We start from the raw sequence: 57,671 nt of genomic DNA on the forward strand, positions 1-57,671 counted from the left end.
GCAGCCGGAAGAAGTCACCGCGCTGCGCATGGCCATGGTCGCCAATTTCAACAGCCTCGAGTTGATGATCGGCCAGTTGCCCCACGAAGGCGCGCGGCCACAAACCGTGCGCAACACCAAGGAACTGCGCGGGCGGATGATTCACCTGTTGCCGGTGATCGATGCCCTCGAGGATTCGCTTTACGCCCTCGAACGTCGCACCCCGGAACTGGTGGAGAAATTCCAGCCGTTGCTGACCGCGACCCGGGAATGGCTGGGCCACGCGGACGCCAATCTCGAGCGCTGGCAAGCACTCAGAGATCAACTTGACGCGTTGCAACCGAGCGCCGAAGCGCTGGAGGAGCGCAAGCAGTTGCTGTTCTCCAACGCCATCTACCGCCTCGGTGAATTCATCGATCTGTGGCAGGACTGCCGCAGCCTGCAGGATGCGATTCTGTGCGAGCGCCAGGACAGCTGGCGCGCGGTGTACCGGCACTGGCGCCTGGGCCGGTTGACGCCGTTCATCGATCGCGGGCTGATGCTTTACTCGGTGACCTCGACCATTCTGGCGATCATTGTTGCTTCGGTGCTGTGGATCCTGCTCGGCTGGCCGGACGGCGGCAGCGCGGTGATCCTGGCAGCGGTGGCGTGCAGCTTCTTTGCCTCGATGGACGACCCGGCGCCGCAGATTTACCGGTTCTTTTTCTGGACCGGGATGTCGGTGCTGTTCGCCAGCCTTTACCTGTTTCTGATTCTGCCCAACCTGCACGATTTCCCGATGCTGGTGCTGGCGTTTGCCGTGCCGTTCATTTGCGTCGGCACGCTGACCGTGCAGCCGCGATTCTACCTCGGCATGCTGCTGACGCTGGTCAATACCTCGTCGTTCATCAGTATTCAGGGTGCTTACGACGCGGACTTTTTCGCCTTTGCTAACTCCAACCTCGCCGGGCCGCTGGGGCTGTTGTTCGCTTTCATCTGGACGCTGGTGGCGCGACCGTTCGGCGCCGAGCTGGCGGCCAAGCGTCTGACCCGGTTCAGCTGGAAAGACATCGTCAGCATGACCGAGCCGGCCAGTCTCGCCGAGCATCGACATTTGGGCGTGCAGTTGCTCGATCGGCTGATGCAGCACCTGCCGCGTCTGGCCCTGACCGGTCAGGACACCGGCATCGCCATGCGCGAAGTGCGTGTCGGTCTGAATATGCTCGATCTGCTTGCCTACACCCCGCGCGTCACTGGCGTGCCAAACGCCCTGCTGCGACAAGTGGTGAGCGAGGTCGGCGAGTATTTCCGCGCGTGCCTCAAAGCCGACGAACGCCTGCCGGCACCGAGCGGTCTGCTGATGACACTCGATCGTACCCGCCGAGCGCTGAACGGCCAGGGCGACGATGAAACCCGTCGACACCTTTTGCACGCCTTGAGCGGTCTGCGTCTGGCCTTGCTGCCCGGCGTCGAGTTCGTCTCCAGCGCCGAGCCCGAAGAACCGCTGCCCGATGGAGCGCCCCTATGATCGGTGATCTGGATATCAGCGGCATTTTCCTGCCGACCCTGCTGGTGCTGATGGGCATTACTTACGTGCTGTTTTTGTTGGTGCATGGCGTGCTGCAACGCCTGCACTTTTACCGTCTGGTCTGGCACCGGGCATTGTTCAACGTGGCGCTCTACGCCGTGCTGCTGTACGGCGTGGACTCACTCAGTCGATACCTGATGACATGAAAAAACCGTTTCTGACCATCGGTCGCGTGGTCCTGACCCTGCTGATCGTGACTTTTGCCGTTGTCCTCGTCTGGCGCATGGTGATGTATTACATGTTCGCGCCGTGGACGCGCGACGGCCACATTCGCGCCGACATCATCCAGATCGCCCCGGACGTGTCCGGGTTGATCCAGCAGGTCGAGGTAAAGGACAACCAGTTGATCAAGCGTGGCCAGGTGCTGTTCAGCATCGACCAGGATCGCTTCAAACTGGCCCTGCGCCAGGCCAAGGCCGCCGTTGCCGATCGCGAAGAAACCCTCGCCCAGGCCCAGCGTGAAGCCAAGCGTAACCGTGGCCTCGGCAATCTGGTGCCGGCCGAACAGCTGGAAGAAAGCCAGTCGCGCGTCGCCCGTGCACAGTCGGCATTGGCCGAAGCCTTGGTGGCGGTCGACAGTGCGCAGCTCAACCTCGATCGCTCGGTGATCCGCAGCCCGGTCGACGGTTACGTCAACGACCGCGCGCCGCGTCCGCAGGAATTCGTCACCGCCGGGCGCCCGGTGTTGTCGGTGGTCGACAGCAACTCCTTCCACATCGACGGCTATTTTGAAGAAACCAAACTCGACGGCATCCACGTCGGGCAATCGGTGGATATTCGCGTGATCGGCGACCGCGCGCGGTTGCGCGGACATGTCGAAAGTATCGTCGCCGGCATCGAAGACCGCGACCGCACCAGCGGCAGCAACCTGCTGCCCAACGTCAACCCGGCGTTCAGTTGGGTACGCCTGGCGCAGCGGATTCCGGTGCGCATCGCTTTTGATGAGGTGCCGGCCGACTTCCGCATGATCGCCGGGCGTACCGCCACCGTGTCGATCATCGACGACCAGCATGAGGAGCCGCAGCCATGAGCAGGGCCTGGTTGATCGCCGGGTTGGGCGTGATGCTCTCGGCCTGTCAGATGGTCGGCCCGGATTATCAGGTGCCCGCCGACGCGGCGGTGCAGCGCATGGATATTCAGGGCGAGCTGGCAGTCGCCGGCAAACCGGTAATCTCGGCGCCGGTGCCGACCGACTGGTGGCGGCTGTATAAAGACCCGCGCCTTGATCAACTGGTGCAGCAGGCCATGGCTTCCAATACCGACCTGCGCGTGGCGGCGGCGAACCTGTCGCGGGCACGTGCTCAGGTGGATGAAGCCGAGGCCGCTGGTGGCTGGAGCGGCGGGGTGAAAATGGGCGCGCAACGTTTGCAGGAATCCGGTCAAGCGTTCCTGCTGCCGGAGAAAGTCCCGGTGGCCAACATTGCCGATATCGGCATCAGCGCTTCGTACCAGTTCGACCTGTGGGGCACCTTGCAACGCGGCATCGAAGCGGCCAAAGCCAATGCCGATGCGACTCAGGCCGCCGCCGACACGGCGCGCATCACTTTGGTGGCGGACGTGGTTCGTGCTTACACCCAGGTCTGCGCAGCCAACGAAGAGCGGGAAATCGCCGAGCACTCTCTCGATCTGCAATCGCAGAGCACCACGCTGATCCAGCGTCTGCGTGACGCCGGGCGGGGCGACGAGACCCAGGTCACCCGTTCGCAGACCCAATTCAAATCCCTGCGCGCCGACTTGCCGCGCTATGAAGCAGCGCGTCAGGCCGGGCTGTTCCGTCTGTCGATGCTGCTGGCCAAACCGGTCGAACAGTTGCCGGCAGGTACCGCCAGTTGCGCCGAGTTGCCGAAGATCGCGCAACTGGTGCCGGTCGGTGACGGCGCTGCGCTGCTCAAGCGCCGCCCGGATATTCGTCAGGCCGAGCGGCGTCTCGCAGCGGCAACCGCCGGCATCGGCATCGCCACCGGTGAGCTGTACCCGGACATCAGCATCGGCGCGACCATCGGCACCGTCGGCATCATTGATGACCTTGGCGACCCGTCGACCAACCGCTGGGGCTTTGGCCCGTCGCTGAGCTGGAAAGTACCGACCAACGGCGCCCGTGCGCGCATTCGTGAAGCCGAGGCCAACACTCAAGGCGCGCTGGCGCATTTCGACGGCGTGGTGCTCAACGCCATCCGCGAGACCCAGACCGGTCTGGCCCAGTACAGCGCGCTGCTGCAACGCCGCGATGCGCTGGCCGAAGCCGAACAGTCGGCGAAGCTCGCCGCCGAGCAGACGCACCGCTTCTTCCAGGCCGGCCGCGAGTCGTTCCTTGCCGACCTGCAAGCAACCCGCACCTACACTGATGTCACCGCGCAACTGGCCGCCGCCAACACCCAGGTCGCGATGAGCCAGATCGATTTGTTCCTCGCCTTGGGCGGTGGCTGGGAAAGCGGACGAACGAACACCTCGAGCGCCAGCAAACCCTGAGGCCGTTGCTATGCTTTGAAGTGTTGGAGGGGCGCCCCATGCCAAGCGCTCCTGCAATGCACATTGCTCGTGCTGGCCCAGGGAAACCAATAATGAAAAACCCTTACGCTCTCGGCTTCTGGTGCGCTCTGGTGGCACTGGTGCTGCTCTCGGCCACGTATTTCTACGGGATCATGCTGGCCCACCAGATCGATACGGCGATGATCTTCCTCGACAGCGCCGTTGCACTGATCGCAGTGATGGCGATCGTCGTCGTCGCGTGGACCTCGATTCAGCTGCAACGGGTCAAGAAGCGCCAGCTCGAACGGGGCAAGATGCTCGTGCTGATCTGGGACACCAAAGTCGCCCTGCGCCGCGTCGAAACCGTGTTCGACCGCTACTTCTGGGGCAGCTACTGGCAGCCCGGGCGAACCTTCGCCGAAGTCATGGGCGAGCTCACCGGCACGCCGCTGGAAAAAGCCTCGAAGCCCTGAAGAAGCAATGCCTGGAACTCGACAAGCAGATCGCCGATGACGGCTGGCACTGGCTGAACAACGCCCGCGAGCTGTCCGACGTCGCCACGGCCATGGCCCGCGAACGCTATCAGCTGGATTTCTGCGATGTGCGGGCGGATACCACCGGCGGAGCGGTGATCGATCGCGACTTTGAAGTGCTGGTGTATACCTGGACCGCTCGGCTGAAGAGCTTTGATCATCAGCTGGATGAAATCGAGGTTCAGTATTCCTGATTTGCTGTGAATCCACCGACCTCTTCGCGAGCAGGCTCGCTCCCACAGGTACAGCACTGTCCTGGTGGGAGCGAGCCTGCTCGCGAAGAGGCCCGCAAAACACCGAAACTCTTCGCTCCTGCCGACTGTCCATTCCCCCTTAGACACTCTTTAACCTTTAAACATTGGGCCGTCTTCCGCGCCCGGTGCTAATCTCCACCGCTTAATTGCGCACAGTCGAGCCGTGACCCGATCCCGGGTTCAAGGAAGACGACTTCATCCACAGCCACGGAAACCGATCAGGTCATTCATGAATAAATCAGCAGGCGTGCTTCTCGGAATTTTTGTTGCCATTGGCGCGATCAGCGCAGGCGGGGCCTGGTACACCGGGACCAAGATCGAAGGCGTACTGAACAACGCCGTGACCAACGCCAATAAAGAGTTGCAGACCGCCATGGCCGGCTCCAACGGCACCGCGTCGCTGGAACTGGTGTCGCTGGAACGCCACACCTTCACCAGCACTGCGCACTATCGCCTCAAGGGCGAGGGCGAGATGTTCGGCGATGCGCCGGTCGAGCTGCTGTTCGTCGACCACATCGAACACGGCCCGCTGCCGTTCTCGCGTCTGGTTTCGCTGAAGTGGCTGCCGGTCATGGCCACCAGCAACTATGAGCTGGAAAAGAGCCCGTCCACGGAAAAATGGTTCGCCGCCACCAACGGCGCCGCGCCGCTCAAGGGCGTGACCAACATCGGTTACGACGAATCGACCACCAGCACTCTGAATCTGGTGCCGTTCGAAACTGCGCTGGATGAGCAGTCGAGCCTGAAGTTTTCCGGTCTGAGCATGGACATCGCCGCCAGCGCCCAGGCGCAGAAGGTCAAGGCCGACGGCTACATGGATAACCTGAAACTGGTCACCGTGTCGGAAGACCAGGCGCCGGTGCAGGTCGAGCTCAACGGCCTGACCCTGGCCAGCAACCTCGCCAAGAGCAGCTACGGCTACTACACCGGGGAAAACACCCTGGAAGTGACCAGCAGCAAAACCACCTTCGGCGCCAAGCCGATGATGCTGGGCGTGAAGAACTTCGAAATGAAGAACCGCACCGAAGAAAGCGGCAGCAACGCCTCGGGGCGTGCCGACTACAAAATCGGCGAAGTGACGCTCAACGACAAAAAGTCGGTTCGGCGGCCATGGCCATGAGCCTGAAGAACCTCGACATTCCGTCGACCATGTCGCTGATGCAGATCTACCAGACCAAACTGCAGCCGTATGAAAAAGCTGCCGCCGAAGCTGCCGCACAGGGGTTGCCGGCACCGGAGCTGAATCTGACCGAAGCGGAAAACGCCCAGGTCAAAGCCGATCTGCAGAAGTTGCTGGCGGCCGGCCCGCAATTGGCGCTGGAGAATCTGTCGTTCAACACCGCCAACGGTGAAAGCCGCGCCAATCTGGTGATCGACCTGACCAAGCCGCAATCGATGGACCTGCCGCCGGATCAACTCGGCAAGCAACTGATCGCGCTGCTCGACCTGAACATTCAGGTGTCCAAGCCGATGCTCGTCGATTTGCTCAGCGTGCAGGCGCAACTCGATGGCCAGACTGACGCCAAAGCCATCGTCGATCAGTCCAAGGAAGCGGCGGACATGTTCGCCGGCATGGCGGTCGGTTCGCAATTGGCTGTCGCCGACGGCACCAACGTGGTGACCAAACTGCATTACGCGGCCAATCAGGTCGAATTCAACGGCCAGAAAATGACCGTCGAGCAGTTCATCGGCTTCCTGATGAGCAAGTTTGCCGGCGTCACCCAAGAGCAATAAGCCCACCGCGCGCCCTCCAGACGCCCGGCCCCTGTGTGAACAGGCGCCGGGCGTTTTGCTGTACGGGTTTTGTACAGACAGGCCGATTCTGAACAATTATTGCGTTGTGAAAATTCGACTACGCTTGCGTGCAGACTGCCTCACCAAGCTTGGCCGAGGGCTGTCATCGTCGGCCACCGTTACGAATGGGCAAGGAGGGCATTGCGACCCGGCTGGCCATGTAAGGATGCTGACAAATGCCGCGTATTGATGGCCCTGTATTACATCGTGGTTTGCGCCCTTTGTTCCGATTCGCCCTGTGCAGCCAGTTGCTCTGGCCAGTGCTGGCGTTGGCCGACACACCCTACGACGAGATGGTGCGCGATGCCCGCGCCGGGCACTACACGCCTGCGCTGACGGTTTTGCGTCAGGTGCCGCCGGGCCAGGCCAGCGACGGCCAGGTCAGCGATCACCTGCAAATCGCCAGTTGGGCCGGGCTCGATGCCGAAGTGGTTAAGGTCTATGAAACCCAGGGTCGCGACCGCGTCTTGCCGGTGCAGGCACTGACCGCCGCCGCGCGTGCCTATCGCAACCTCAAGCGCTGGGATCAGGCCACCCAGGTCTACAACAAAGCGCTGGCGCTGGAGCCGGACAACGCCGACCTGCAACTGGGCCTCGCGCTGACTCAGGCCGATGCCGGCAAGCCCGATCAGGCCGTCACCCGCGCCCAGGCGCTGGTTGCCGCCAAACCCGATGATCCTTCCCGCCGCCTCGCCTTGGGCTATGCCCTCGGCCGCGCCGGCAAACAATACGATGCGCTGTTTGAATTCGATCAAGCCTTCATCCGCGCCGGCAACAAACCGGAAGTCGCCCGCGAGTACGTGGTCGCCCTGCAAAAGGCCCGTCTGCCTGAACCGGCGCTGCGTCTGGCCAGTCAACGTCCCGGTTTGATTGATCCGGTGACCTTGCGCCGGCTCGAAGGTGATCTCGCCGCCGAACGCGTGCGCCTTGCCGAACTGGCCACCCGCAGCGAAAAGGAACGCTACGTCATTGCCGACCGCGCGCTGGCCGATTACGACAAATTGCTCGCGACCTGGACGCCCGACGCCACTGCCCACGACGACGTAACGCGCTGGCGCATCGACCGCATGGGCGCGCTCAAGGCCCGGGCGCGCACCGCCGACGTCATCAGCGAATATCAAAAGCTGCAAGCCGAGGGCGTGCAGATTGCGACCTATGCCCTGCGTTGGGTTGCAGCGTCTTATCTCGATCAGCGTGAGCCGGAGATTGCCACCGATCTGTATCGCCAAGTGCTGTCGGCGCCGGACGCCGACGCCGGTGATCGCTTCGAGGACAGCACTGCGCTGTACTACTCGCTGCTGGAAAGCGATCGCGCCGACGAAGCGCGCAAGGTCGCCGAAGACGCAGCAAAAGCCCAGCGCCCGCGCGTCGAGCTCAAGGGGCTGCCAATCGGCAACCCCAACGATGAATGGATGGACGCCCAGCAACTCGCGGCGCAGGCCGGCACTTACAGTTCCGATCTGCCCCACGGCGAAGAGCGGCTGCAGACCCTGATCGAGCAGGCGCCGGGCAACCTTGGCTTGCGTCTGGCTCAGGCCGATCTCTACCTCGCCCGCCAATGGCCACGCCGCGCGGAAAGCCAACTCAAGGAAGCCGAGAGCGCGGCACCGCGCGATGCCGGTCTGGAGGTCGCTCAGGCGCGCACCGCAATGGAATTGCAGGAGTGGCGGCAGAACGATGCGCTGGTCGACGATGTGGTCGCGCGCTATCCGGACAACCGTCAGGTGCAGCGTCTGGCCCGCGAACGGGAAGTGCATGACATGGCCGAACTGCGCGTCGAAGCCTACGGCGGCAAAGCCAACGGTGGCGGCAGTGGCGACGCCGGTGCGGTCAGCGGCAGCCGTGATTTCGGTATCCAGAGCACGCTGTACAGCCCGCCGATCAATGAAGACTGGCGAGTGTTCGCCGGTGCCGGTTATGCCACCGGTGATTTCGCCGAAGGCACCGGCCACCATCGTTTCCAGCGTGTCGGCCTGGAGCGGCGTACCCGTGACATGACCCTCGAAGCCGAAGTGTCGAATCACGATTACGGCTTCGGTGACAAACAGGGCGCGCGCCTGGCGATTGCCCGCGACATCAACGATCACTGGCAATACGGCGGCAGCCTCGAATACCTCTCGGCGGAAACGCCGCTGCGCGCGCTCAACAGCGACATCAAAGCCAACGGCGGCAGTGCGTTCTTGCGCTGGCGCGCCAACGAAAGCCGCGAGTGGCGCGTGTCGGTCAGCCCGTCGCATTTCAGCGATGGCAACAACCGTGTCGAAGCGTTGGTCACCGGGCGCGAAGGTCTCTACAGCGCGCCGAACATCCAGGTCGACGCCGGTCTGGAAGTCGGCACCAGCCACAACTCGAAATCCGATGACGTGCCCTACTTCAACCCGAAGTCGGACTTCAGCGTGATGCCGCTGGTCAACGTCAACCACGTGCTCTACCACCGCTACGAGACTTCCTGGAGCCAGCAGTTCCAGGCCGGCGCCGGCACCTACAGCCAACGCGACCACGGCACCGGCGGCATGGCGTTGCTCGGTTATGGCCAACGGTACGCCTGGAACGACGTGTTCGATGTGGGCGGCATGTTCAGTGTGATCAACCGGCCTTATGACGGTGATCGGGAAACTGATCTGCGTCTGCTCGTCGACCTCACTTTCCGCTTCTAGAAGAGTTTGAAGATGCCTTTTATCTCGCGTTTCATCCTTCTGCTGGGAGCGCTGCTGCTCAGCGCCTGCGCCCAGCAAGCCCCGGCCTTCGCGCCGCCCTCCGAGCGCCCGGTCGCGGCCAGTGAAAAACCGTGGCCGAAAAATCATGTGCTCGGCATTGCCTACCACGACGTTGAAGACCGTGATCCCGATCAGGCCGTGGTGGCAGTGCGCACCGAGCGCATGATCGAGCAGCTCGCCTGGCTGCGTGAAAACGGCTACAAACCAGTGACCGTCGACCAGATCATGGCCGCTCGCAAGGGTGGTCCGGAATTGCCGGCGAAAGCCGTGCTGCTCAGTTTCGACGACGGCTATGCCAGCTTCTATACCCGCGTCTTGCCGGTGTTGCGTGCGTACAACTGGCACGCCTTGCTGGCGCCGGTCGGCACCTGGATCGATACGCCGCTGAACCAGCCGGTGGACTTCGCCGGCACGCCGCGCAAGCGTTCGGACTTTTGACCTGGGAGCAGGTGCGCGAGATTTCCCGATCGGGGCTGGTGGAAATCGCCGCCCATACAGACGCCAGCCACAAGGGCATCCTTGCCAACCCGCAGGGCAACCTGCAGCCGGCGGCGGCGACGCGGCGCTATGACCCCGTCACCAAGCGCTACGAATCCGAAGCCGACTTCCAGGCACGCATTCGTACCGACGTGAAGACTATTTCGGAGAAGATCCGCAAGGTCACTGGCTACAAACCGCGAGTCTGGGTCTGGCCGTACGGTGCCGCTGACGGCACGTCGCTGAGCGTAGTGGGGGACGAGGGCTATGAAATGGCCCTGACGCTGGACGACGGTCTCGACACCCTCGACAACCTGATGAGCGGGCCGCGCTTTCTCGTGACGTCCGATCCTGACGGCGAGCATTTTGCCAACAGCATCGTCGGCGTGCAGGAAGAGTTGGCGATGCGCGTGGTGCATGTCGATCTGGATAACGTCTACGATCCGGACCCGGCGCAACAGGACATCAACCTCGGCAAACTGGTGCAGCGCATTTCTGACCTGGGCCCCACCACGGTGTTTCTGCAAGCTTTTGCCGACCCCAAGGGCGATGGTCTGGTGCACTCGCTGTACTTCCCCAACCGCCACTTGCCTGTGCGCGCCGACCTCTTCGACCGCGTCGCCTGGCAACTGCGTACCCGCGCTCATGTGAAGGTCTATGCGTGGATGCCGGTGCTGAGTTTCGAGCTGGATTCGAAGCTGCCGCGCGTGACCCGCTGGGACCCGAAAACCGGTACCACATCGGTCGATCCGAAGCAGTACAAACGCCTGTCACCGTTCAATCCCGAGGTGCGCAGGATCATCGGGGAAATCTACGAAGACCTGGCGAGTCTGACCTCGATCGATGGCGTTCTTTACCATGACGACGCGGTGCTGTCGGATTTCGAAGATGCCACTCCAGACGCGTTGAAGGTCTACGCCGCACAAGGCTTGCCGGGTTCGATTGCCGCACTGCGCGACGACCCGGCGGCGATGCAGCGCTGGACGCGTTTCAAGAGCCGCTACCTGATCGACTTCACCAACGAACTCACCGCCAAGGTCCGTGCGATTCGTGGCCCGCAGGTGCTGACCGCGCGCAATATCTTCGCCGAGCCGATGCTCAATCCCGACAGCGAAGCGTGGTTCGCACAGAACCTCGATGACTTCCTCGCTACCTACGACTGGACGGCGCCGATGGCCATGCCGTTGATGGAAAAACAGACGCTGGCCGAGTCCGGCCCGTGGCTGGAAGAACTGGTCGCCACGGTGAAAAAACGTCCCGGCGCGCTCAACCGCACGGTGTTCGAATTGCAGGCGCGCGACTGGAACCAGAAGGATCAGGCCGATATCGATGCCGTGCATCTGGCGGACTGGATGGGCCGGCTCAAGCGTCAGGGCGCGACCAGTTTCGGTTACTACCCGGACAACTTCCTCGACAACCTGCCAGACCTGAAAACCGTAAGGCCTGCACTCTCCAACAAATGGAATCCATAACATGCTGGATAGACTGTTAGCCCTGCTTGTTCTGGCGATTGTCCTTGGCGTTCCGCTGGGGCTGATCTTCGTGGTGACCGGCCAGTTCCTGATGTCGTTCGTGTTCTTCTACCCGCTGTTCATGTCCGGGTTGTGGATCGCTGGCGGTCTGTATTTCTGGCTGCACTGGGAGCGCCACTGGCCGTGGCAGGACGACACGCTGCCGCCGCCACTGGAAGGCGAGCCACTGATTTCGATCCTGATCCCTTGCTACAACGAAGGCGATAATGCGGCCGATACGATTCACGCGGCACTGGCCCAGCACTACCCGAACATTGAAGTGATCGCGATCAATGACGGCTCAAAGGACAACACGGCTGAAGTGCTCGACGCACTGGCCAAGGAAGATCCTCGTTTGCGGGTCCTGCATCTGGCGGAAAACCAGGGCAAGGCTGTGGCCCTGCGCATGGGCGCGATCGCTGCGCGCAGCGAGTATCTGGTGTGCATCGATGGCGACGCCTTGCTGGCGCCGAACACGGCGGCCTATCTGGTCGCGCCGATGCTGGATAACGCGCGTCTTGGCGCGGTGACCGGCAACCCGCGCATCCGCACGCGTTCGACCTTGATCGGGCGGGTGCAGGTCGGCGAGTTCTCCTCGATCATCGGTCTGATCAAGCGTACGCAGCGGGTATTCGGGCGCATCTTTACCGTCTCCGGTGTGATCGTCGCGTTCCGCCGCACCGCACTGAACCGGGTCGGCTACTGGAGCCCGGACATGATCACCGAAGACATCGACATCAGCTGGAAGCTGCAACTGGATCACTGGAGCATCTTCTACGAACCGCGTGCGCTGTGCTGGATCCTCATGCCGGAAACCCTCGGTGGCCTGTGGAAACAGCGTCTGCGCTGGGCACAGGGTGGCGCCGAAGTGCTGTTCAAGAACATTCGCGGCATCTGGCAGTACCGCCATCGCTACCTGTGGCCGCTGCTGTTCGAATACTGTCTGTCCACCGGTTGGGCGTTCACCTTCCTGTTGTCGGTGATTTTCTGGGGCATGGGCAAGTTCATGGTCATGCCGGATGCGATCGCTGTAGATCACTTGATGCCACCGGCCTTCACCGGTCTGTTGCTGGCGGTGGTCTGCCTGATGCAGTTCGCCGTCAGCATCATCATCGATCGGCGCTATGAGCCGGGTCTGGGCAAGACCATGTTCTGGGTGGTCTGGTACCCGCTGGTGTTCTGGCTCGTCAGTCTGCTGACCACGTTGGTCAGTTTCCCCAAAGTGTTGTTCAGCCAACACAAGAAACGCGCGCGCTGGGTCAGTCCTGATCGGGGCATCCGCCCGCTGGGCGACGACCAGGAGGAAGTGATCAAATGAAAATTATCCGCACTCGCCAACGGCCCTTTCTGCTGGTGATCGACGTCATTCTCACGGTTCTGGCCTGGGTTGGTCTGTTGTTTCTGTTGATACGCGGCTTATGGCCGTTGATCGAAACCACCGGCGGCCCGCGCATCGAGCATTCGGCATTCGATGCCTTGGGCACTCTGCAGGTTTATATGTGGGTGGGACTGGTCAACGCAGTGATCCTGATTGGTTGGGCACGTTATCAGCAACGCAAGAGCCGCAGCTTCGCCCAGCGCCGTTTGCCCTCGCCGGTGATTGGTGATGAAGGGCTGAGCAAAAGCTTCAAGCTGTGCGAGGAGCGTTTCCAGAAACTGCGCACGCCCGGGGTCATGACCATCCACAACGACCAGGACGGCGACATCAGCCACGTGGAAACGCATTTCTGGCCGGTACAACAGCAGGCCTTGCCGGCGCCGCTGGAGCAACAGCGGGTGATCTTTCTGCATGCCGAAGAAGATGGCAATCGCGAGCCGGTTAACCGCCTGACCTGATCTTCACTGTAGATACCGTCTTGAGCCTCACCGGGCAAGCGCAAGTTTCGGGTCATATGGCAGTCCAGACTTGAGCACTCCGTAAACGAAGTGCAGCAGCTTGCGCATTGCTGCGCAGATGATCTGCTTGGGGCCTTGCCGTTGGCCTCCAGGCGTTCTTTCATCGCCTTGATCGCCTTATTGTGTTTCAGCGCCACCATGCCAGGCATGTAGAGGCCTGCACGCAGCCGTGCCGACCCTACTCTTGAGATCAGGGTATGACCTTTGAGCTTTCCTGATTCCTGCAGCTTTGGATTGAGCCCTGCAGCAGCGACCAGTTGGCGAGGATCACTGTATTTGCGCAAGTCACCCAGTTCGGCCAGCAATCGTTCAAGCGTTTTTTGTCCGATGCCGTCGATGGTGACGATGAGATCCCGCATCTGACGCATATCCGGGTCGTCATCGATGTGTTTTTTGATCGCCTTGTGCGTTTCTACGATCTCTTTTTCAATATGGCGCAGAACGGAGTTGATCGAGTCTTTGACCTTTTCGTCGGAAACGTCCAGACGATTAAGCTCCATTTGTTCCATTTCCTGAAGGTCATCCAAGCGGCGCACCATTGCTTTTAACTGGCGGTATTTCGGCGGCTCAGGCGCCCATGGGTGAAGTTTTTGATCTTTTTCCCGGGCAAAGTCGGCGATCAGTTTGGCATCACTTTTATCAGTCTTGATGCGGCGCAGTTCGCTGTCAGCGTACGCTTTGGTCGTAGCCGGGTTCACGACGCAGACCCGGAAGCCTTTGTTGTAAACGAACTCCGCGAGTTCCAAGTGGTAAACGCTCGTGGCTTCCATCACGATCAGGGCCGAACGCTCGGCGTTTTTTCTAGCCACGCCTCAAACTCTTTAAAGCCCTTTGGATCGTTGGCCAGCTTGGCCTTGGTTTTGTGCTTGCCGTTGGGCTGGTGTGTAGCGATATCAAAGGTGTTCTTTGCGATGTCGACGCCAACGAAACCGGACATGATCGTTTCTCCACTTGTTCCCTGTTGCGATCATCACGTCACTCTGTCCAACCTTGCGAATGCGGGCTCTCGCCGCAGGCGGGCCCAAGATACCGTGCGAACTGTACGAGTGAGTGTGGAGGGCTGGAGCACGATCTACGTCACAGGCAAAAAGCCTAAGGAGCTGCGCGGCTTCCAAGTCCCTCCCTCGATGATCAGTCGAGAACTATCGCTCCTGACGGAGCGTTAGTCGAGATACAAGGAGCTGCCGAAGGCTGCGATCTTTGATTTTGCTTATGTAAAAACAAGATCAAGAGATCGCAGCCTCGTTGCACTCGTCAGCTCCAACGCAGCTCCGGACCGGTGTCAGGACTGAATCAGCGTCCACGCCTCTTTCATCCGCAAAGGCTGCTTCATCCGCTCAACCAACAGCGCCATCGCGCGTTGCTTGTCGCAGGCCACCGCCGCAACAACGATGCCGTCTTTTGCGAACAGGCCAATGAACGGCGGTTTCTCCGGCTCGCCGCTGAACTCGACCTCGTCCCATTCTTGCGCGTGTCCGAGATAGTCGTAGTTCTTGCCGAAGTGGTAGGTCCAGAAGAACGGCACATCCAGATAATGCTCCTCGCCACCGAGCATGTTGGCCGCAGCGATGCGCGCGTGTTGCTGGGCCAGGCGCCAATGCTCGATGCGGGTTGGCTGGCCGCTCAGCGGAAACGTCGCGATATCGCCGATGGCCCACAAGCCATCAGTCACGCGCATGCCGCCATCGACGCGCAACGATTGGTCTTCTTCCTGGGCAGTGATTCGAGCGGCTCAGTGGCCGGGTGAACACCAACGCCGGCGAGAACCAGATCCGCCGCCAGACGCAGACCGTTGTCGAGCAGCACGCCCTCGACCTTTTTTCGCCAAAGATCTCACTCGCCTCGTGCTCGCTGATGAACTTCACCCCGTGCTCTTCGTGCAACGCGCGAATCGCTTTGCCCACGGCGTCGCCGAATTGCTTGGCGAACGGGATTGCGTGGCGAGCGAGAACTGTGACATCGAGGCCGTACTCGCGCAGGGCGGATGCGCATTCAAGGGCGATGAAGCTGTCACCGATGATCACCGCGCGCTGACCCGGTTGCGCGGCGTTGATAATCTGTTCGGCCTGGACCTTGGAGCGCAAGACGAAGACATTGGCCAGCTCGGCGCCGGGCAGTTTCAGCGGGTTGGGCGCGCCACCGGTGGCGAGCACGGCGGCGTCGTAGCGCAGGATGCCACCGTTGTTCAGATGAAGCGTTTTGCCCTGGGCGTCGACTGCGCTGACTTCGCCTTGCACGCGTTCGATGCGTTGCGCTTCATAGAACGCTGCATCGCGCAGTGGCGGGACTTCTTTCGGCGACATCTCCCTGCGAGAACAAATTTGCTCAACACCGTACGGTCGTAGCCGGCATCCGGTTCGCCGTCGACCAGCACAATGCGCCCGCCGAAACCTTTCTCGCGCAGGGCCGCTGCGCAAGCCGTGCCCGCCGCCCCGGCGCCGACCACCACGAATGTTCTTGGATCGTCGGCGGGCGGGGTGTGCGGATCGGGCAGGGGCTGGTCATCGACCCAGACGTCATCGCCGCGCAACTCCAGCGGATAGCGCTTGAGACTGTCCAGCGACGGCGGCTCGCACAGGCCACCGTCCTCGGCCCGGTACGCGGCTTTGTGCCACGGGCAGATCAACCTGCCGTGGCACAACGCGCCTTCGGCCAACGGCGCACCTGCATGCGGGCAAAGTCCCTGAAACGCCCGCAACTCGCCGTTGGCACGCAGCAGGACAATCTTGCAGTCGCCGATTTCGACTTGCAGGCCACGGTCTTGCGGGACATCGGTAAAACGGGCGACACGGTGCAGGGACATCTTGGCTTCCTCGCAGGCTTTTTCTTGTGAGTTGGTGCTGCGGCGTGAGGTTCAGCCATTTGCTACTGCCAAGGCATGAACGGTACGGCTATAGTTTGCGGGCCGACGACGGCCTCATTGCACAAGGTGCTCCCGGAATGACCCGATTGACCTCTCTCAACCCATGGCTGGCGGCCATCGCCGTGACCCTCTGCGTGCAGTTCCCGGCGCAAGCCCAGGAGCGCTTCACCCTGAGCATCCCCGGCGTGTCGGATAACCGCCTGTTCACCTCGGCAGCGGCTAGCGACGCACCCGGCTGCGGCGGCAAAAACCAGTCGCCGGCGCTGAGCTGGAACGCCGGCCCGGCCGGTACCCAGAGCTACGCCATCGTCATGCACGACCCGGATGGCCAGAAAGGCTTGGGCGTCGATCACTGGATTCACTACGGCATCAAACCCGCCACCCACCAGATCGCGGCCGGCGTCGGCGCCAAATCCGCCCTAGAAGGCGTCGGCGGCACCAACAGCAAAGGCAACACCCACTACATGGGCCCATGCCCGCCAGTGGGCGACAGCGCGCATCACTACATCATCCAGATCTACGCCCTCGACCTCGCCCCGGACGCCCTGCCTGCCGGCCTGACCCGTGCCGAGCTGATGGAAAAGATCAAAGGCCATGTGCTGCGCAACAGCAGCGCGGTGCGGCGCTATCACCGCTGAGGTTTTCGGCCGCTCACGGGCGGCTGACTGCTCTGATTCCCCAGCCATTTGGCATTGCCCCGCGAAAACGCGCACTATCGAGCCATTGCCAATGCGCTGGAGGACACCGTGGCAGCAAAAATCGACCGCATCGCCCAGCTACTCAACTGCCCGGAAAAGGGCGAACAAATGCGGCGTGCAGTAACCGAGACACGTAAGGAATTTCTGCTGAATCAGCCGGAAGAAGACCTCGTTGAAGACGACGAGGTGTTTGACGAAGCTGAGGAGGAGGGGATGACGACGATGAATATGACGAGTTTGACTGGACGACGGAGTGACGGCCTTCCAGCGATCTTGTCATCGCCCACAAAAAAGCCCCGGACCATCACAGTCCGGGGCTTTCTCGTTTGATTCATGGTGCACCAGGCGGGATTCGAACCCACGACCCCTGCCTTCGGAGGGCAGTACTCTATCCAGCTGAGCTACTGGTGCAGCGGGCGACATCATACCTAGGTCGGCTCGGGGCGTCCATGCCGGGTTTAGCGGGTTTTGTCAGTGTGCGTGTCGGCGCGAAATCGCTGCATTCCTTAAAGCGGTAACGTCCTGCAAAACCCTCGCTTGGCGCTTTGCCGGGGTTGATCTAAGGTTTTTCCTGCGGCACGGATTTTCGATACGTTGATCTGAAAAGCGCCATTTTTGTTCTTTTTTCGAACGACCTATTGTCCTTTACCCCTTTGAACCTACGATCCGTTTGAGATTTCAAACGCTCTTTGGCGGGATGTTGCAGCGCAGGTGCGCCCGGTCGTGCACTGTAGATGCGCCACAATCCGCTCACTGATTTCCCTGACGGCAGCCTTGCGAGGCGCCTTTCTACAATCATAATTTGCTCCGCGCAGGCCGCGGTGCTGTTAAGGAAAGCCGACATGCAGCTTAAAGACACCCAGTTGTTCCGCCAGCAAGCCTTCATCGATGGCGCTTGGGTCGATGCCGACAACGGTCAGACGATCAAGGTGAACAATCCGGCCACCGGCGAAATCCTCGGCACCGTGCCGAAGATGGGCGCCGCTGAAACCCGCCGTGCCATCGAGGCCGCCGACAAGGCGCTGCCGGCCTGGCGTGCACTGACCGCCAAAGAGCGTGCCGGCAAGCTGCGTCGCTGGTTCGAACTGATGATCGAGAACCAGGACGACCTCGCGCGCCTGATGACCCTCGAACAGGGCAAGCCGCTGGCCGAAGCCAAGGGCGAAATCGTTTACGCCGCATCGTTCATCGAGTGGTTCGCCGAAGAAGCCAAGCGCATCTACGGCGATGTGATTCCGGGCCATCAGCCGGACAAGCGCCTGATCGTGATCAAGCAGCCGATCGGCGTCACCGCCGCGATCACCCCGTGGAACTTCCCGGCGGCAATGATCACCCGTAAAGCCGGCCCAGCGCTGGCTGCCGGTTGCACCATGGTGCTCAAGCCGGCTTCGCAAACTCCATTTTCCGCTTTCGCCCTGGCCGAACTGGCTCAGCGCGCGGGCATTCCGGCGGGCGTGTTCAGCGTAGTGTCCGGCAGCGCCGGCGACATCGGCAGCGAGCTGACCAGCAACCCGATCGTGCGCAAACTGTCCTTCACCGGCTCTACCGAAATCGGTCGCCAGTTGATGGCTGAATGCGCCAAGGACATCAAGAAAGTCTCGCTGGAACTGGGCGGCAACGCGCCGTTCATCGTGTTCGACGATGCCGATCTGGATAAGGCCGTCGAAGGCGCGATCATCTCCAAGTACCGCAACAACGGCCAGACCTGTGTCTGCGCCAACCGCTTGTACATTCAGGACGCGGTCTACGATGCGTTCGCCGAGAAGCTGAAAGTGGCGGTGGCCAAACTGAAGATCGGTAACGGTCTGGAAGACGGCACCACCACCGGCCCGCTGATCGACGAGAAAGCCGTGGCCAAGGTTCAGGAACACATCGCTGATGCTGTAAGCAAAGGCGCCACCGTACTGGCTGGCGGCAAGGCGATGGAAGGCAACTTCTTTGAGCCGACCATCCTGACCAACGTGCCGAAAAACGCGGCCGTGGCCAAGGAAGAAACCTTCGGTCCGCTGGCGCCGCTGTTCCGCTTCAAAGACGAAGCCGAAGTAATCGCGATGTCCAACGACACCGAATTCGGTCTGGCCTCGTATTTCTATGCGCGCGACCTAGGCCGTGTATTTCGTGTCGCCGAAGCGCTGGAATACGGCATGGTCGGCGTCAACACCGGGCTGATCTCCAACGAAGTCGCGCCGTTCGGCGGCATCAAGGCCTCGGGCCTGGGCCGTGAAGGCTCCAAGTACGGCATCGAAGATTACCTGGAAATCAAATACCTCTGCCTGGGCATCTGAGCCGAGTAAGGGATCGCTGCAAACGCAAAGGGCACGAGAGCGCTGTCCCTTTGCGTGGTTTCAAACAGTAATTTTCTCTGCGGCCAGGAACGCCGTGGCAGTCGATCATCGCATGCTGCCACCGCCGATTCCTCCCGCTTCATCCTTGGACCACGCCGCCCGATGAGCGGCGAATGAGGACTGTAATGAGCAAGACTAACGCTGAACTGATGGCCCGCCGCACCAATGCCGTACCTCGTGGTGTTGGCCAGATTCACCCGATCTTCGCCGAGTCGGCAAAGAACGCCACCGTAACCGACGTTGAAGGTCGCGAGTTCATCGACTTCGCCGGCGGCATCGCCGTACTCAACACCGGCCACGTGCACCCGAAAATCATCGCCGCCGTGACCGAACAACTGAACAAGCTGACCCACACCTGCTTCCAGGTGCTGGCTTACGAGCCGTACGTTGAGCTGTGCGAAAAAATCAACGCCAAGGTGCCGGGTGATTTCGCCAAGAAAACCCTGCTGGTTACCACCGGTTCCGAAGCGGTTGAAAACGCCGTGAAGATCGCCCGTGCCGCCACTGGCCGTGCTGGGGTGATCGCTTTCACTGGCGCTTACCACGGCCGCACCATGATGACCCTGGGTCTGACCGGTAAAGTCGTGCCGTATTCGGCGGGCATGGGCCTGATGCCAGGCGGCATCTTTCGCGCGCTGTACCCGAACGAACTGCACGGCGTGAGCATCGACGATTCGATCGCTTCCATCGAGCGCATCTTCAAGAACGACGCCGAGCCGAAAGACATCGCTGCGATCATCATCGAGCCGGTGCAGGGCGAAGGTGGTTTCTACGTTGCGCCGAAGGAATTCATGAAGCGTCTGCGCGCGCTGTGCGACCAGCACGGCATCCTCCTGATCGCTGACGAAGTGCAGACCGGCGCTGGCCGCACCGGCACGTTCTTCGCCATGGAACAGATGGGCGTTGCCGCCGACCTGACCACCTTCGCCAAGTCCATCGCTGGCGGCTTCCCGCTGGCCGGCGTGTGCGGCAAGGCCGAATACATGGACGCCATCGCTCCGGGCGGCCTGGGCGGCACCTACGCCGGTAGCCCGATCGCTTGCGCCGCTGCACTGGCAGTGATGGAAGTGTTCGAAGAAGAGCAACTGCTGGACCGCTGCAAGGCTGTCGGCGAGCGACTGGTCACGGGCCTTAAGGCCATTCAGGCCAAGTACCCGGTGATCGGTGAAGTGCGTGCGCTGGGCGCGATGATCGCGGTCGAGCTGTTCGAAAACGGCGACAGCCACAAGCCGAACCCGACTGCCGTGGCTGCCGTGGTGGCCAAGGCGCGTGACAAGGGCCTGATCCTGCTGTCCTGCGGCACTTACGGTAACGTGCTGCGCGTGCTGGTTCCGCTGACGTCGCCGGACGAGCAACTGAACAAAGGCCTGGCGATCATCGAAGAGTGCTTCTCCGAGCTCTGATCCATTGGTGTGACCTGCTCGACAAAAACCCGCTTCGGCGGGTTTTTTTATGCCTGTAGAAACACATCGGACCTGTTTGCGCTGTATCGAATCGCCAGCATTGGCTAAGGTTCAGGCATTGCAAGGAGAGCGCGCATGACTGCCGTTGATTTACCCGCCGTACCTCGAGTGTTGATTGCCGAGGCCGATCCCTGGTCCCGCGACCTGCTCAAACAAGTGCTGCTCAACGTGCGCTGTGACGCGCGGCTGGATCTTTGCGCCGATGGCCAGCAGGCAATGTCGTTGCTTGGCGAGGTGCCTTATGACCTGGCCATCGTTGATTGGGAACTGCCCGGCATCGATGGACTGCATGTGCTGCGCAGCGTGCGTCAGCGCAAACGCAATCCGCCGCTGCCGTTCATTTTGATGAGCAGCCGTAACGACAGCGCCAGCGTGCGCGAAGCGATTCCGCTGGCGCCGACGGCGTACCTGACCAAACCGTTGAACATGGAAGGCCTGACCGAGCGCTTGCAGGGGTTGCTGCTCAACGCTGGCGAAGCAGTGGTTTGCGAAGTGCCAGCGCTGGCACCGGGCATGACCCTGTCGGTGTTCCTTGAGCGGCGTCGTGAGCAGGCCGATGGCGCGCCGCTGATGACTGACGTGCAAGTGGCGGTCAAGCGTAGCCTCAATCCCGAGGGGCTGGATCTGAAGCTGCTGGAACAGGAAGTGCGCACCGATCCGCAGATTACCGCCGTGCTGATCGCGGCAGCCAACAGCGCTGCGCAGCATCACGGAGCGCCCGTGCAGACCCTCGCTCAGGCGCTGCATCGACTCGGCACCGGGCAAAGCATGAACCTGATCCTCGGGCTGGCGCTGAAACGCAGCGCCCGGCTCAGCAATGCGTGTCTGGCAGATTATGCTGAGCGTTATTGGGGGCTGTCACTGCATACGGCGGAATACGCGCGGACGCTGGCGCGCCTGCTTGATCTGGATCAGGAGCGCTGCTATTGCGCGGGCATGTTGCATCGGCTCGGCGATCTGGCGCTGCTGCGCTGCTTGCAGGAATGGCAGCAGGCCGGCGGCGAGCTGGACGAGCTGGAGGAGGTCGGTGAAGCGCTGGCGAAGTTTGGCGCTTCTTATGGCTCGGCGTTGCGCACCCGCTGGCGTCTGCCGCTGGAGTTGCGCGAGTTGATTGCTTCGGTCTATCAGTTGGGCGGCGGCGTGTATTCCCGCGAGGCATTGGTGATGAACATGGCGGCGCAGATGGCGCAGCTGACCGAGCATGAAGGCGTTGAGGAACTGGCGAAGAGCCGGACGGCGCGGTTGCTCAAGATCGGGCTGCCGGAGTTGCTGCGGATGCGCAAATGACAGATCACCACATTCCGATGTGGGAGCGAGCCTGCTCGCGAAGGCAGTGTGTCATGCAGCTCTGAGTTCACTGACAGAATGCTTTCGCGAGCAGGCTCGCTCCCACAGGTCCAGCACCAGGCGCGGAGACCGGATCAGGCCGCAATAATCCGGTTCTTGCCCTGCCGTTTCGCCTCATACATCGCGGCATCCGCGCGGGCGAACAGGCTGTCCAGGCTCTTGTCTTCGTCGGTGAGGTTGGTCAGGCCCTGGCTCACGGTGATGCTGAATGCTTGGCCGTCATGGTTGAAGCGCAGTCGCTGGATCTCCTGCTGCAGGCGCTCCGCCACTTGCACCGCCATTTCCGGTGCACAGCCGGGGAACACCGCGGCGAACTCCTCACCGCCAATTCGTCCGAACAGGTCACCGCGGCGCAATGAGCCGCGGCCGCATTCGGCGATTCGCTGCAGCACGTTGTCGCCCTCGGGGTGGCCGTAGCTGTCGTTAATTACTTTGAAATCGTCGATGTCCAGCAGCAGGAAGGCCAGCGGTGTGCCTTGGCGGCGGGCCTCGGCGAACTCGCGGTGGGCGCATTCGAAGAAGTGACGGCGGTTGCTGCTTTGCGTCAGCACATCGGTGGTGGCCAAGCGTTGCAGCTCGGTTTCCATGTGCTTTTTGTCGGTGATGTCTTCGGCGATGCCGACGATGATCACCGGCTGCCCAGGCTCGTCCTGGCGATTGATAAAGCATTTGTCGCTGAGCCAGCGCACCTGGCCGTCGGCGGCAATGATGCGGTACTCGCGATCTTCCACCGCACCTCGGTGCAGGACTTCGGCCAGGCTTTGTTCGGCGTACTCCAGATCATCGGGGTAAATGCTGTCGCGCCACTGGTTGTAGTCAGCCAACAACAGCGCGGCCGAACGGCCGAAAATCCGTTCGTACGCCGGGCTGACGTAGAGCACCTGGCGGGTTTCCCAGTTGAAGGCCCAGAGCACGGCGTTGACGCTGACCAGCAGCGAACTGATCAGCTGTTCGCGCTCGCTCAGGCGCGCAACTTCGCCTTGCGCGTGCATCAGCGCCATCAGCGTTTGCGCGGCCTCGGGCCATTGGGTGAAGGATGTGTCTTTCTGGTTGTTGTTGACCATCGGCACAAATCTCAAAGGGCGCGCCGCAATGTCGACGACGGCCACAGGACAACCCGCCGGGATGGCGAAGTGTCATTGAGATAGGGGATTTTCGGCGAAGTTCCCGGCCAGTACCGAGTCCCGCCGGGCGGTGAGCCGTCGGAGCTGCCGAGTGCAACGAGGCTGCGATCTCTTTCAGATCACAGCCTCAGTGCAGGTCAGACCGCCGCAGGACGCAGCGAGTAGGTTTTCAGCTGATCGGCAAAATCACGTAACGACTGGATGCCACTGGCCTCGGCCTCGTGAATCCACTCCTTGATGGCGGCGAGCATGTCGTGGCCATTGGAGCTGGTCTTGACCCAGATCTGCTGCAGCGCCAGGCGCTTTTCGTAAATCACTTTCAGCGCCTGGCTGTGTTCGAGCATGGTTTGAATGCGCAAGTGATGACGGTCTTCCAGCAGGCTGGTTTCCCGCGACAGCAGGCGTTTGGCCCGGTGGAACTGGTGCCGCACCGAATGATCGACCTTGGCCAGCTCTTGCTTGACCAGTGGGCCGATTACCAATTTGCGGTACTGGGCCATGATCTGGAAACGGTTGTTCAGGATCGCCATGGCGGTGTCCATGTCCAGGCTGCCCTTGCCTTCGACGCGGTGGGCAATCGGTGCGACCCGCTGCACCTTGGCCAGACGCAGGAAGCAGAACACTTTGATCCATGCCCAGCCGAGATCGAATTCCCACTTCTTGACCGACAGCTTGGCCGAGTTGGGGTAGGTGTGATGGTTGTTGTGCAGTTCTTCGCCGCCGATCAGGATGCCCCACGGCACCAGATTGGTGGCCGCGTCACGGCATTCGAAGTTGCGGTAGCCGACGGCATGGCCCAGACCGTTGATCACGCCCGCGGCCCACACTGGAATCCACATCATCTGGATGGCCCAGATGGTGATGCCGATGGTGCCGAACAGCAGCAGGTCAATCACGCCCATGATCGCCACGCCCAGCAGCGGATAGCGGCTGTAGACGTTGCGTTCGATCCAGTCTTCCGGGCAGTTCTTGCCGTAGATGCGCAGGGTTTCCGGGTTCTGCGCTTCGCTGCGATACAGCTCGGCGCCGGTGCGCAGCACCGTGGACAGGCCCTTGATGACCGGGCTGTGCGGGTCATCTTCGGTTTCGCATTTGGCGTGGTGTTTGCGGTGGATGGCGGTCCACTCGCGGGTGTTCTGCGCGGTGGTCAGCCACAGCCAGAAACGGAAAAAGTGCTTGAGACCCGCATTCAGCTCGAGCGAGCGATGGGCCGAGTAACGGTGCAGATAGACCGTGACGGCAACAATCGTCACATGGGTCATCAGCAGGGTGACCGCGACCAGTGACCAGGCCGACAAGCCAAGAAAACCTTCGTACCACATAGGCTATAGGGCCCTCGATAAAGATAAAAACAGCCGTTGCATTATCACTAAGCACACAGATAAAACCAGTCGCCCTTTCAGATAAGAAGTCGCTGAATGTTTCTTCACCTATAATTCCAACCTTTTTGTAGGGACATGGACGACCGAATGTCTGCGACTTACCGCGATGCCTTGCGTGCAGCGCTGCTCTACCTCGTACTGGCCGCCGTGTGGCTGCAGGTTTCTGATCATTTATTAAGCAGATTCTTCGATGACTCCAGTGCGCTGGCCCACTGGCAACTGATCAACGGTTACCTGCTGGCCGGGGTCAGCGCCGCGCTGATTTTCCTCGCGCGGGCGCGGCTGGGTCGGTTTCTCGGCATCGGTGCCCGCCTGCGCGAGCGCCACAGCGACCGTGAGCGCCTGCGTCAGGCGGCCGCCGTGTTCGATTGCACCCGCGAAGGCGTACTGGTTACCGATTACCGTGGCCTGATCGTTCACGTCAACCGCGCCTTTATCGAGATCACCGGTTATCGGCGCGATGAAGTGATCGGCCAGCAGCCCAGCCTGTTCAAGTCTGGCCATCATCCGCCGGGCTTCTATCAGGCGATGTTCGCCACCCTCGAGGCCGAAGGTGAATGGAGCGGCGAGATCTGGAACCGGCGCAAGACCGGCGAGATTTATCCTCAGTGGCAGACCATCCGGGTGATTCACGATGATTTCGGCCGGCTCAGCCATTACGTGGCGGTGTTCTCCGACATCAGCGCAATCAAGGATTCCGAGTCCGAGCTCAAACACCTGGCGCATCACGATCCGTTGACCGATCTGCCCAATCGCCTGCTGTTCAGCGACCGCGCCGAGCAGGCGCTGGCGTCGGCGCAGACGCACAAGCGTGGCTGCGCGCTGCTGATGCTCGATCTGGATCACTTCAAGCTGATCAACGATAGCCTCGGGCATAACGTCGGCGACCGCTTGCTCAAAGCCGTAGCGACGCGTTTGCAGGCACTGTTCGGCCCCGGCATCACCCTCGCGCGGTTGGGCGGCGATGAGTTCGCGGTGCTCGCGGAAAGTTGTCCACAGCCTGCGCAGGCGGCGGCATTGGCGCAACGCATTCTGGATGCGTTGAAAGAGCCGCTGCTGATGGATGGCAATCAACTGTTCATCAACGCGAGCATCGGCATCAGCCTGTTTCCCAGCGATGCCTTGAGTGCCGAGCAGTTGTTGCGCAATGCCGACAGTGCGCTGTTCAAGGCCAAAAGCAGCGGGCGCAATGGCTACGCGCTGTATACCGAAGAGCTGACCGCCCATGCCCAGCAACGGGTCGAAATCGCCTTCGAGCTGCGCCGCGCACTGGAGCAGGACGAGCTGCGCGTTTACTACCAACCGGTGCATGACTTGCACAGCAGCCGTCTGATCGGCGTCGAGGCACTGGTGCGCTGGCAGCATCCGCAGCGCGGGCTGGTGTCGCCGGCGGAATTCATTCCGATTGCCGAGCGCACCGGGCTGATTGCCGACATCGATGCCTGGGTGATGCAGCAGGCGTGCCGGCAGATGTGCCAATGGCAGCAGAGCGGTGTGGTGCTGGCGTTCGTCGCCGTGAATGTCTCCTCGCGGCTGTTTGCCCGGCGCGAGTTGTACCAGCAGGTGGCGCAGGTGCTGCAAGACACCGGGCTGGATCCGGCGTATCTGGAACTGGAAGTCACCGAAAGTGCGGTGATGGACGATCCGGAAGTGGCACTGGAACAGATGCATCGCTTGCGCGAACTCGGCGTGCGCCTGGCCATCGATGATTTCGGCACCGGCTATTCGTCGCTGCTGCGGCTCAAGCGTCTTCCGGTGCAGAAACTCAAGATCGACCAAGGCTTCGTCGCCGGGTTGCCGTGGGACGAGGATGACGTGGCGATTGTCCAAGTGATCATCGCGCTGGCGCGGAGCATGGGCATGCAGGTGCACGCCGAGGGGATCGAGCAGGTTGAGCAGGCAACATTTCTGTTGGCGCAAGAATGCGATCTGGGGCAGGGCTACTGGTTTGGGCGGCCGGTGTCTGCGGATCGGCTTGATTGGGCGAAAACGCCATTGATTGGCTGAAAAGACCTATCTGGCTATCACCGACCTTGTGGTAAGGGATTTATCCCCGTTGGGCTGCGTAGCGGCCCCAAGAAATGGGACTGCTACGCAGCCCAACGGGGATAAATCCCCTCGCCACAAGTTCTCTTGACGAGTTCAAATCAGCGCAAACCCCTTGCCCTTCCTCATATTGTTTTATGGTTATATAAACATTCTTAAATAGTCTTTTTAAGAATATCCGTGCCTCTCTTATATTGCTCTCACGCCGAACGCAGTGCCGCCCACTGCCAGGCAAAACCCCTTCAAAGGAGCAGCACCATGAGCGCATCCCTTCGCAGCGTTGACGGTCAGGACGAAAGCACCATCTTGCGTGAAATCCAGAGCGCCCTGCGCGATCTGCGGTTCGGCGCGGTGGAGATCACTGTGCACAACGCGCAGGTCGTACAGATCGAACGCAAAGAGAAATTCCGTTTGCAGCAACCCGGTAAACAACCGGGCTGAGATCAAAAGATTGCAGCCTTCGGCGGCTCCTACAGGGGCTGTGTGCAGGAGCTGGCGAAGGCGGCGATCTTTGAAGCGGGACCGATTCCAGCAATACACAAGAAAAAGCCACCACCAGGAATTTCAGGAGCTTTCACCATGTCGTCGATTCGCCGTTACGCTCTGGCCGCGCTGGCCAGCGCCGTGTTTGCCGGTTCCGCTGTTGCCAAGGATTACGAGCTGCTCAACGTGTCGTATGACCCGACGCGCGAGCTGTATCAGGAATACAACGCCGAATTCATCAAGTTCTGGCAGCAGGATCATGCCGGCGACACGGTGAAAATCCAGCAATCCCATGGCGGTTCGGGCAAGCAGGGCCGTGCGGTGATTGACGGCCTGCGTGCCGACGTGGTGACCCTGGCCCTGGCCGGTGACATCGACGAAATCGCCAAGCTCGGCAAGAGCCTGCCGGCCGACTGGCAGAAGCGTCTGCCGGAAGCGAGCACGCCGTACACCTCGACCATTGTCTTTCTGGTGCGCAAGGGCAATCCGAAAGGCATCAAGGACTGGGGCGATCTGGTCAAGAACGACGTTTCGGTGATCACGCCAAACCCGAAAACCTCGGGTGGCGCGCGCTGGAACTTCCTCGCCGCGTGGGCCTATGGCCTGAAAGCCAACGGCGGTGACGAAGCCAAGGCCAAGCAATACGTACAAACCCTGTTCAAACACGTGCCGATCCTCGACACCGGCGCCCGTGGTTCGACCATCACCTTCGTCAACAACGGTCAGGGCGATGTATTGCTGGCCTGGGAAAACGAAGCGTTCCTGGCGCTGAAAGAGGACGGCGGTGCGGACAAGTTCGACATCGTCGTGCCGTCGCTGTCGATCCTCGCCGAACCACCCGTGGCGGTGGTCGACAAGAATGCCGAAAAGAAGGGCAACGCGCAGATCGCCGAAGCCTACCTCAAGCACCTGTACAGCCCGGCCGGCCAGGAAATCGCCGCGAAAACTTCTATCGTCCACGTGACAAGGACGTAGCGGCCAAGTACGCCCAGCAGTTCCCGAAACTGGAGCTGGTGACCATCGACAAGGACTTCGGCGGCTGGAAATCCGCGCAGCCGAAATTCTTCAACGACGGCGGCGTGTTCGACCAGATTTATCAGGCGCAGTAATCTGACTTCAGCCACACATCTAGCCTGAAGCCAGGCGCGGAAAATGTGGGAGCGAGCCTGCTCGCGAAAGCGCAGTGTCAGACGACCTCGAGTTGATTGATACTCCCTCTTCGCGAGCAAGCTCGCTCCCACATTGATGCGTTCAGCGGAATGCTTTTAACCAGGGACTTTTATGTCGCGTCGTATCTCCCCCGTCATACCCGGCTTCGGGCTGACGCTGGGTTACACCTTGGTGTACCTCAGTCTGATTGTGCTTATCCCGCTGGCGGCGATGTTCGTCCACGCCGCGCAACTCACCTGGGATCAGTTCTGGACGATCATCTCCGCACCGCGGGTGCTGGCGGCGTTGAAGCTGAGCTTCGGTACCGCGCTGTGTGCGGCGATCATCAACGGCATCATCGGCACGTTGCTGGCGTGGGTGCTGGTGCGCTACACCTTCCCGGGCGCAAGGTGATCGACGCGATGATCGATCTGCCATTTGCCCTGCCCACCGCCGTGGCCGGTATCGCGCTGACGGCGCTGTACACGCCGACCGGGCTGGTCGGCCAGTTCGCCGCCGACCTCGGTTTCAAGATTGCCTACACGCCGCTGGGCATTACCCTCGCGCTGACCTTCGTGACCTTGCCCTTCGTGGTGCGCACGGTGCAGCCGGTGCTGGCCGATATTCCCCGTGAAGTCGAAGAAGCGGCCGCCTGCCTCGGTGCCAAGCCGTTGCAGGTGTTCCGGCACATTCTGCTGCCAGCGCTGCTGCCTGCCTGGCTGACCGGTTTCGCCCTGGCGTTTGCGCGTGGTGTCGGCGAGTACGGTTCGGTGATTTTCATCGCCGGCAACATGCCGATGAAAACCGAAATCCTGCCGCTGCTGATCATGGTCAAACTCGACCAGTACGATTACACCGGCGCCACCTCCATCGGCGTGCTGATGCTGGTGGTTTCCTTCGTCCTGTTGCTGCTGATCAACTTGCTGCAGCGGCGCATCGAAACCCCATAAGGAGGCGCGAACATGTCCCAATCGTCTATTGCGGCCGCGTCCTCGGCCAACGCTGCGCGGCGTGGCAGTGCGACCTCGCGCAGAATCCTGATCGGTCTTGGCTGGCTGATCTTTTTCCTGTTTCTGCTGCTGCCGTTGTTCATCGTCGTATCGCAGGGTTTGAAGAATGGCCTCGGTGCGTTCTTCACCGCGATCTTTGAACCGGACGCACTGTCGGCACTGAAACTCACCGTGTTCGCCGTGCTGATCTCGGTGCCGCTGAACCTGGTGTTCGGCGTCAGCGCGGCGTGGTGCGTGAGCAAATACTCGTTCCGTGGCAAGAGCATGCTGGTCACGCTGATCGACCTGCCGTTCTCGGTATCGCCGGTGATCGCCGGTCTGGTCTATGTGCTGATGTTCGGCGCCCAAGGCCTGTTCGGGCCGTGGTTGCAGGATCACGACATCCAGATCGTCTTCGCCCTGCCGGGCATTGTGCTGGCGACGATTTTCGTCACCGTGCCGTTCGTGGCGCGCGAGTTGATCCCGTTGATGCAGGAACAGGGCACCCAGGAAGAAGAGGCCGCGCGCCTGCTCGGGGCCAATGGCTGGCAGATGTTCTGGCACGTCACCGTGCCCAACATCAAATGGGGCCTGATCTATGGCGTGGTGCTGTGTACGGCGCGGGCCATGGGCGAATTCGGGGCGGTGTCGGTGGTGTCCGGGCACATTCGCGGGGTGACCAACACCTTGCCGCTGCACGTCGAGATCCTCTACAACGAATACAACCACGTGGCCGCGTTCGCCGTGGCGAGCCTGTTGCTGATCCTGGCGCTCTTCATCCTGCTGCTCAAGCAGTGGAGCGAAAACCGTATCAACCGCCTGCGCGCCAGCGCCGCGGAGGAATAATTCATGTCGATCGAAGTGCGTAACGTCAGCAAGAATTTCAACGCGTTCAAAGCGCTGGACAACATCAGCCTGGACATCCAGAGCGGCGAGCTGGTGGCGCTGCTGGGGCCTTCGGGCTGTGGCAAAACCACTTTACTGCGGATCATTGCCGGTCTGGAAACTCCGGATCAGGGCAACATCGTCTTCCACGGTGAAGACGTCTCCGGCCACGACGTGCGTGATCGCAACGTCGGTTTCGTGTTTCAGCACTACGCCTTGTTCCGCCATATGACGGTGTTCGACAACGTCGCGTTCGGCCTGCGCATGAAACCGAAAAACCAGCGCCCGAGCGAAAGCCAGATCGCCACCAAGGTTCACGAACTGCTGAATATGGTGCAACTGGACTGGCTGTCGGATCGCTACCCGGAGCAGTTATCCGGTGGCCAGCGTCAGCGTATCGCCCTGGCCCGTGCTTTGGCGGTGGAGCCGAAAGTGCTGCTGCTCGACGAACCGTTCGGCGCCCTCGACGCCAAGGTGCGCAAGGAACTGCGCCGCTGGTTGGCGCGGCTGCACGAAGACATCAACTTGACTTCGGTGTTCGTGACTCACGACCAGGAAGAAGCGATGGAAGTCGCCGACCGCATCGTGGTGATGAACAAAGGCGTGATCGAGCAGATCGGCTCACCGGGCGACGTCTACGAAAACCCGGCCAGCGACTTCGTTTATCACTTCCTCGGCGACTCGAACCGATTGCTGCTCAGCGACGACAATCACGTGCTGTTCCGACCGCATGAGGTGTCGTTGTCCAGGCATGAGCTGGAAGATCACCATGCCGCTGAAGTGCGCGATATCCGCCCGCTGGGCGCGACGACGCGAGTGACGCTGAAGGTGGAAGGGCAAACCGATCTGATCGAAGCGGAAGTGGTCAAGGATCACGACAGCCTGATCGGCCTGGCCAAGGGTGAGACCTTGTTCTTCAAGCCGAAGGTCTGGCAGAAAGTCGCCAATATTTAAAGGCAAAAGCTTCGCGAGCAGGCTCGCTCCCACAGGGAAAACTTATTCCAAATGTGGGAGCGAGCCTGCTCGCGAATGCGATCTATACAGCAGCGCGATTCGGATTGACCCGCACCACCCCGCCCGCAACTCGATCTCTTGTTTCAATTCCTGCCGCAGCCCGAGCAGAAACGCCAGCTCGGCCACGACAAACAACGGCCCGACAATCAGCCCGCTGATGTCATCGACAAATGCCGGTTTGCGCCCTTCATAGTGATGCCCGACAAACTGGATCACCCAGCCGATCACGAACATCGCCAGGCCGCTGCTCAGCCAGACCAGGGTGCTCTGCTGCGCCAGCGCATGCCCGGCCCACACCGACAGGGCCATCAGAACGGTCATCAATACGCCGAGCTTCAATTCCAGGCGCAGGTAAAACCACGCCGAGGCCAGCGCCACCACAACCGCCGGAGATATCCACAGCCCGCTCAGCGCCCATTGCGGCCGTGACAGCAGCACCGCCACCGCCACCACGATCAGCGGAATGCCGATAAAGTGGCTGGCAATGTTGCGCGGGTCGCGGTGGTAGGCGGCGTATTGACTGAGGTGGTCGACGAGGCTTTTCATTGTTGTTCCTCCAGTGGGGTTGAATGCATCATCCCTCGGGATCCGCGTTCGCTCTGTCGGGCAGGCGACACTCCAGGAGTGGTTATGCAAATTCGTGCACGGTTGCTCAGCGGCCAGTGGTTCAGCCATCTGCCTGCATCTTTTCAGGATAGCCTGCTGGCGTTGGCCCGGGAGCGGCGGCTGACGGCGGGACAACGACTGTTCCAGCGTGGCGATGCGCCGTGCGGTCTGTACGCGGTGCTCGATGGCGCAGTGCGTATCGGCGCGGTGAGCGAGCAAGGCAAGGAGGCGTTGTTGAGTCTGGTTGAGGCGCCGCACTGGTTCGGCGAAATCTGCCTGTTCGATGGCCAGCCGCGTACCCATGATGCTTATGCAGTCGGGCCGTGCACCTTACTGAATATTCCGCAGACGGCATTATTGAAATTGCTTGATGAGCAGCCAGTATATTGGCGGCATCTGGCGCTGCTGATGAGCCACAAGTTGCGCCTGGCCTTCATCAGTCTCGAACAGCTGAGCCTGCTGCCAGCTCCGGCGCGTCTGGCCCATCGCTTGCTGATGATCGCCGAAGGCTACGGCGAACTCGACGCGCCACGCCGGACGCTGCAACTGCCGCAGGAGCAATTGGCGGCGATGCTGTCGCTGTCGCGGCAGACCACCAATCAGATCCTCAAGGATCTGCAGGGGCAGGGGATTATCGGGTTGGCTTACGGCGAAATCGAAATCCTCGATGCCGCAAGACTGCGTGCTCTGGCCACGATCTAAAAACTCACGCCGATCCAATGTCGGAACTGGCACCTGTGGCGAGGGATTTATCCCCGCTGGGGCGCGCAGCGGCCCTGAAAAATGGGACCGCTGCGCAGTCCAACGGGGATAAATCCCCTCGCCACAGAGACCAGTTCCAACAAAGGATCTGTGTTTATCTTACGACCCGCGATAGGTCGAGAAACCGTACGGGCTCAGCAGCAGCGGGATGTGGTAGTGCTGATCAGTCTGCTTGACCTGGAAGATCACCGGAATTTCCGGGAAGAACGTCTCATGCTTGATCTTCTGGTAGTACTCGCCGGTCTTGAACACCACGCGGTATTCGCCTGCTTCAAAAGGCTGTTTGGCCGGGAACAGTTCGGCAATCCGCCCTTGTTCGTTGGTGGTGCCTTGGGCCAGTGGCTGCCAGTTTTCGCCGACGTGTTTTTCCAGGGTGACGTTGATGCCCGGTGACGGCAGGCCGTTTTCCAGGTTGAGCACGTGCACGCTCAGCGGATTGCCGGCGGCCAGCGCCAGGCTGGAAACAGCGCTCAGGCCGAGCACGGCGAGGGTCATGCGCAGGGTGGTCATGGTGGATCTCCTTAGTGGGAACGGGTGATGGTCAGGCCGGCCTTGTCGGCGGCGGCGCGGGCGCAGTTTTCGTCTTGCTCACCGCCGCCGGAACCGGCCACGCCCATGGCGCCGACCAGTTCGCTGCCGGCGAACAGCGGAATGCCGCCGCCGAGCAAGAGCAATTCATCGAGGGTGTTGAGGTTGGCGGTTTCCGGGTTGCTGCGGGCGCGCTCGGCGAACAGCCGCGTCGGCGTCTTGGTCGACAGCGCGGTGTAGGCCTTGCGCTGGCTGGCGGCGGTGTTGTGCGGGCCAACGCCGTCACCACGCAGCGTCACCAGCAGGTTGCCGCCACGGTCGAGTACCGACACCGTGCCGGTGCAGCTGCTCATCGCCTTGTCCGCCAGCCAGCGTGCGGTTTTCAGGTCGAGATCGGCGTGGCGCGGCAGTTCTGGCGTGGCGCTGGCAACGCCGCTGAGGCCGAGGATCAGGCTGGCGACAAGGTATTTGACGGTCATGTGCAGGCTCCGATTGAGAAGGTCTGCACCTTAACCGGCGCACTTCGTCAGAACCCCGTCAGGCGGATTACAAGTTTGTAATGGGCAACGGCGCCGAACACGCCTAGCCTGTGTGCCTGATCAATCGAGGTGTGCCATGCGTTTGCTGGTCGTAGAAGATGAAGCCAAAACCGCCAATTTCCTCGCCAAGGGCCTGGGCGAGTCGGGTTTCGCCGTGGATGTGGCGCTCAATGGCCTCGACGGCCGCTATTTTATCGAGCAGCAGGAATACGACCTGATCATCCTCGACGTGATGCTCCCGGGTCTGAACGGCTGGCAATTGTTGCAACTGATCCGCCAGCGCGGCGCCACACCGGTGCTGTTTCTCACCGCCAAGGACGCCATCGAAGACCGCGTGCGTGGTCTTGAGCTGGGCGCCGACGACTACCTGCTCAAACCCTTCGCCTTCGCCGAGTTGCTCGCGCGCGTGCGCACGCTGCTGCGACGCGGGCCGATGCGCGAAGCCGAGTCGTACACCATCGCCGATCTGGAAATCGACGTGCTGCGCCGCCGGGTCAGTCGCGGCGGCCAGCGCATTGCCCTGACCAACAAAGAGTTCGCCCTGTTGCAGTTGCTCGCCAGCCGCCAGGGCGAAGTGCTCTCGCGCACGCTGATCGCTTCGCAGGTGTGGAACCTGAATTTCGACAGCGACACCAACATGGTCGAAGTCGCCGTGCGTCGCCTGCGCGCCAAGGTCGACGACCCGTACATGCCGAAACTTATCCACACCGTGCGCGGCGTCGGTTATCAACTGGAAGCGCCGGACGATGTGGAGTAAGTCGATCGCCTGGCGATTGGCGCTGGCCTTCGCCATGGTCTGCGCGCTGGTGCTGAGCGCAATCGGCGTGTTTCTCTACCGCTCGCTGGCCTCGGAACTGGCCTTTCGGGACGACATGGCCCTGCTCGGGCGCCTAGAACAAGTGCGCGCCTTGCTCGCCGACAGCGACAGCCTCGACGCCCTGCAGGCACGGCCCCGGTTGTATCAGAACATGCTCGGCAATCTCGACAGTCTGTTGCTGGTGCGCCGGGCCGACGGCTCCAGCGTGATCGCGATCAACCCGCGCCAACGTGAATTGCCGGCGCTCAATGCATTAGCGCGAGAGCAAATGCCGCAGCGCCGTGACGTGCTCAGCTGGCAGGCCAGTGACGGCGCCGAGCTGGCCCTGCTGTCCGGCCAGGCGCAGGGTCCCCACGGTGAAACCCTGACGGTGATCGCCGGCAAAGTGCTCAGCGAGCGCGAGCAGATGCTCGGCAGTTATCGCCTGCGTCTGTATTTGTCCGTCGGCCTCGGCGCGTTGCTCGCGTTTGCGCTGGGCCTGCTGTTGCTGCGTCGGGGACTGCAACCTTTGCGTCAGTTGAGCGAAGCGGTGCGCAGCATCGATCTGCGCAGCCTCGATCGACGCCTGCCCACCGAGGGCACGCCGAGCGAACTGCGCGAGCCGGTGCACGCGCTCAACACCATGCTCGCGCGGCTGGACGGCAGCGTGCAGCGCCTGTCGCAATTCTCCGCCGACCTCGCCCACGAAATCCGCACGCCGCTGCACACCTTGCTCGCCAGCAACGGCCAGGCCCTGAACCACCCGCGCAGCACGGCCGACTATCAGGAAGTGCTGGCCTCGAACATGGAAGAGTTCGAACGGCTCAAGCGCATGGCCGAGAACCTGATGTTCCTCGCCCGCGCTGAGCAGGCCGAACGCGCGCTCAATCTGCAATCACTGAATTTGCGCAACGTCGGCGACGAACTCTGCGATTACTTCGAAGCCCTGGCTGATGATCGCGGCCTTCGACTTGAAAACCGCATGCACGGCGAGTTGCTCGCCGACCAGCAACTGCTGCAACGCGCCCTCGGCAACCTGTTGGCCAACGCCGTACGCCATGCTGACCCCGGCACCCTGATCAGCCTGCAACGCCGCGATGAACCGGATATGTGCTGGCTGCAAGTGCACAACCACGGCCCGGTCATCGCGCCTGAGCATCTGGGCAGACTGTTCGACCGTTTCTACCGCGTCGATCCTTCACGTGCGGAGCCGGGAGATTCGGGTGGGCTGGGGTTGGCGATCGTGCAGTCGATCATGCAGTTGCACGGCGGGCAGGTGCGGGTGAGTAGTGTTGTGGCGGGGACGGTGTTTGAGTTGGGGTTTGTGATGCGGTGCTAAGGCGTTAGCGATGACTGACCATCTACGCTAAGCTTCGCGAATTGCATCATTTAAGATGCATTATTTCGGTTGAAGCATCGTTTGCATCGTAAGCAATGCATCAGAGGCGGTTATGGAAAAGATTGGCGCATTGATCAGAAGCTTGCGCAAGGCTCAAAAAATGTCGCAACAGGCTTTGGCACAGCAATACGGCATGAGCCGCGCAACAATCTCGGGGATTGAAAACAACACAATCTCGGAAATCGGTTTGCGCAAAGTCGAAGCGATTCTTAACGGATTCGGCTACGAATTGGCCGCAATCCCCGCGCCTCTCGACGTCCGACACTCGACACGCTGCGCAAGGTGAACTTCCATGACTGAGGCATTGGACCGCTTGCAGGTCTGCGTCGGCGGCCATGAGGTTGGAAGATTGGGGCGCGGGCACGCAGGTGTCGACAGCGTGTTCAGCTATCGGGACGATGCGATTGATGAAAATGCCGTTTCGCTGACCATGCCGACACGCCTGGAAAGTTATGGTTGTGAACGCGGCATCCATCCGATATTCGAGATGAACCTGCCTGAGGGTGCGTTGCGCGATGAGTTGATGCGGCGGTTCAGCAAAGCCGTGCGCGGCTTCGATGACTTCGCTTTGCTAGGTATCGTCGGCCCGCATCAACTCGGGCGTCTTTCGATCACGAGCGCATCGACAATTGATCGTCCGCCTGAAACCTCGCTCGCTGAGTTATTGGTTCATGATGGTGCGCAAGGTTTGTTCGAAGATCTTTTGCAGACTTACGGGCAGTATTCCGGGGTTTCAGGCGTGCAGCCCAAAGTATTGGTGCGTGACAGTGCCGCTGCAATAGACCGACTGACGCACCGAGGCTCGACTCATCTGGTCAAAGCCTTCCGTGCCGAAGAGTATCCCGAGCTGGCAACCAACGAATTTTTCTGCATGCGCGCTGCGCAACTTTGTGGCCTCGACGTGCCGCATTTCGAACTCAGCGAGCATGGCAAATTTCTCGTCATCGAGCGTTTTGACTTGAGCGACACCGGATACCTCGGTTTCGAAGACTTTTGCGTGCTCAACGGCTGGCCGTCGAAGGCCAAATACGACGGCTCTTACGAAGGAGTCGCACGGCAGATCAAGGCGTTTGTTTCGCCCTCATTACTCAAGCACGCACTGGAAGCTTTCTTCAAGATTGTCGCTTTATCGGCGGCATTGAAAAACGGCGATGCCCACCTGAAAAACTTTGGCGTGCTCTATGAGGATTGTGGCGAGCACTCATTGATCAGGCTGGCTCCGGCGTACGACATCATCACCACGTCGGTGTACATCAAGAGCGATAGCATGGCACTGCTGTTGGGCGGTTCGAAGGCGTGGCCCAAGCATAAAATGCTTACCAGGTTTGGTCGTACGGCCTGCAATCTGAGTGAAGCGCGTTGTAACCAGTTACTGCATATGGTCGCGCACGGTGTGCAGGAAGCGATGGGCGAAATGGCGGAGTACAGCGCAAATCATCCTGCCTTCGCGGAGGTGGGCGCTGCAATGATCGAACAATGGTCTGCGGGTCTGGCGCGCAGCCTGCTCACCAGTTGAAACTCAACGCAACCCATCGCGAAACTGCCCCGGCGTCATTCCCGTCCAGCGCTTGAACGCGCGGCTGAAGCTGCTGGTGTCGGCGAAGCCCAGCAGATAACTCACCTCGCTCAACGAACACTGCGGATCGCGCAGGTGCAACAGCGCGAGATTTTCACGGCTTTCGTTGAGCAGCGTGTCGAAACGGCAACCTTCATCCGCCAGATGCCGTTGCAGGCTGCGCAGGCTCAGGTGCAAGGCCTGGGCGATGCGCTCGGCGCTCGGTTCGCCTTCGGGTAATTGTTCTTCAATGGCATCGCGCACCTTGCGCTCCCAGGTCAGCGGTTTGAGCTGGGCGAGGGTGCGTTTGAGTACGGCTTCGTTGTGTTCGGCCAGTTCCGGGTTGGCGTCGTCGAGGTGGCTGTCGAAGTCGCTGAGTGCGAACTCCAGGCGGTCTTCGGCGGCGGCAAAACATACCGGCGCGCGGAAGACTTTGTGCCATGGCTGGGCATCGCTCGGTTCGGGGCGGCGCAAGTACACCGCCAGCGGTGCGTAGTCGCGGCCGAGGCGATTGCGGCAGGTGCGCACGTAGATCGCCGCGAAGGCGTCGATGGCTTCGACGGCCGGCGCCGGGTTGCCGGGCGGAATTTTCAGGCGGAATTGATAGCGGTCTTCGCTGCGGCTCAGCTCCAGTTCCAACGCATCGCTGACCACCGGGTGATAGCGCACGATGCGCTCGAACACCTCGCGCAAGCTGCCGCTCGCCACCAGTGCATAACCGAGCGCGTGGAACGTGGTCGGGCTGACGAAGCGCGACACGCGCAAGCCCAGCGCCGGGTCGCCGCTGGCTTCAACGGCGAGCGCCCACAGGCGCGTGGTACCGGACAGCGGATAGCGTGCGTTGGGGTCGTCCATCAGCGCTGGGTCGAGCCCGGCCTGTTGGCACAAGGCAAGGCTGTCCAGCCCCAGCGCATCGAGTTGTTTGCGCAAGGCGCGGGTCCAGCTGGCGAGGGAGGTCGGTTCCTTCATGCGGATTGGCGCGTCCGGTCAACAGGTTGGCGTTCTTGGCTAGCGCGGATCGAACCCCGGCAAGGCACGATGCATTCATCTTAGACCCGAGGATGGAAGCATGGACGGTACTTCTGCAAGCCCTGAACGACTGAATGCGGCGCAGCGTTCGGCATATATTCGCCAAGTGGTGTTGGCCAAAGGTGCGCAATTGCGTGAGCGCTACCCGATTCTTCAGCATCAGGATGCCCTCGGTGCGGGGATTCTGGCGTTCGCGCTGGCCGGGATGATCGCTTCGGCGGCGCTGTACATCACTGGCCATATGGCTTGGTGGGTGTGCCTGCTGCTCAATGCTTTTTTCGCCTCGCTGACCCATGAGCTGGAACATGACTTGATCCACAGCATGTACTTCCGCAAACAACGCGTGCCGCACAACCTGATGATGGGCCTGGTCTGGCTGGCGCGGCCGAGCACGATCAATCCGTGGATCCGTCGTCATCTGCACCTCAACCATCACAAGGTGTCCGGCACTGAAGCCGACATGGAAGAGCGCGCAATCACCAACGGCGAGCCGTGGGGGTTTGCCCGTCTGCTGATGGTTGGCGATAACGTCATGTCGGCGTTTATCCGCCTGCTCCGCGCCAAGACCTGGGCACACAAGTGGAGCATCGGCAAACGCGTGCTCAAGGTCTACGCACCGCTGGCGCTGCTGCATTGGGGCGCATGGTATGTGTTTCTCGGCTTTCACGCGGCCAATGGCATCGCGCATTTGCTCGGCTCGCCCATCGAGTGGTCGGCCACCACGCTTTCGGTGATGCAGGTGATCGATATCGCCGCCGTGGTGATCATCGGCCCGAATGTGTTGCGCACTTTTTGCCTGCACTTCATCAGCTCGAACATGCATTACTACGGCGACGTCGAACCGGGCAATGTGCTGCAGCAATGCCAGGTGCTGAACCCGTGGTGGCTGTGGCCGTTGCAAGCGTTCTGCTTCAACTTCGGCAGCAGTCACGGGATTCATCACTTCGTGGTCAAGGAGCCGTTTTACATTCGTCAGATGACCGTGCCGGTGGCGCACAAGGTGATGCGCGAGATGGGCGTGCGCTTTAATGATTTCGGCACGTTTGGCCGGGCGAACCGGTTTGTGCGTCCGGCTGGAATGGTGCATGAAGAGGTGAGTTCAGCCCGGGCTTGATGGGTTGTGCTCAAAGGCCCCTTCGCGAGCAGGCTCGCTCCCACAGTTGGAATCCGGTTTCCTGTGGGAGCGAGCCTGCTCGCGAATACGATCTGTCAGACCCTATCAATCCGGCTGAAACGGCGAAGCACTGAGGATCACTCCGGTCTCTTCCACATACCGCTGCCAATGCCCGATCAAGTCAGTGAGTTTCTGCGGCTGACTCAACGCCAGATCATGAATCTCCCCGGATCGCTCGCCAGATCATAAAGCTGCCAGGTCGCCGGCCCCACCGGCCCGGGGATCCACACGGCTTTCCACGACCCCTGACGAATCGCCCGACGTCCGAACAATTCCCAACCGGTGACCGTATGCTCGTCATGCACCTGCGCGGTCTCGCCGGACAAGAAGCCCAGCCATGATTTACCGCGCAGTGGCGCCACGGCTTTGCCTTTCCACTGTTTGCCCGGATGCCGCACGCCAGCCAGATCGAGAATGGTCGGGGTGATGTCCATCACTGTGCCGAAACCATGGCTGATCTGCCCTTTGAGCGGCAATTGCGGATAGTGCAGCAGGGCCGGCACGCGAATCCCGCCCTCGGTGGTGAATGCCTTGAACAAGCGCGACGGCGCGGTCGCCACTTGCGCCCAATTCGGCCCGTACCAGACGTAGGAATTGGCCCGGCCGATGTTGTCGAGACTGTTGTCGTAATGCTGGTTGAGGTAGGTCATCAGCTCCGGGCCGAACTTGGGGAACGCTTCCAGCAGCGCGCCTTCGGCACCGTTGTCGGACATGAACAGGATGAACGTGTTGTCGAGCTGGCCCTGCTGGCGCAGGTAATCGACGACCCGGCCGATGTTCCAGTCCATGCGCTCGACCATCGCCGCGTAGACCTCCATGGCGCGTGCGGAAATTTGCTTTTGTTCATCGCTCAACGCGTCCCATTGTGTGCTGAGTTGTATTAGTGGATGCGGCTCGACGTCTGATTCGATCAGGCCCAGCGCCTTGAGCTTTTCCAGGCGTTCGAGGCGCAGCACCTCGGGCCCGGCGTCATAGCGGCCACGGTACTTCGCGACGATCCCGGCCGGTGCCTGCAGCGGCCAGTGCGGCGCGGAGAAGGGCAGGTAAGCGAAGAACGGCCGGGTCTGATCGCGTTCCTTGAGGTACTGCAGCAGCTTGTCGCCGAAAGCATCGGAGGAATAGAAATCCTTCGGCAACTCGTCGAGAAACCGATCGTCCTCGATGTACAGCGCCGGGGTGGATTTCAGCAGGCCCGGTGTTTGCTCATCGTAGGTCGGCTCGAAACCATAGTGGTTGGCAGCGCCCGGCAACAGTGAAAACGAACGCTCGAAACCACGCGCATGGGGCGCCAGTTCGGCCTTCAGACCCAAGTGCCATTTGCCGCTCATCAAGGTTTGGTAACCGGCCTCGCGCAGCAGCTCGGGCAGAGCGACGACGCGGTCGTTGAGGTAGCCCTCGTATCCGGGTTTGCCGATCAGTTCCGGGGTCAATGCTTCAGCCATGGTGCCGATGCCGGCGATGTGGTGATCGGTGCCGGTCAGCAGCATCGAACGCGTCGGCGAGCAGGTCGGTGCGGTGTGGAAATCGGTCAGGCGCAGGCCGTTGTTGGCCAGCGCATCGAGGTTCGGCGTGGCGATTTCGCCGCCGAACGCACCGATGTCGGAAAAGCCTAGGTCGTCGGCCAGTATCACCAGAAAGTTGGGACGTTGCGGCATCGCGAAACTCCTGTTCAGCAGGCAATGAACGTCAGCGGCAGATCGCGGATCTGCACCGCTGCGCTCGGTTGGTAATGGTCATCACTGGTCAACTCGTGCAGCAGTTCTTCACGCAATTGATGGAAGTCATAACTGCTGCGCTGGCGCGGGTGCGGCAGGGCGATGTCGACCACTTGCTTGATCCGCCCCGGACGCGGCTCCATCACCACCACGCGGTCAGCGAGAAAAATCGCTTCCTCGACATCATGGGTGACCAGAATCGTGGTGATCTTTGCCCGTTCTCGGATTGCCAACAGCTCGTCCTGCATTTGCTGGCGGGTCAGTGCGTCGAGGGCACCGAAAGGTTCGTCGAGTAGCAGGATGCGTGGGCTGGCGACGAGGCCGCGCGCGATCGCCACGCGCTGCGCCATGCCGCCGGAGAGTTGATGCGGATAGGCCGCGGTGAAATCGCTGAGGCCGACCAGCTCGATGAAATCCTTGATGCGTTGTTGTTTCTGCGCTCCGCTCAGCGGTTCATTGACCAGACCCAGGCCGATGTTGTCGGCGACCGTCAGCCACGGAAACAGACGATGTTCCTGAAAGACGATACCGCGCTCGCCGCCGATGCCGCTGACGGCCTTGCCATCGACACTGATCTGTCCGCGAAACTCGGTGTCGAGGCCGACCAGCAAACGCAGCAAAGTGGATTTGCCGCAGCCGCTGGAGCCGACGATGGCGACGAATTCGCCCTCGGCAATGTCCAGGTTGAATTCGCGAATCGCCTCCAGTTCGAAACCGTTGACGGCGAAGGATTTGCCTACGTGGTTGAAGCTGACAATTGGTGCGTTCATGCGTGTCTCCAGCGGGTCGCGCGAATTTCCAGGCGTTGGCCGATCAGGTTGAGCAGGGCGCCGGTGAGGCCGACCAGCAGCATGCCGGCCATGATCAGATCCATGCGCAACAGCTGCTGCGCGCCGATCATCTGACTGCCGATGCCGCCATTGGACGGCATGAAATATTCAGCGCCGATGGTGCCGAGCCAGGCGTAGATCAGGCTCAATCGCAGCCCGGCGAAAATCCCCGGCGCAGCGCCCGGCAGCACCAGTCGACGCAGGCGCTGGCCGAGGCGCAGGCGCAGCACTTGCGCGGCTTCGCTGAGTTGCGGCGACAGGTTGGCGACGCTGCGCTGCGTGGCGATGAACAGCGGAAAGAAAGCAGCGAGGGCGACAAAGACCCATTTGGCCAGTTCACCGAGGCCGAACCACGCGGTGAGTAGCGGCACCCAAGCGAAAATCGCAATCTGCCGCAGTGCGGCGAGTGTCGGGCCGAGCAACCGCTCACTGAGACGCGACAGGCCGAGCAGCAGGCCCAAGGCGAAGCCGAGGCCGCCACCGATCAGCAAGCCGCCGAGGGTGCGGCTCAGGCTCAGCGCCATGCCGTGGACCAGCGTGCCGTCGAGCAGTCCATCCCATGCCGTGCTCAGTACAGCCGCCGGGCTGACCAGAATATTCGCGTCGACCCATTGCTGATCATTGGCCGTTTGCCAAAGCGCCAACAAGCCCAGCGGCAACAGCCACGGTTGCAGGCGTTGCCAGCCCTGATAGCGCGGGCCGCGTGTGATGTGCGCGGTGGCCGGGTGCGGCCAGTGCACCAGTCTGCGGTCGAGCAGGCCGATGCCGCGATCCATCGCCACGCCGATCAGACCGATGACCACGATGCACACGAACACGATGTCGAGCATGAACAACTGCCGCGCCCAGACCATCAGATAGCCGATGCCTTCGCTGGAGGCCAGCAGCTCGACCGCCAGCAACGAGGTCCAGCCGGCAGCGAGTGCCAGGCGCACGCCGGCCATGAACGCCGGCAGCGCAGCGGGAAGCACCAGGCGACGAATCAACAGACGCGGCGGCAGGCGCAACACGGCGGCGGCTTCGCGCAGTTTCGGTTGTGCATCGCGCACACCAACCAGTGTGTGCAAGGTCACCGGCACCACAATGGCCTTGATCAGCACCATCAGTTTCAGCAGTTCGCCGATGCCGAAAAACACCATGAACAGCGGAATCCACGCCAGCGTCGGCACCTGCGCCAATCCGGCGAATGTCGGAAAAACCAGGCGCTCCAGACGTCGACTGAAGCCCAGTGCGGCGCCAAGCACCGCGCCGGTCGAAACGCCTGCCAACAAGCCCCAGAACAACCGTTGCAGGCTGATCCACAAATGACTCCACAACTCGCCTTGGGCCAGTTCCACAGCGCTGCTCCACACCAGCGATGGCGCCGGCAGGATCTGCTCGCTCATCCACTGATTGCGCGCGGCCAGCCACCACAGGACGAACAGGCTGACGGGCAACAGCCAGGGCAACAGGCGTTGATTCAGGCTCGGCCAGGTGCGACGGCTTTTCAGCGGCGGCGCGGCCAGCGGCAGGCTGAGCAGAGATTGACGGGCCATGGGTGACCTCCGTTGTCGGGTTGCATGGCGAACCGCTTTTCATGTGGCAGCGAGCCTGCTCGCGAATGGCTGTTTCAGGCAGCACTGATGGCGGCTGGCATTGCCTCTTCGCGAGCAGGCTCGCTCCCATACTGGGTTTCGTCATATATGAAACTGATCTAACAAACTTGCGTTAGATGCTATCGGGAGATAAGCGAATCCATTTAAGGCTTGCCTGCTTGCGCGCATCCAATGCATTCGAAGAATATTTTCGATGCTGTTAATGCATATCGCGCTGCAAGCCGCACACGCCCTCACTTAGGTCATATGGATATAAAAATGTGCATTTATAGTATTTAAGTGAAGGTATGCATCCAGCCTACTTTCGGCTCCTCAGCGATCAAGGAGCCGCACCCATGAACCTTCCCTTCAAACGAATCATCAGCCTGCTGGCCGCCCCGGCGCTTGCAGGCTTTCTTGCGCTTGGCGCCCAAGCCGAAGAACTCAAGGAAATCCGCATCGCCGTGCCCGACCTCAGCGCCGGCACTCAACACAGCGGCGGCGGCATCGTCGATGTGCTGCGCGATCAGCAGATCTTCGAAAAGGCCTTCGCCGAGCAGGGCATCAAGATCCAGTGGAGTTTCTTCAAGGGCGCCGGGCCGGTGATCAATGAGGCGTTTGCCAATGGCCAGGTTGATCTGGCCTATCTCGGCGATCTCGCCGCGATCATCGGCAAATCCAATGGTCTGGACACGCGCCTGCTCAGCGCCACGGCGCGTGGGGTCAAGCAATACCTCGGCGTGGTGCCCGGCTCGGGAATCAAGACCCTGCAGGATCTCAAGGGCAAACGCGTGGCGATCTTTCGCGGAACGGCAACGCAACTGTCGTTCGATGCGGCGCTGGCCAGTCAGGGCCTGAGCGAGAAGGATCTGAAGGTCATCAATCTGGATTTCAACGCGGCGGTCTCGGCGCTCGCGGCCAAGCAGATCGATGCCTCGTGGGGCAGCTCCGCGCTGAGTGCCTTGCAAGCCAAAGGCCTGGCGGAATTGCCGCTCAACACCAAGGACCTTGGCGGCGCTGGCAGCGTGCAGGCGGTGTTGCTGGGTAATGGCAAGTTTGTCGACGCCCATCCTGAGGTCATTGCGAAACTGCTCAAGGCGCAGCAGCAAGCGGTCGAGTGGCTGACGCAGGACAGCAACAAGGATGCGTATGTGCAGCTGGTATCAGGGCTGGCCAGTTATCCGCCGGTGATTCTGGCTCAGGATCTGAAGGATCAGAATCTCAGCGAGATTTTCCCGTCGACACTGGATCCGGTGTTCTTGAGCGGCCTGCAGGACAAGGTCGACCTGGCGGCGCAGCAGAAGCTGATCCGCAAGCCGTTCAAGGTCAGCGATTGGGTGGCGCCAGAGCTTTCTGCAGCCAGGCTTTAGATCTCCAGCGTCTTTCCAGATCGTTCCCACGCTCCGCGTGGGAATGCAGCCGAGGACGCTCCGCGTCCTTGTGACGCAGAGCGTCACGGGTTTCATTCCCACGCAGAGCGTGGGAACGATCGGCGTGTGCCACGAAGGTTTTTCAGACGGCGACGCTGACGTCCTGCCGATCCACCGCGACCAACGTCTCGATCATTGCCCTCGCCGCCGGCGACAACCGGAATCCGGTGCGGCTGACGATGCCGCAGCGGGCGTTCATGCTTTCGAGGTTCTGCGGCAGGTTGCGCCAGTGCAACAGCACCAGCGAACCCTTGGCGACATCCTCGACAAACGCTTCCTCCGTGCCGACGCCGATCGCGTTGGATTGCAGCACCACTTTGACCAGCGCCGGAAAGTGCTCGGTCTCGATGGTCGGCGAAAAATCGATGCGCCCGCTGAGGTTCGCCAGCAGCTTGCGAATGCCCGGCGGGATCAGTGTGGCGGCCAGCGGGTAGTCGAACATGTCGTTGGTCGACAGGCTTTCCTTGGCCAGCAACGGATGCCCTGGCCGGCAGAAAAATACCCCGCGCTTGGGCGTCAGCGGTTGCGTCTGGAAATTCGGATCGGACTCGAAATGGCGGATGTCGGCGATGAAGAATTCGATCTCTTCGCGGCTCAGCGCGCGGCTGAGTTTTTCCCAGTTATCCACCTGGAAACAGGTGCGCACTTTCGGGTGCGCATTGATGAATTGCGCCACCGCGTCCGGCACCAGTTTCACCGCCGGCGCCGGCCCGCAGCCGAAGTGCACTTCGCCGGCGTCGAGCTTGGCCATTTGCGTCACTTCAGCGCTGAGCAACGCTGCGCCCTGCACCAGGCTCAAGGCATGTTGCAGCACCACTTGGCCCTCGGGCGTCGGGCGCAGATCCTTGTTGCCGCGATCAACCAACACGCAACCGAACTCCTGCTCCAGCCCCTGAATACTGCGGCTGAACGCCGGTTGAGTGATGCCCATGGCGTCGGCCGCACGGACAAAACTTCGGTGTTCGTTGAGGGCGATGAAGTAGCGCAACTGGCGAAGATCCATATGCTTTTCCGGCATCCTAAAAATAGCTCGAAGGCATTTGCGACGAGGGTTGCTTGAGGTTTTAAATGCAAGCTCTTATTCCGTCAACGAAGCATGTGAATATCTATTAGATATAAATGGAATATAGATAGAGCGTTGTTTCGCTGCCGCCAAAACCGCAAACCGTCGATGAGGGTCTTCCCATGAGTAATGCTGCACTCGCCGTAAAACCCGTTTCTCACGCGCTGGAAATTCACCCGGTAGCCGGTCGTATCGGTGCCGAAATCCGCGGCGTGCATCTGTCCGGTGAGCTGGACGCCGCCACTGTCGAAGCCATCCAGCAAGCCTTGGTCGAATACAAAGTGCTGTTCTTCCGCGAGCAGACGCAACTCGACGATCAGCGTCAGGAAGCCTTCGCCCATCTGCTTGGCGAACCGGTGGCACACCCGACCGTGCCATCGCGCGAAGGCACCCGTTACCTGCTCGAGCTGGACGGCGCCGAAGGTCAGCGCGCCAACTCCTGGCACACCGACGTGACTTTCGTCGACGCTTACCCGAAAGCCTCGATCCTGCGCTCGGTGGTCGCCCCGGCCTTCGGCGGCGATACGCTGTGGGCCAACACCGCAACGGCATACAGCGGCTTGCCGAGCGAGCTGCGTGAGCTGGCCGACAAACTGACCGCTGTGCACAGCAACGAGTACGACTACGCCGGTGCGAAGCCGGACGTCTCGGCAGAGAAGCTGGAGCGCTATCGCAAAGTCTTCACCTCGACTGTCTACGAAACCGAGCACCCGGTGGTGCGCGTGCACCCGATCAGCGGCGAGAAGAGCTTGCTGCTGGGGCATTTCGTCAAACGCATCAAAGGTTATTCACAGGCAGATTCGGCACACCTGTTTGGTTTGCTGCAGAGCCATGTGATCCGCCAGGAAAACACCGTGCGCTGGCGCTGGCAGGCTGGAGATGTGGCGATCTGGGACAACCGCTCGACGCAGCATTACGCGATTGATGATTACGGCACCCAGGATCGGGTGGTGCGCCGGGTGACGCTCAAAGGCGAAGTGCCGGTGGGGGTGAGTGGGCAGCGGAGTCAGACCATCAAAGGTTCTGATATCGTCGGCGTCTGACCGGGCCTCTTCGCGAGCAGGCTCGCTCCCACATTGATCGTTCCCACGCTCTGCGTGGGAATGCCTCAACGGACGCTCTGCGTCCGGTTTTGGGACGCGGAGCGTCCCGGCTGCATTCCCACGCGGAGCTTGGGAACGAATTTGATCACAGCTACCACACTCCGATCTGAACGACCTTCTCGGTCTTCGGCTCTCCATAACGAAACCGCTGCCCGCGCGAATCGATCTCCTCATGGCTGATCGTGGTCCGCCGCTTCAGTCCGCGTACCCATTCAAACAGATACCCCGCATGCTCCTCGCGCACCGCTGCGTACGTCGGGTCGTCACCCAGGTCATTCAGCTCCTGCGGATCATTCAACACATCAAACAGCTGCGGTCGAAAGTCGTCGTACGCCAGGTATTTCCAGCGCTCGCTACGCACCATGGTCATGCGGCAACGGTCGATCGGCTGGCCCAGTCGTTCACGCGCCGGGGCCTGGAAGGCGTAGTCGTATTCGCTGATTGCATAGCGGCGCCAATCGGGAGTTTCCCGTGCAGCAACGGGATCAATGAGCGTCCTTCCAGTCGATGTTCCGCACTCGGTAATCCAAGCGCTTGAAGAAACGTCGGCAATGCATCAATGGTTTCCGCCAGCCGCTCATCGACAGTGCCGCGAGTGACATCCGCCGCCGCTCGAGGATCGCGCACGATCAACGGCACGCCTACCGCCTGCTCGAGCAAAAATTCCTTCTCGCCCAGCCAATGATCGCCAAGGAAGTCGCCGTGATCACTGGTGAACACAATCAGCGTGTCATCCCAACGCCCATTGGCCTGCAGAAAATCGAACAGCCGCCCCAACTCATCATCCACTTGCCTGATCAGGCCCATGTAGGTGGGGATTACATTCAATCGTACTGAATCGCGGGAGAAATTGAGGCTTTCCTCATGCTGGCGAAAGGCAGTGTATACGGGGTGTTTGCTGGCTGCGGAGGGCATCGCGCGGACCGGTTTCAGGATCGATTTCGTACTGTACAAGGCGTGGTATGGCGCCGGTACGATGTAGGGCCAGTGGGGTTTGATGTACGAGAGGTGTAAACACCAGGATTTCTCGCCTTGCTCGGTGATGAAGTCGATGGCGCGATTTGTAGTGTAGACAGTCTCTGAGTGTTGCTCGGGAATTCGTGCTGGCAAATTTGCATGACGCATTTTCCAGCCGCTGAGGATTTCACCGTTCTGGCCTTCGGCGGCATTCGCCCAGTCGTGCCAGGGATTGCGGCCGTCGAAACCGTGCTCGCGCAGGTAATGGGTGTAGGGAGCGGATTCGCGTTTGTCGTCGAACAGCGGGTCGTCGGGGTAAATGCCGTCGTGGCGTAGGTACGGTTCGAAGCCGACCTCATTGAGCAACTCGGCTTGCGTGCTTTCAGGGTTGATCGCCAGACGCTGCAAGGCGTCGACATTGGCCGTGGCGTGAGTCTTGCCGACCAGCGCGGTACGGATGCCGTGCGGTCGCAGGTAATCACCAATGGTCAGCTCTTCCAGCGGCAACGGCACGGCGTTCCACGCCACTTGATGGCTGCTGACGTAGCGCCCGGTATAAGCCGACATCCGCGACGGGCCGCAGATCGTGCCCTGGGTGTAGGCACGGCTGAAACGTACGCCTTCAGCAGCGAGGCGATCGATGTTTGGCGTATGCAGATGCGGGTGGCCGTAGCAGGACAGGTAATCGCGGCGAAGTTGATCGCACATGATGTACAGCACGTTGCGCACGGGTTTTGGCGAGGTGGGCATGGGGTTCACCGGTCAGTGGGACAGGTGAGGGTTTTCGCTGTCGGTGAGGGTGTTCGGCAAGTGCATTTGGGGAATGAAGATCATGCAGGGATTGCATCAGCCTCTTCGCGAGCAGGCTCGCTCCCACATTTGAAATGCGTATTCCTGTGGGAGCGAGCCTGCTCGCGAAGGGGCCAGGTCAGACCGCAAAATTCTCCAGTGAACACACCTCTTCATCCAGCGCATCAATCGCCTTGATCTGCTCGATCATCGCTTCGGCCAGTGGCGACAACCGATACCCGGCGCGGCTGACAATGCCATAGCGGGTGTACAGCTCCTCCAGATCATCGGCCAGGCCTTCGATCTTCAAACAGACCAGCTCACCCTTGGCCAGATGCAGCGCATCGGAATACGCGCCGACAATTCCGATCGCCTCCGAGCGCAACACCACACTCAACAGACTCGAGCCGTTTTCGCATTCCACATTCGGGGTGAAATCCGGACGACCGCTGAGGTCGACGATGACCTTGCGCAAGTTCGGCGGACGGATGCTGACCGCCAGTGGATAACTCAGCAACTGCTCAGCGGTGATGCGTGCGAACGCCGTCAACGGATGCCCGGCGCGGCAGCAGAAATGCCATTTGCGCGCTCGCAGGCGGTGGGTCTGGTAATCCGGATCCGCCTCGAATTGCCTGGTATCGGCGACGAAGAATTCGAACTCTTCGCTGAGCAGGCGTTTGCTCAGGCTCTGCCAGTCATCGACCTGAAACTGCACCCGCGCTTTCGGGTAGCGACCAATGAAGGCGCCGATCGCGCGCGGGATCAATCCGGCGGCTGGCGCCGGCCCGCAACCAAAGCGTAATTCCCCGGCTTCGAGGCCATTGAACTGGCTGATCTCATTAGCCATCTGCTGCGCACCGCTGACCAGGCGCCGCGCATGTTCGAGCAGCACCTGGCCCTGTTTGGTCGGCGGCAATTCCTTGCGTCCACGATCGACCAACTGGCAGCCGACGCTGTGTTCCAGTGCTTGGATGCTGCGGCTGAACGCCGACTGCGACAGGTTCACCGCCTGCGCGCCGGCGACGAAGCTGCGTTGCTCAACCAGAGCGATGAAGTGACGCAATTGGCGCAAGTCGATATGCATTTTTCACATAAAAATATCCGGGAAATGCATTGGATATGCATTAGGTCGACTCCTTATAAAGGCAATCTCTTATGCAGTAAATATTTGTAAATCCATAAATAAATAACTGAAAAGAATATGCAGCAGTGAATATGTCTGTGTGTTTTTTGACCAGGAGCCGCGCCATGAGTCCGTTGAACCTCGCGTTACCCCCATCTCCCCGACGGCTCAAACGCCTGCCTTTGGCGCTGTTGCTGGCAGGCAGCGCCAGCTGGACTCACGGCTATGCCGCCGAAGCCGAAACCCTCCGCCTGTCCCCGCAGGCACAGCGGCGGCCAATGGTTCGCAGCTGGAAACCGTGACCGTCACCACCCGCCGCCGCGAAGAAAGTTCGCAAGACGTGCCGACGCCAATGAGCGTGGTCAGCGGGCAGAATCTGGAGACGCAACGGGTGTACCGGATTCAGGATTTGCAGCAATTGGTGCCCAGCGTCAATGTCGCCTACATGCATGCGCGCCAGTCCAGCGTGTCGATCCGTGGCCTGGGCAACAACCCGGCCAGTGATGGTCTGGAAGGCAGCGTTGGCCTGTACATCGATAACGTTTATCTGGGTCGTCCAGGAATGGCGGTGTTCGATCTGATGGACATCGAACAGCTTGAAGTTCTGCGTGGACCGCAGGGTACGTTGTTCGGCAAGAACACCACCGCCGGGGTGATCAACATCAGCACCCGCGCCCCCAGTTTCACACCGGAACGCAGTATCGAAACCTCGGTTGGCGAGGACGGTTACTTCCAGACCAAGGGCACGATTTCCGGGCCGCTCAATGATCAGTTGGCCGGGCGCTTTTCTGCTTACCGCACGCGCAGTGACGGCGACATCAAGAACGAATACGACGGCCACGACCTTAACGGCGGCTCACGCGAAGGCTTTCGCGCCCAGCTGTTGTTCAAGCCCAATGAAGATTTCAATCTGCGCTGGATCGGCGATTACAACGAAGAAGATTCCAGCGCCGGCACCCGCGTGCTGTACAACACCGGGCCAACGATCAACGGCGTCAACCTGTATGAATCGCGGGCCAGCGCGGCCGGAGCGACGCTGGTCAACGGCCGGCACCGCAAGGTCAATCTCGACAACGACCAGCACGTCACCGTGCATCAGGGCGGCACGTCGGTGGAAGCCAACTGGACGTTGCCGAGCGACTTCACCCTGACGTCGGTCAGCTCTTATCGCTTCTGGAATTTCACCCCGCGCAACGACGACGGCCTCAACGTGCCGGCCAGTTACAACGCTGGCGTGTCAGTGGAAGACAAACAGTATTCGCAGGAATTTCGTCTGGCCTCGCCCAAGGGTGATTTCTTCGATTACGTCGTCGGCGCCTACTATTTCGGCTCGGATCTGGACAACAAATCCTTCGCCTATTACGGCCCGCAGGCCGACATCTGGAACGGCACGCCGGCCGGTAGCCTGGCTAACGTCACCAGCGTCGGCAAGGGGCATATCAAGACCGACAGTTTCGCCCTGTTTGCCCAAGGCACCTGGCACCTGAGCGAGCGCCTCGATTTCACTGCCGGGGTGCGTGGCACCTACGAAGAGAAAACGCCTCGGTCAGCCGCAACGCGCCGCTCGGCGGTGTAGCGGTTGCGGGCGCGGCAGCCAATGCGCGCCGCGGCCGTGCCGGCGTCTACGATTCCGGAGACTTGAATCAGTACAGCTCCAGCCCCTCGGGATTGCTCAACCTGAGCTATCGCATCACCGACGATGTGCTTGGTTACGCCACGCTGTCCCATGGCGAGAAATCCGGCGGGGTCAACCTTGCGGTCGGCTCCGCACCTACCGCTGGCGCCGACTCGTTATTGATCGGCACCGAGCGCGCCAACAACGCCGAACTCGGTTTCAAAAGCACCCTTTGGGATCGCCGCCTGCAACTCAACGCCAACGTGTTCTGGACCCAGGTCAACGCCTACCAGACCAACGCCTATGACGCCGCCAACCGCGTGCAATACCTGACCAACGCCGGTTCGGTGCGCTCGCGCGGCATCGAGTTCGAAAGCACCGTGGTGCCGTTGCGTGGCCTTACCCTGAACTTCAACGGTTCGTACAACGACGTCAGCTACCTCTCTTACAAAGATGCACCGTGCCCGCCGGAAGTCAGCCAGGCTCCGGGTGCACCGGCCTCGTGCGACCTCAGCGGCCATCAAGTCGTCGGCGCGTCGAAATGGATCGGCAACGCCAACGGCGAATACAAATGGAATCTGGCTAACGGCTTCGAACCCTACGTCACCGGCAGCTATGCGTTCCGCTCAAAAGCGGTAGGCACGGTGGAGGATTCCGATTATGGGCAGATCCCCAGTTACGCGGTGGTCAACCTCTCCACTGGCCTGCGCGGCGATTTCAATCAGGGCCAGTGGGATGTCTCGCTGTGGCTGAAGAACGCCTTCGACAAGACCTACTACACGACCTTGTGGACCGGCGGCAACGGCGGCTATGAAGGCCTGCTCGGCACGCCACGGACCCTCGGCGTTACCGGTCGCTACGACTTCTGATTGAGCTTTCGAGGAGCTGCACCATGTTGCCCATCAAAAGCGCTTTACCTCTGCTGTTATCCGGCGCAGTCCTGAGCAGCAGCGCCTTCGCCGCGCCCAGCGTGTACCCGACCGGCGTCACCCGTTATGACCCGGACAGGGCGTTCAACCAGTACGTGATCTTCAGCGGCGCCGACAAGCGGACGCACCTGATCGACATGAACGGCAACGAAGTGAAAGCCTGGGCGCAGGCCGGTTTCCCTTCAGCCATCATCGACCCGCAATTGGTCGGCGGTAAACGCGGCCACGTACTGCTGCAATTGAGTGACAAGGATCCCGGCAAGCTCGGCTCGGCAGGCAATGGCCTGGGCAATCAGAGCGTCGGCGAACTCGACTGGGACGGCAAAGTCGTCTGGCAGTGGGGCGACAAAGCGCCCGATGGCGCGGCGCAGCAGCATCACGATCAGCGTCGCTTGAGCAATGGCAACACCGTGGTGCTGGCGAACAAGGTGCACAAGGTCAACGGCTTCAAGGCGCCCGAAGTCATCGACGATGTGATCTACGAAGTCAGCCCCGACGGCGCAGTGAAATGGCAGTGGCTGGCCTCGGAACATCTGGGCGAATTCGGCTTCAGCGCCGAGCAGTTGAAACTGGTGCGCGCCAGTGACAACCCGGATTACCTGCACATCAACAATCTCAGTCTGGTTGGGCCGAACAAGTGGTTCGACGCCGGTGACAAGCGCTTCAGCCCGGACAATCTGTTGATCGATTCACGCAACGCCAACTTCATCGCCATCATCGATAAAACCAGCGGCAAAGTGGTCTGGCGGCTGGGGCCGAACCTGCCGCTGATCAATCCGAAAACCGCGCAGAAACTGCCGCGCCCGGTCGATCAGTTCGTCGGTCAGCACGACGCACACATCATCCCCGCCGGACTGCCTGGCGCCGGCAATCTGCTGGTGTTCGATAACCAGGGTTCGGCGGGCTATCCGAACGTCACCCTTGGCTTGATATCCGGTTCACGGGTGCTGGAAATCGACCCGCAGAAAAACCAGATCGTCTGGCAGTACAGCGCGGCCAATTCGAAGCAGCCAGGCTGGGCGTTCTACAGCTCGTTCATCAGCAGCGCGCGGCGTTTGCCCAACGGCAACACCTTGATCGACGAAGGCATGAACGGGCGGTTTTTCCAGGTAACCGCCAGCGGTGAAAACGTTTGGGAATACGTCAGTCCGTATCTGGGCAAAGCGCCGGGTGGGGACGCGATCAGCAATTGGGTGTACCGAGCGCTGCCGGTGAGCTACGACTGGGTGCCGGCCGGTACGCCGCGCTCGGAAACTGCAGTGATCGCGCCTGCCGTAGGCGTTCAGCAAACCAATGCCAGTCGTTAACCGAGCGCGGATGAATGCCGTGAACGAATACTTTTCATGCCGTAAAAGCATGCGATTTTTCGTCGATCGCTGCAACCCTTGTGGCGCGCGGCCTCGGTAAAAACCGGCAATTTGTATATTCCTTGAAGGTCTATACATAACGTTAAAGATTACTTTCGGTGATAAGCGTGCAAGCCTAATGATTACCCCATCGAATACGCCGTGGGGCCTTCAAGAAGGGCGGGTTGATCGCTTTGGCTTGTAGAACGAAAGAGACCGCAGGGAGTTGAACAATGGGCAATGTCCAGACCGCCGCCAGCGCAGGGGAATTGCTGTGGCGGCATACGCCGAGTGGCGAACTGGTCGATCTTGGCCGGCCGCACCGGGTGCCGTTGGGGCAGTTGCGTTTGCAGCGAGCGCCCAAGGGTATTTTGAGTCGGCGCGAAACCCTTCTGCTCGGTGTGCTCGCGCTGTTGGTGCATGGCGCGGTGATTTACTGGGTCAGCCAGAAACCGACGCCGGTGCTGCCGGTAGTGCCGCCAGAAATTCCGCCGATGACCATCGAGTTTTCGCGTCCGGCTCCGCCAGCGCCGCCGGTTGTTGCGCCGCCACCACCGGCACCGGTGGTCGAACCGCCAGCGCCGGTGGAAGAGGAATTGGCGGTAAAACCGCCGCCGCCCAAGCCGATCGCCAAACCCAAACCAGTGGTGAAACCGCCGCCCAAACCGGCGCCGAAGGCAGTAGAGCAACCGCCTGCGCCAGCGAAACCGGCAGCCCCGGTCGCCGCGCCAGCGCCTCCTGCGCCACCAGCACCGGCGCCCGTTACGCCGGCTTCAGCCAACGCTGCGTATCTGAAAAACCCGGCTCCGGAATATCCGTCGCTGGCTCAGCGTCGCGGTTGGGAAGGCACGGTGTTGTTGCGCGTGCATGTGTTGGCCAGCGGCAAACCGGGCGAGATTCAGATTGCCAAAAGCAGTGGCCGCCAGCAGCTCGACGACGCCGCGCTCAACGCTGTGAAGCGCTGGAGCTTCGTCCCGGCCAAGCAGGGTGATGTCGCCCAGGACGGCTGGGTCAGCGTGCCTATCGATTTCAAGATTCATTAAACCGAAACCAAATTCGCGCGAAATGTTTACACGAGGGAACACATCATGACGTTACTGGCATCTCCACTGGAATCCATCGAAAGCGCGGTGATCTGGCTGCTGGTGGTTTTTTCCGTCGCCACCTGGGGCCTGGCGTTGCTCAAGGCTGTGCAGTTCGGTCGTTTGAAGGCGCAGGATCGGCGCTTTCATAAACGCTTCTGGGCGGCGTCGAGCCTGGATGCCGCCGCCGAGTTGAGCGAAACCCAGCCCGGCGCCGCAGCGCGGGTGGCGCAGGCCGGTTACGCGGCGATCCAGGTGGGCGAGGCGCCGCAGGCAAATGACCTGAGCCAGGCGATCAACCATCAGGATCGCCTCGAGCGTGCCTTGCGCCAGCAGATCGTGCGCGAGCGCCGTTCGCTGGAAACCGGTCTGGCGGTGGTCGCGAGTATTGGCAGCACCTCGCCGTTCATTGGTTTGTTCGGCACGGTGTGGGGAATCATGGAGGCCTTGAAAGGCATCAGCGCCGCCGGTTCGGCGAGCCTGGAAACGGTGGCCGGGCCGATCGGTGCGGCACTGGTCGCGACTGGCGTGGGGATCGCCGTCGCGGTGCCGGCGGTGCTGGTTTACAACTACTTTCTGCGTCGTCTGAAATTGACCGCGGCGGATCTCGATGACTTCGCCCACGACTTCTACAGCCTGGCGCAGAAGAGCGCGTTCCGCGTGCTGATCCACCCGACCGCACACAAGGTGGCAACGTCGGGCAACGCGGCAAAAGTGAAGGAGGCGTCCTGATATGGCCTTCTCCACGCAAGACACGGATGAGGTGCTCAGCGAGATCAACGTGACGCCGCTGGTGGATGTGATGCTGGTGCTGCTGGTGGTGTTTATCGTCACCGCGCCGCTGCTGACCAACGCGATCCCGATCAACCTGCCGAAGACCGAAGCGGTGGCACCGGTCGAGCAGAAGGATCCGCTGGTGGTGAGCATCGACGGCGCCGGCAAGCTGTTTATCAACAAGGACGAGATTCAGCCCGACTTACTCGAATTCAACCTCAAGTCGGCCAAAGCCAAGGACCCGGAGGTGCGCGTGCAATTGCAGGCCGATGATGGGGTGAATTACGGCGAAGTGGCGCGAGCCATGGCGTCGATCGAACGGGCAGGGATTACCAAATTGTCGGTGATCACCGCGCGCTGACAGGTTTTTGCTTTTCCGGGGCCGTCTCCTTGGCAGGGTGCGGCCCTTTTTTATTCGTTTTTTGCCCACGACACTCTCCAATGTGGGAGCGAGCCTGCTCGCGAAGGCGGCATTCTCCACAACATCAGCGTCGACTGATGCACCGCATTCGCGAGCAGGCTCGCTCCCACAGGATTCGCGCCTCATATGCATTATGGGTATTAATAAATAGCTTCTTATTCCTTAACGAATATAACTCCTCTCCCTATACTCGACCCGGAACAGACACGACGCAGGAGAGCTCCCCATGCGCAATGAATCAATCCGTTACCTGATTGTGCCGGGCTGGCAGGGATCGCCAGAAGATCATTGGCAAAGCCATTGGCAGAACAGCCTGCCGAACAGCGCGCGGGTCGAGCAGGCCGATTGGCTGACGCCGCGCCGTGAGGACTGGGTCGCCGCGCTCGCCGAAGCGATTGCCGCCGACAGCACACCGGTGATCCTCATCGCTCACAGCCTGGGCTGCATCACCGTTGCTCACTGGGCGGCAACTGCGCCGCTGCAATACCTGCGTCAGGTGCGCGGGGCGTTGCTGGTCGCGCCGGCCGACGTCGAGCGTCCTGCCTGCGCGCCGGCACTGCGCAACTTCGCACCGATTCCGACGGATCTGTTGCCATTCCCCAGTCAAGTGGTCAGTTCCGACAACGACGCCGCCGTCAGCGCGCCGCGCGCATTGGAACTGGCGCGCAACTGGGGCGCGGAGGCGGGGATTCTTGCCGGGGCCGGGCACATCAACGTCAAGTCCGGGCATCAGCGCTGGGAGCAGGGGTTTGCCTACCTCTATCGCCTGCAAAACCGCTTGGAACACCACGCCCGCCGTCGCGCCTGACCTTTTTATTCAACGCCCCCGTCGGCTGGCGGTTTTGGGCGGGAGCCTGCCATGAGTTTCGAAACTTTCGGTCAGCCCTTGCTGACCTTTCCCGATGCGGAAAAAGCCCCTGAGCATTCGTGCCAAGGCGCTGGTATTTGTCGATCCGCGTTCACGGCAATTGCGCGAAGAACTCGAGCAACTGGCACCGCGTTCGATTTCAGTGTTGATTCGCGGTGAGACGGGCACCGGTAAAGAGCTGCTCGCCCGGCATATCCATCGCGCCAGTGACCGCAGCGGTCTGTTCGTTTCGGTGAACTGCGGCGCGATCAGCCCGACCTACGCCGACGCCGAACTGTTCGGCTACGCCGCCGGCAGCTACAGCGGTTCGGCCAGCAGCCGCGCCGGCTGGTTCGGTTCGGCCAACGGCGGCACCTTGTACCTGGATGAGATCGGCGATCTGCCGCTGCCGATCCAGATCAAGTTGCTCGCGGCATTGGAAAACCACGAAGTCACCCGCGTCGGTGCGCATCAGCCAAGTCCGGTGGATGTGCGCCTGGTCGCGGCCACCAGCATCGATCTGGCGCAAGCGGTGGACGCCGGCAAATTCCACGAGCGGCTCTATCACTACCTCAGCGAGGGCCAGCTCGAATTGCCGGCGCTGCGCGCGCGCACCGGCGATATCCTTTCGCTCGCCGAGTATTTCCTCGGCATCTATAGCCAGCGTCTCGACCTGCCCGTGCCGCTGATCAGCGAAGCC

38 protein-coding genes, 1 tRNA gene and 13 pseudogenes (2 of these 52 cut by a window edge) are annotated in these 57,671 nt (G+C 61.1%); 36 read left to right on the forward strand and 16 right to left on the reverse strand.

Translation table 11 applies throughout. The features are described 5' to 3' along the window. From LJU32_05420 to pgaD, 10 genes and pseudogenes are all read left to right on the forward strand, one after another. Positions 1 to 1,486 carry the 3' portion of an FUSC family protein gene (locus LJU32_05420; protein ID WKV89783.1) on the forward strand. It extends 578 nt beyond the left edge of the window, so only the last 1,486 of its 2,064 coding nucleotides appear in the window; its start codon lies off the left edge, out of view; the stop codon is at positions 1,484 to 1,486. After that, on the forward strand, positions 1,483 to 1,692 hold the full coding sequence (locus LJU32_05425; GenBank protein ID WKV89784.1) for a DUF1656 domain-containing protein: 210 nt from the start codon (positions 1,483 to 1,485) through the stop codon (positions 1,690 to 1,692). The genes LJU32_05420 and LJU32_05425 overlap by 4 nt, the downstream gene beginning before the upstream one ends. Continuing rightward, positions 1,689 to 2,576, forward strand: coding sequence for an HlyD family secretion protein (locus LJU32_05430; protein WKV89785.1), 888 nt, complete (start codon positions 1,689 to 1,691; stop codon positions 2,574 to 2,576). The genes LJU32_05425 and LJU32_05430 overlap by 4 nt, the downstream gene beginning before the upstream one ends. Next, positions 2,573 to 4,015 carry a TolC family protein gene (locus tag LJU32_05435; GenBank protein WKV89786.1) on the forward strand — a complete coding sequence of 481 codons (1,443 nt, stop codon included), beginning with the start codon at positions 2,573 to 2,575 and terminating at the stop codon, positions 4,013 to 4,015. Before LJU32_05430 ends, LJU32_05435 begins: the two co-directional genes overlap by 4 nt. Positions 4,016 to 4,107: 92 nt before the next feature. Continuing rightward, positions 4,108 to 4,742, forward strand: a pseudogene (locus LJU32_05440) (NADH:ubiquinone oxidoreductase subunit N). 289 nt (positions 4,743 to 5,031) lie between these two features. After that, positions 5,032 to 6,536: pseudogene (locus LJU32_05445) on the forward strand (YdgA family protein). Positions 6,537 to 6,772: 236 nt separating this feature from the next. After that, a complete protein-coding gene (pgaA, locus tag LJU32_05450; protein ID WKV89787.1) occupies positions 6,773 to 9,253 on the forward strand; it encodes a poly-beta-1,6 N-acetyl-D-glucosamine export porin PgaA in 2,481 nt (826 codons plus the stop codon). 12 nt (positions 9,254 to 9,265) lie between these two features. Then, positions 9,266 to 11,262 (forward strand): annotated as a pseudogene (pgaB, locus tag LJU32_05455) (poly-beta-1,6-N-acetyl-D-glucosamine N-deacetylase PgaB). A 1-nt stretch (position 11,263) separates the two neighbouring features. After that, complete coding sequence (gene pgaC, locus LJU32_05460) at positions 11,264 to 12,619, forward strand: poly-beta-1,6 N-acetyl-D-glucosamine synthase (GenBank protein WKV89788.1); 1,356 nt, start codon at positions 11,264 to 11,266, stop codon at positions 12,617 to 12,619. Further along, a complete protein-coding gene (pgaD, locus tag LJU32_05465; GenBank protein WKV89789.1) occupies positions 12,616 to 13,137 on the forward strand; it encodes a poly-beta-1,6-N-acetyl-D-glucosamine biosynthesis protein PgaD in 522 nt (173 codons plus the stop codon). Before pgaC ends, pgaD begins: the two co-directional genes overlap by 4 nt. 95 nt (positions 13,138 to 13,232) lie before the next feature. On the opposite strand, the pseudogene LJU32_05470 reads toward pgaD, so the two are convergent. The 3 genes and pseudogenes from LJU32_05470 to LJU32_05480 form a co-directional block, all read right to left on the reverse strand. Beyond that, a pseudogene (locus LJU32_05470) lies at positions 13,233 to 14,006 on the reverse strand (IS110 family transposase). Further along, positions 13,973 to 14,134: a hypothetical protein gene (locus LJU32_05475; GenBank protein WKV89790.1), complete on the reverse strand. Its 162-nt coding sequence runs from the start codon at positions 14,132 to 14,134 to the stop codon at positions 13,973 to 13,975. Before LJU32_05475 ends, LJU32_05470 begins: the two are co-directional and overlap by 34 nt. A gap of 345 nt (positions 14,135 to 14,479) precedes the next feature. Next, positions 14,480 to 16,000, reverse strand: a pseudogene (locus tag LJU32_05480) (FAD-dependent oxidoreductase). A 137-nt stretch (positions 16,001 to 16,137) separates the two neighbouring features. Here LJU32_05480 and LJU32_05485 point away from each other — a divergent pair. Both LJU32_05485 and LJU32_05490 read left to right on the forward strand, forming a co-directional pair. After that, positions 16,138 to 16,698 (forward strand): YbhB/YbcL family Raf kinase inhibitor-like protein, encoded by a 561-nt coding sequence (locus LJU32_05485; protein WKV89791.1) that lies wholly within the window; start codon positions 16,138 to 16,140, stop codon positions 16,696 to 16,698. A 48-nt stretch (positions 16,699 to 16,746) separates the two neighbouring features. Further along, a pseudogene (locus LJU32_05490) lies at positions 16,747 to 17,015 on the forward strand (hypothetical protein). 77 nt (positions 17,016 to 17,092) lie between these two features. Here the strand turns inward: LJU32_05490 and LJU32_05495 are convergent. Next, positions 17,093 to 17,169 (reverse strand) — tRNA-Arg (locus LJU32_05495). A gap of 431 nt (positions 17,170 to 17,600) precedes the next feature. Here LJU32_05495 and gabD point away from each other — a divergent pair. The 3 genes from gabD (at position 17,601) to LJU32_05510 (ending at position 21,853) form a co-directional block, all read left to right on the forward strand. After that, positions 17,601 to 19,043, forward strand: a complete 1,443-nt coding sequence (gene gabD, locus LJU32_05500; GenBank protein ID WKV89792.1) for an NADP-dependent succinate-semialdehyde dehydrogenase — start codon at positions 17,601 to 17,603, stop codon at positions 19,041 to 19,043. Between the two features lie 185 nt (positions 19,044 to 19,228). After that, entirely contained in the window at positions 19,229 to 20,506 is a 1,278-nt protein-coding gene (gene gabT, locus LJU32_05505; protein ID WKV89793.1) for a 4-aminobutyrate--2-oxoglutarate transaminase, read from the forward strand. Between the two features lie 135 nt (positions 20,507 to 20,641). Beyond that, positions 20,642 to 21,853 carry a response regulator gene (locus LJU32_05510; GenBank protein WKV89794.1) on the forward strand — a complete coding sequence of 404 codons (1,212 nt, stop codon included), beginning with the start codon at positions 20,642 to 20,644 and terminating at the stop codon, positions 21,851 to 21,853. Between the two features lie 134 nt (positions 21,854 to 21,987). Here LJU32_05510 and LJU32_05515 read toward each other — a convergent pair whose 3' ends face one another. Together LJU32_05515 and LJU32_05520 are read right to left on the reverse strand one after the other, a co-directional pair. Beyond that, the gene (locus LJU32_05515) at positions 21,988 to 22,977 is read right to left on the reverse strand and encodes a sensor domain-containing diguanylate cyclase (protein ID WKV91043.1); all 990 of its coding nucleotides are present in this window, start codon (positions 22,975 to 22,977) and stop codon (positions 21,988 to 21,990) included. A gap of 197 nt (positions 22,978 to 23,174) precedes the next feature. Further along, positions 23,175 to 24,359 (reverse strand): fatty acid desaturase, encoded by a 1,185-nt coding sequence (locus tag LJU32_05520; GenBank protein ID WKV89795.1) that lies wholly within the window; start codon positions 24,357 to 24,359, stop codon positions 23,175 to 23,177. Between the two features lie 147 nt (positions 24,360 to 24,506). Here LJU32_05520 and LJU32_05525 point away from each other — a divergent pair, with 147 nt between their 5' ends. From LJU32_05525 to LJU32_05550, 6 genes and pseudogenes are all read left to right on the forward strand, one after another. Then, positions 24,507 to 26,426, forward strand: a complete 1,920-nt coding sequence (locus LJU32_05525; GenBank protein ID WKV89796.1) for an EAL domain-containing protein — start codon at positions 24,507 to 24,509, stop codon at positions 26,424 to 26,426. Positions 26,427 to 26,723: 297 nt separating this feature from the next. Further along, complete coding sequence (oscA, locus tag LJU32_05530) at positions 26,724 to 26,906, forward strand: sulfur starvation response protein OscA (protein ID WKV89797.1); 183 nt, start codon at positions 26,724 to 26,726, stop codon at positions 26,904 to 26,906. A 138-nt stretch (positions 26,907 to 27,044) separates the two neighbouring features. Continuing rightward, a pseudogene (locus tag LJU32_05535) lies at positions 27,045 to 28,057 on the forward strand (sulfate ABC transporter substrate-binding protein). 172 nt (positions 28,058 to 28,229) lie between these two features. After that, positions 28,230 to 29,047, forward strand: a pseudogene (gene cysT / locus LJU32_05540) (sulfate ABC transporter permease subunit CysT). A 12-nt stretch (positions 29,048 to 29,059) separates the two neighbouring features. Then, positions 29,060 to 29,932, forward strand: coding sequence for a sulfate ABC transporter permease subunit CysW (gene cysW / locus LJU32_05545; GenBank protein WKV89798.1), 873 nt, complete (start codon positions 29,060 to 29,062; stop codon positions 29,930 to 29,932). Between the two features lie 3 nt (positions 29,933 to 29,935). Then, a complete protein-coding gene (locus tag LJU32_05550) occupies positions 29,936 to 30,925 on the forward strand; it encodes a sulfate ABC transporter ATP-binding protein (protein ID WKV89799.1) in 990 nt (329 codons plus the stop codon). Positions 30,926 to 30,967: 42 nt separating this feature from the next. On the opposite strand, the gene LJU32_05555 is transcribed toward LJU32_05550, so the two are convergent. Next, the gene (locus tag LJU32_05555; GenBank protein ID WKV89800.1) at positions 30,968 to 31,531 is read right to left on the reverse strand and encodes a DUF962 domain-containing protein; all 564 of its coding nucleotides are present in this window, start codon (positions 31,529 to 31,531) and stop codon (positions 30,968 to 30,970) included. 84 nt (positions 31,532 to 31,615) lie between these two features. On the opposite strand from LJU32_05555, the gene LJU32_05560 reads away from it, so the two are divergent. Continuing rightward, positions 31,616 to 32,293, forward strand: coding sequence for a Crp/Fnr family transcriptional regulator (locus LJU32_05560; protein ID WKV89801.1), 678 nt, complete (start codon positions 31,616 to 31,618; stop codon positions 32,291 to 32,293). A gap of 159 nt (positions 32,294 to 32,452) precedes the next feature. On the opposite strand, the gene uraH is transcribed toward LJU32_05560, so the two are convergent. Next, a complete protein-coding gene (gene uraH / locus LJU32_05565) occupies positions 32,453 to 32,863 on the reverse strand; it encodes a hydroxyisourate hydrolase (GenBank protein WKV89802.1) in 411 nt (136 codons plus the stop codon). A gap of 11 nt (positions 32,864 to 32,874) precedes the next feature. Next, positions 32,875 to 33,360, reverse strand: coding sequence for a heme-binding protein (locus LJU32_05570; GenBank protein WKV89803.1), 486 nt, complete (start codon positions 33,358 to 33,360; stop codon positions 32,875 to 32,877). 136 nt (positions 33,361 to 33,496) lie between these two features. On the opposite strand from LJU32_05570, the gene LJU32_05575 reads away from it, so the two are divergent. From LJU32_05575 to LJU32_05590, 4 genes and pseudogenes are all read left to right on the forward strand, one after another. Next, positions 33,497 to 34,177 carry a heavy metal response regulator transcription factor gene (locus LJU32_05575; protein WKV89804.1) on the forward strand — a complete coding sequence of 227 codons (681 nt, stop codon included), beginning with the start codon at positions 33,497 to 33,499 and terminating at the stop codon, positions 34,175 to 34,177. Beyond that, positions 34,167 to 35,555, forward strand: coding sequence for a heavy metal sensor histidine kinase (locus tag LJU32_05580; GenBank protein ID WKV89805.1), 1,389 nt, complete (start codon positions 34,167 to 34,169; stop codon positions 35,553 to 35,555). The genes LJU32_05575 and LJU32_05580 overlap by 11 nt, the downstream gene beginning before the upstream one ends. Before the next feature lie 112 nt (positions 35,556 to 35,667). Next, a pseudogene (locus tag LJU32_05585) lies at positions 35,668 to 35,915 on the forward strand (helix-turn-helix domain-containing protein). Next, on the forward strand, positions 35,908 to 37,131 hold the full coding sequence (locus LJU32_05590; GenBank protein WKV89806.1) for a type II toxin-antitoxin system HipA family toxin: 1,224 nt from the start codon (positions 35,908 to 35,910) through the stop codon (positions 37,129 to 37,131). Before LJU32_05585 ends, LJU32_05590 begins: the two are co-directional and overlap by 8 nt. Positions 37,132 to 37,134: 3 nt before the next feature. Here LJU32_05590 and LJU32_05595 read toward each other — a convergent pair whose 3' ends face one another. Then, on the reverse strand, positions 37,135 to 38,139 hold the full coding sequence (locus tag LJU32_05595) for an AraC family transcriptional regulator (GenBank protein WKV89807.1): 1,005 nt from the start codon (positions 38,137 to 38,139) through the stop codon (positions 37,135 to 37,137). 100 nt (positions 38,140 to 38,239) lie between these two features. On the opposite strand from LJU32_05595, the gene LJU32_05600 reads away from it, so the two are divergent. Then, positions 38,240 to 39,313, forward strand: a complete 1,074-nt coding sequence (locus LJU32_05600) for a fatty acid desaturase (protein WKV89808.1) — start codon at positions 38,240 to 38,242, stop codon at positions 39,311 to 39,313. 105 nt (positions 39,314 to 39,418) lie between these two features. Here the strand turns inward: LJU32_05600 and LJU32_05605 are convergent. The 3 genes and pseudogenes from LJU32_05605 to LJU32_05615 form a co-directional block, all read right to left on the reverse strand. Then, a pseudogene (locus LJU32_05605) lies at positions 39,419 to 41,028 on the reverse strand (arylsulfatase). 14 nt (positions 41,029 to 41,042) lie between these two features. After that, a complete protein-coding gene (locus tag LJU32_05610; GenBank protein ID WKV89809.1) occupies positions 41,043 to 41,858 on the reverse strand; it encodes an ABC transporter ATP-binding protein in 816 nt (271 codons plus the stop codon). Continuing rightward, complete coding sequence (locus LJU32_05615; protein WKV89810.1) at positions 41,855 to 43,453, reverse strand: ABC transporter permease subunit; 1,599 nt, start codon at positions 43,451 to 43,453, stop codon at positions 41,855 to 41,857. The genes LJU32_05610 and LJU32_05615 overlap by 4 nt, the downstream gene beginning before the upstream one ends. A 395-nt stretch (positions 43,454 to 43,848) precedes the next feature. On the opposite strand from LJU32_05615, the gene LJU32_05620 reads away from it, so the two are divergent. Continuing rightward, the gene (locus LJU32_05620) at positions 43,849 to 44,862 is read left to right on the forward strand and encodes an ABC transporter substrate-binding protein (protein WKV89811.1); all 1,014 of its coding nucleotides are present in this window, start codon (positions 43,849 to 43,851) and stop codon (positions 44,860 to 44,862) included. Between the two features lie 142 nt (positions 44,863 to 45,004). Here the strand turns inward: LJU32_05620 and LJU32_05625 are convergent, their stop codons facing one another. After that, positions 45,005 to 45,925, reverse strand: a complete 921-nt coding sequence (locus LJU32_05625; protein WKV89812.1) for a LysR family transcriptional regulator — start codon at positions 45,923 to 45,925, stop codon at positions 45,005 to 45,007. A 182-nt stretch (positions 45,926 to 46,107) separates the two neighbouring features. Here LJU32_05625 and LJU32_05630 point away from each other — a divergent pair, with 182 nt between their 5' ends. Next, complete coding sequence (locus LJU32_05630) at positions 46,108 to 47,028, forward strand: TauD/TfdA family dioxygenase (protein ID WKV89813.1); 921 nt, start codon at positions 46,108 to 46,110, stop codon at positions 47,026 to 47,028. Between the two features lie 151 nt (positions 47,029 to 47,179). Here the strand turns inward: LJU32_05630 and LJU32_05635 are convergent. Continuing rightward, positions 47,180 to 48,795 (reverse strand): annotated as a pseudogene (locus LJU32_05635) (alkaline phosphatase family protein). Positions 48,796 to 48,973: 178 nt separating this feature from the next. Next, positions 48,974 to 49,918, reverse strand: a complete 945-nt coding sequence (locus tag LJU32_05640; GenBank protein ID WKV89814.1) for a LysR family transcriptional regulator — start codon at positions 49,916 to 49,918, stop codon at positions 48,974 to 48,976. 164 nt (positions 49,919 to 50,082) lie between these two features. Here LJU32_05640 and LJU32_05645 point away from each other — a divergent pair. From LJU32_05645 to LJU32_05675, 7 genes and pseudogenes are all read left to right on the forward strand, one after another. Beyond that, a pseudogene (locus tag LJU32_05645) lies at positions 50,083 to 52,441 on the forward strand (TonB-dependent receptor). Between the two features lie 23 nt (positions 52,442 to 52,464). Beyond that, positions 52,465 to 53,808: an aryl-sulfate sulfotransferase gene (locus LJU32_05650; GenBank protein ID WKV89815.1), complete on the forward strand. Its 1,344-nt coding sequence runs from the start codon at positions 52,465 to 52,467 to the stop codon at positions 53,806 to 53,808. A 272-nt stretch (positions 53,809 to 54,080) separates the two neighbouring features. Next, positions 54,081 to 54,890: an energy transducer TonB gene (locus tag LJU32_05655; GenBank protein ID WKV89816.1), complete on the forward strand. Its 810-nt coding sequence runs from the start codon at positions 54,081 to 54,083 to the stop codon at positions 54,888 to 54,890. A gap of 45 nt (positions 54,891 to 54,935) precedes the next feature. Continuing rightward, entirely contained in the window at positions 54,936 to 55,661 is a 726-nt protein-coding gene (locus tag LJU32_05660; protein ID WKV89817.1) for a MotA/TolQ/ExbB proton channel family protein, read from the forward strand. A 1-nt stretch (position 55,662) separates the two neighbouring features. Beyond that, positions 55,663 to 56,064 (forward strand): biopolymer transporter ExbD, encoded by a 402-nt coding sequence (locus tag LJU32_05665; GenBank protein WKV89818.1) that lies wholly within the window; start codon positions 55,663 to 55,665, stop codon positions 56,062 to 56,064. 286 nt (positions 56,065 to 56,350) lie between these two features. Then, positions 56,351 to 56,932, forward strand: a complete 582-nt coding sequence (locus LJU32_05670) for an alpha/beta hydrolase (GenBank protein ID WKV89819.1) — start codon at positions 56,351 to 56,353, stop codon at positions 56,930 to 56,932. 51 nt (positions 56,933 to 56,983) lie between these two features. Continuing rightward, a pseudogene (locus LJU32_05675) lies at positions 56,984 to 57,671 on the forward strand (sigma 54-interacting transcriptional regulator) (it continues 243 nt past the right edge of the window).

The sequence above is a fragment of the Pseudomonas sp. B21_DOA genome (assembly GCA_030544685.1).
Classification (GTDB): Bacteria; Pseudomonadota; Gammaproteobacteria; order Pseudomonadales; family Pseudomonadaceae; genus Aquipseudomonas; species Aquipseudomonas fluorescens_AO.

Excerpts from the sequence above, each read along its gene's own strand:
- LJU32_05425 (WKV89784.1), top strand. The coding sequence starts at position 1,483 with ATGATCGGTGATCTGGATATCAGCGGCATTTTCCTGCCGACCCTGCTG.
- LJU32_05430 (WKV89785.1), top strand. The coding sequence starts at position 1,689 with ATGAAAAAACCGTTTCTGACCATCGGTCGCGTGGTCCTGACCCTGCTG.
- LJU32_05435 (WKV89786.1), top strand. The coding sequence starts at position 2,573 with ATGAGCAGGGCCTGGTTGATCGCCGGGTTGGGCGTGATGCTCTCGGCC.
- pgaA (WKV89787.1), top strand. The coding sequence starts at position 6,773 with ATGCCGCGTATTGATGGCCCTGTATTACATCGTGGTTTGCGCCCTTTG.
- pgaC (WKV89788.1), top strand. The coding sequence starts at position 11,264 with ATGCTGGATAGACTGTTAGCCCTGCTTGTTCTGGCGATTGTCCTTGGC.
- pgaD (WKV89789.1), top strand. The coding sequence starts at position 12,616 with ATGAAAATTATCCGCACTCGCCAACGGCCCTTTCTGCTGGTGATCGAC.
- LJU32_05475 (WKV89790.1), bottom strand. The coding sequence starts at position 14,134 with ATGTCCGGTTTCGTTGGCGTCGACATCGCAAAGAACACCTTTGATATC.
- LJU32_05485 (WKV89791.1), top strand. The coding sequence starts at position 16,138 with ATGACCCGATTGACCTCTCTCAACCCATGGCTGGCGGCCATCGCCGTG.
- gabD (WKV89792.1), top strand. The coding sequence starts at position 17,601 with ATGCAGCTTAAAGACACCCAGTTGTTCCGCCAGCAAGCCTTCATCGAT.
- gabT (WKV89793.1), top strand. The coding sequence starts at position 19,229 with ATGAGCAAGACTAACGCTGAACTGATGGCCCGCCGCACCAATGCCGTA.
- LJU32_05510 (WKV89794.1), top strand. The coding sequence starts at position 20,642 with ATGACTGCCGTTGATTTACCCGCCGTACCTCGAGTGTTGATTGCCGAG.
- LJU32_05515 (WKV91043.1), bottom strand. The coding sequence starts at position 22,977 with ATGGTCAACAACAACCAGAAAGACACATCCTTCACCCAATGGCCCGAG.
- LJU32_05520 (WKV89795.1), bottom strand. The coding sequence starts at position 24,359 with ATGTGGTACGAAGGTTTTCTTGGCTTGTCGGCCTGGTCACTGGTCGCG.
- LJU32_05525 (WKV89796.1), top strand. The coding sequence starts at position 24,507 with ATGTCTGCGACTTACCGCGATGCCTTGCGTGCAGCGCTGCTCTACCTC.
- oscA (WKV89797.1), top strand. The coding sequence starts at position 26,724 with ATGAGCGCATCCCTTCGCAGCGTTGACGGTCAGGACGAAAGCACCATC.
- cysW (WKV89798.1), top strand. The coding sequence starts at position 29,060 with ATGTCCCAATCGTCTATTGCGGCCGCGTCCTCGGCCAACGCTGCGCGG.
- LJU32_05550 (WKV89799.1), top strand. The coding sequence starts at position 29,936 with ATGTCGATCGAAGTGCGTAACGTCAGCAAGAATTTCAACGCGTTCAAA.
- LJU32_05555 (WKV89800.1), bottom strand. The coding sequence starts at position 31,531 with ATGAAAAGCCTCGTCGACCACCTCAGTCAATACGCCGCCTACCACCGC.
- LJU32_05560 (WKV89801.1), top strand. The coding sequence starts at position 31,616 with ATGCAAATTCGTGCACGGTTGCTCAGCGGCCAGTGGTTCAGCCATCTG.
- uraH (WKV89802.1), bottom strand. The coding sequence starts at position 32,863 with ATGACCACCCTGCGCATGACCCTCGCCGTGCTCGGCCTGAGCGCTGTT.
- LJU32_05570 (WKV89803.1), bottom strand. The coding sequence starts at position 33,360 with ATGACCGTCAAATACCTTGTCGCCAGCCTGATCCTCGGCCTCAGCGGC.
- LJU32_05575 (WKV89804.1), top strand. The coding sequence starts at position 33,497 with ATGCGTTTGCTGGTCGTAGAAGATGAAGCCAAAACCGCCAATTTCCTC.
- LJU32_05580 (WKV89805.1), top strand. The coding sequence starts at position 34,167 with ATGTGGAGTAAGTCGATCGCCTGGCGATTGGCGCTGGCCTTCGCCATG.
- LJU32_05590 (WKV89806.1), top strand. The coding sequence starts at position 35,908 with ATGACTGAGGCATTGGACCGCTTGCAGGTCTGCGTCGGCGGCCATGAG.
- LJU32_05595 (WKV89807.1), bottom strand. The coding sequence starts at position 38,139 with ATGAAGGAACCGACCTCCCTCGCCAGCTGGACCCGCGCCTTGCGCAAA.
- LJU32_05600 (WKV89808.1), top strand. The coding sequence starts at position 38,240 with ATGGACGGTACTTCTGCAAGCCCTGAACGACTGAATGCGGCGCAGCGT.
- LJU32_05610 (WKV89809.1), bottom strand. The coding sequence starts at position 41,858 with ATGAACGCACCAATTGTCAGCTTCAACCACGTAGGCAAATCCTTCGCC.
- LJU32_05615 (WKV89810.1), bottom strand. The coding sequence starts at position 43,453 with ATGGCCCGTCAATCTCTGCTCAGCCTGCCGCTGGCCGCGCCGCCGCTG.
- LJU32_05620 (WKV89811.1), top strand. The coding sequence starts at position 43,849 with ATGAACCTTCCCTTCAAACGAATCATCAGCCTGCTGGCCGCCCCGGCG.
- LJU32_05625 (WKV89812.1), bottom strand. The coding sequence starts at position 45,925 with ATGGATCTTCGCCAGTTGCGCTACTTCATCGCCCTCAACGAACACCGA.
- LJU32_05630 (WKV89813.1), top strand. The coding sequence starts at position 46,108 with ATGAGTAATGCTGCACTCGCCGTAAAACCCGTTTCTCACGCGCTGGAA.
- LJU32_05640 (WKV89814.1), bottom strand. The coding sequence starts at position 49,918 with ATGCATATCGACTTGCGCCAATTGCGTCACTTCATCGCTCTGGTTGAG.
- LJU32_05650 (WKV89815.1), top strand. The coding sequence starts at position 52,465 with ATGTTGCCCATCAAAAGCGCTTTACCTCTGCTGTTATCCGGCGCAGTC.
- LJU32_05655 (WKV89816.1), top strand. The coding sequence starts at position 54,081 with ATGGGCAATGTCCAGACCGCCGCCAGCGCAGGGGAATTGCTGTGGCGG.
- LJU32_05660 (WKV89817.1), top strand. The coding sequence starts at position 54,936 with ATGACGTTACTGGCATCTCCACTGGAATCCATCGAAAGCGCGGTGATC.
- LJU32_05665 (WKV89818.1), top strand. The coding sequence starts at position 55,663 with ATGGCCTTCTCCACGCAAGACACGGATGAGGTGCTCAGCGAGATCAAC.
- LJU32_05670 (WKV89819.1), top strand. The coding sequence starts at position 56,351 with ATGCGCAATGAATCAATCCGTTACCTGATTGTGCCGGGCTGGCAGGGA.